57 protein-coding genes and 1 riboswitch are annotated in these 56475 nt (G+C 64.7%); of the genes, 20 read left to right on the top strand and 37 right to left on the bottom strand.

Annotated elements, in window-relative coordinates:
• The coding region (locus JHD67_RS03940) for an amino acid permease (protein ID WP_199097523.1) at window positions 1-1022 on the top strand (1022 nt) is incomplete at its 5' end.
• Window positions 1023-1065: 43 nt separating this feature from the next.
• Here JHD67_RS03940 and JHD67_RS03935 read toward each other — a convergent pair.
• The 15 genes from JHD67_RS03935 to rpsB form a co-directional block, all read right to left on the bottom strand.
• A complete protein-coding gene (locus JHD67_RS03935) occupies window positions 1066-1275 on the bottom strand; it encodes a hypothetical protein (protein ID WP_199097521.1) in 210 nt (69 codons plus the stop codon).
• Between the two features lie 439 nt (window positions 1276-1714).
• Complete coding sequence (gene rnhB / locus JHD67_RS03930; RefSeq protein ID WP_343214297.1) at window positions 1715-2302, bottom strand: ribonuclease HII; 588 nt, start codon at window positions 2300-2302, stop codon at window positions 1715-1717.
• A 46-nt stretch (window positions 2303-2348) separates the two neighbouring features.
• The gene (gene lpxB / locus JHD67_RS03925; RefSeq protein ID WP_199097517.1) at window positions 2349-3563 is read right to left on the bottom strand and encodes a lipid-A-disaccharide synthase; all 1215 of its coding nucleotides are present in this window, start codon (window positions 3561-3563) and stop codon (window positions 2349-2351) included.
• A 76-nt stretch (window positions 3564-3639) separates the two neighbouring features.
• A complete protein-coding gene (lpxA, locus tag JHD67_RS03920; RefSeq protein WP_199097515.1) occupies window positions 3640-4413 on the bottom strand; it encodes an acyl-ACP--UDP-N-acetylglucosamine O-acyltransferase in 774 nt (257 codons plus the stop codon).
• Entirely contained in the window at window positions 4410-4883 is a 474-nt protein-coding gene (gene fabZ, locus JHD67_RS03915) for a 3-hydroxyacyl-ACP dehydratase FabZ (RefSeq protein ID WP_199097513.1), read from the bottom strand. Before fabZ ends, lpxA begins: the two co-directional genes overlap by 4 nt.
• Entirely contained in the window at window positions 4876-5904 is a 1029-nt protein-coding gene (gene lpxD / locus JHD67_RS03910; protein WP_199097511.1) for a UDP-3-O-(3-hydroxymyristoyl)glucosamine N-acyltransferase, read from the bottom strand. The genes fabZ and lpxD overlap by 8 nt, the downstream gene beginning before the upstream one ends.
• Window positions 5905-6022: 118 nt before the next feature.
• Window positions 6023-8518, bottom strand: coding sequence for an outer membrane protein assembly factor BamA (bamA, locus tag JHD67_RS03905; RefSeq protein ID WP_199097509.1), 2496 nt, complete (start codon window positions 8516-8518; stop codon window positions 6023-6025).
• A 216-nt stretch (window positions 8519-8734) separates the two neighbouring features.
• Entirely contained in the window at window positions 8735-10081 is a 1347-nt protein-coding gene (gene rseP / locus JHD67_RS03900) for an RIP metalloprotease RseP (RefSeq protein WP_199097507.1), read from the bottom strand.
• Between the two features lie 22 nt (window positions 10082-10103).
• Window positions 10104-11294: a 1-deoxy-D-xylulose-5-phosphate reductoisomerase gene (locus JHD67_RS03895; protein WP_233171611.1), complete on the bottom strand. Its 1191-nt coding sequence runs from the start codon at window positions 11292-11294 to the stop codon at window positions 10104-10106.
• Entirely contained in the window at window positions 11291-12112 is an 822-nt protein-coding gene (locus JHD67_RS03890) for a phosphatidate cytidylyltransferase (RefSeq protein WP_199097502.1), read from the bottom strand. Before JHD67_RS03890 ends, JHD67_RS03895 begins: the two co-directional genes overlap by 4 nt.
• Before the next feature lie 13 nt (window positions 12113-12125).
• Window positions 12126-12866 carry a polyprenyl diphosphate synthase gene (uppS, locus tag JHD67_RS03885; protein ID WP_199097500.1) on the bottom strand — a complete coding sequence of 247 codons (741 nt, stop codon included), beginning with the start codon at window positions 12864-12866 and terminating at the stop codon, window positions 12126-12128.
• 17 nt (window positions 12867-12883) lie between these two features.
• Complete coding sequence (gene frr, locus JHD67_RS03880) at window positions 12884-13441, bottom strand: ribosome recycling factor (RefSeq protein ID WP_199097498.1); 558 nt, start codon at window positions 13439-13441, stop codon at window positions 12884-12886.
• 170 nt (window positions 13442-13611) lie between these two features.
• Window positions 13612-14334: a UMP kinase gene (pyrH, locus tag JHD67_RS03875; RefSeq protein WP_199097496.1), complete on the bottom strand. Its 723-nt coding sequence runs from the start codon at window positions 14332-14334 to the stop codon at window positions 13612-13614.
• A gap of 240 nt (window positions 14335-14574) precedes the next feature.
• A complete protein-coding gene (gene tsf, locus JHD67_RS03870; protein WP_199097494.1) occupies window positions 14575-15453 on the bottom strand; it encodes a translation elongation factor Ts in 879 nt (292 codons plus the stop codon).
• 56 nt (window positions 15454-15509) lie between these two features.
• Complete coding sequence (gene rpsB, locus JHD67_RS03865; protein ID WP_199097492.1) at window positions 15510-16385, bottom strand: 30S ribosomal protein S2; 876 nt, start codon at window positions 16383-16385, stop codon at window positions 15510-15512.
• 346 nt (window positions 16386-16731) lie between these two features.
• Here rpsB and map point away from each other — a divergent pair, with 346 nt between their 5' ends.
• The 8 genes from map to dapE all read left to right on the top strand — a co-directional run bounded on the left by map (window position 16732) and on the right by dapE (window position 25102).
• A complete protein-coding gene (map, locus tag JHD67_RS03860) occupies window positions 16732-17496 on the top strand; it encodes a type I methionyl aminopeptidase (protein WP_199097489.1) in 765 nt (254 codons plus the stop codon).
• A 104-nt stretch (window positions 17497-17600) separates the two neighbouring features.
• Window positions 17601-17969: a hypothetical protein gene (locus tag JHD67_RS03855; protein WP_199097487.1), complete on the top strand. Its 369-nt coding sequence runs from the start codon at window positions 17601-17603 to the stop codon at window positions 17967-17969.
• 123 nt (window positions 17970-18092) lie between these two features.
• Entirely contained in the window at window positions 18093-20747 is a 2655-nt protein-coding gene (gene glnD / locus JHD67_RS03850; RefSeq protein WP_343214296.1) for a [protein-PII] uridylyltransferase, read from the top strand.
• A 173-nt stretch (window positions 20748-20920) separates the two neighbouring features.
• Entirely contained in the window at window positions 20921-21472 is a 552-nt protein-coding gene (locus JHD67_RS03845; RefSeq protein WP_199097483.1) for a YfaZ family outer membrane protein, read from the top strand.
• A gap of 174 nt (window positions 21473-21646) precedes the next feature.
• Window positions 21647-22474 carry a 2,3,4,5-tetrahydropyridine-2,6-dicarboxylate N-succinyltransferase gene (dapD, locus tag JHD67_RS03840; RefSeq protein ID WP_199097481.1) on the top strand — a complete coding sequence of 276 codons (828 nt, stop codon included), beginning with the start codon at window positions 21647-21649 and terminating at the stop codon, window positions 22472-22474.
• A complete protein-coding gene (locus tag JHD67_RS03835) occupies window positions 22471-22827 on the top strand; it encodes a Spx/MgsR family RNA polymerase-binding regulatory protein (RefSeq protein WP_199097479.1) in 357 nt (118 codons plus the stop codon). The genes dapD and JHD67_RS03835 overlap by 4 nt, the downstream gene beginning before the upstream one ends.
• A gap of 1 nt (window position 22828) precedes the next feature.
• Window positions 22829-23896 (top strand): VIT1/CCC1 transporter family protein, encoded by a 1068-nt coding sequence (locus tag JHD67_RS03830; RefSeq protein WP_199097476.1) that lies wholly within the window; start codon window positions 22829-22831, stop codon window positions 23894-23896.
• A gap of 72 nt (window positions 23897-23968) precedes the next feature.
• On the top strand, window positions 23969-25102 hold the full coding sequence (gene dapE / locus JHD67_RS03825) for a succinyl-diaminopimelate desuccinylase (RefSeq protein ID WP_199097474.1): 1134 nt from the start codon (window positions 23969-23971) through the stop codon (window positions 25100-25102).
• A gap of 16 nt (window positions 25103-25118) precedes the next feature.
• Here dapE and JHD67_RS03820 read toward each other — a convergent pair whose 3' ends face one another.
• Window positions 25119-25928 carry a hypothetical protein gene (locus JHD67_RS03820; protein WP_199097472.1) on the bottom strand — a complete coding sequence of 270 codons (810 nt, stop codon included), beginning with the start codon at window positions 25926-25928 and terminating at the stop codon, window positions 25119-25121.
• A gap of 225 nt (window positions 25929-26153) precedes the next feature.
• Between JHD67_RS03820 and JHD67_RS03815 the strand changes: the two genes are divergently transcribed.
• Both JHD67_RS03815 and JHD67_RS03810 read left to right on the top strand, forming a co-directional pair.
• Entirely contained in the window at window positions 26154-27803 is a 1650-nt protein-coding gene (locus JHD67_RS03815; protein WP_199097470.1) for a M20/M25/M40 family metallo-hydrolase, read from the top strand.
• 213 nt (window positions 27804-28016) lie between these two features.
• On the top strand, window positions 28017-28157 hold the full coding sequence (locus JHD67_RS03810) for a hypothetical protein (protein ID WP_199097468.1): 141 nt from the start codon (window positions 28017-28019) through the stop codon (window positions 28155-28157).
• Window positions 28158-28167: 10 nt separating this feature from the next.
• Here the strand turns inward: JHD67_RS03810 and JHD67_RS03805 are convergent, their stop codons facing one another.
• The 3 genes from JHD67_RS03805 to JHD67_RS03795 form a co-directional block, all read right to left on the bottom strand.
• The gene (locus JHD67_RS03805; protein WP_199097466.1) at window positions 28168-29127 is read right to left on the bottom strand and encodes an alpha/beta fold hydrolase; all 960 of its coding nucleotides are present in this window, start codon (window positions 29125-29127) and stop codon (window positions 28168-28170) included.
• A gap of 174 nt (window positions 29128-29301) precedes the next feature.
• A complete protein-coding gene (locus tag JHD67_RS03800; protein ID WP_199097464.1) occupies window positions 29302-31722 on the bottom strand; it encodes a penicillin acylase family protein in 2421 nt (806 codons plus the stop codon).
• Window positions 31723-31776: 54 nt separating this feature from the next.
• Window positions 31777-32583 (bottom strand): phosphodiester glycosidase family protein, encoded by an 807-nt coding sequence (locus tag JHD67_RS03795; protein ID WP_199097462.1) that lies wholly within the window; start codon window positions 32581-32583, stop codon window positions 31777-31779.
• An 87-nt stretch (window positions 32584-32670) separates the two neighbouring features.
• On the opposite strand from JHD67_RS03795, the gene JHD67_RS03790 reads away from it, so the two are divergent.
• Complete coding sequence (locus tag JHD67_RS03790; protein ID WP_199097460.1) at window positions 32671-33159, top strand: 8-oxo-dGTP diphosphatase; 489 nt, start codon at window positions 32671-32673, stop codon at window positions 33157-33159.
• Window positions 33156-33557 (top strand): NUDIX domain-containing protein, encoded by a 402-nt coding sequence (locus JHD67_RS03785; RefSeq protein ID WP_199097458.1) that lies wholly within the window; start codon window positions 33156-33158, stop codon window positions 33555-33557. Before JHD67_RS03790 ends, JHD67_RS03785 begins: the two co-directional genes overlap by 4 nt.
• An 86-nt stretch (window positions 33558-33643) precedes the next feature.
• Here JHD67_RS03785 and JHD67_RS03780 read toward each other — a convergent pair whose 3' ends face one another.
• Both JHD67_RS03780 and JHD67_RS03775 read right to left on the bottom strand, forming a co-directional pair.
• Window positions 33644-34858, bottom strand: a complete 1215-nt coding sequence (locus tag JHD67_RS03780) for a beta-ketoacyl-[acyl-carrier-protein] synthase family protein (RefSeq protein WP_199097456.1) — start codon at window positions 34856-34858, stop codon at window positions 33644-33646.
• A 4-nt stretch (window positions 34859-34862) separates the two neighbouring features.
• A complete protein-coding gene (locus JHD67_RS03775; protein ID WP_199097454.1) occupies window positions 34863-35114 on the bottom strand; it encodes a phosphopantetheine-binding protein in 252 nt (83 codons plus the stop codon).
• A gap of 234 nt (window positions 35115-35348) precedes the next feature.
• On the opposite strand from JHD67_RS03775, the gene JHD67_RS03770 reads away from it, so the two are divergent.
• From JHD67_RS03770 to JHD67_RS22595, 3 genes are read left to right on the top strand one after another with little or no spacing between them, the layout of a single operon-like run.
• Window positions 35349-36407, top strand: coding sequence for a GNAT family N-acetyltransferase (locus JHD67_RS03770; RefSeq protein ID WP_199097452.1), 1059 nt, complete (start codon window positions 35349-35351; stop codon window positions 36405-36407).
• Window positions 36394-37269, top strand: coding sequence for a hypothetical protein (locus JHD67_RS03765; RefSeq protein WP_199097450.1), 876 nt, complete (start codon window positions 36394-36396; stop codon window positions 37267-37269). The genes JHD67_RS03770 and JHD67_RS03765 overlap by 14 nt, the downstream gene beginning before the upstream one ends.
• Before the next feature lie 23 nt (window positions 37270-37292).
• Window positions 37293-38162 (top strand): CPBP family intramembrane glutamic endopeptidase, encoded by an 870-nt coding sequence (locus JHD67_RS22595; RefSeq protein WP_199097448.1) that lies wholly within the window; start codon window positions 37293-37295, stop codon window positions 38160-38162.
• A 17-nt stretch (window positions 38163-38179) separates the two neighbouring features.
• On the opposite strand, the gene JHD67_RS03755 is transcribed toward JHD67_RS22595, so the two are convergent.
• The 11 genes from JHD67_RS03755 to crcB form a co-directional block, all read right to left on the bottom strand.
• Complete coding sequence (locus JHD67_RS03755; protein ID WP_199097446.1) at window positions 38180-38740, bottom strand: hypothetical protein; 561 nt, start codon at window positions 38738-38740, stop codon at window positions 38180-38182.
• A 119-nt stretch (window positions 38741-38859) separates the two neighbouring features.
• Window positions 38860-40083: a DegT/DnrJ/EryC1/StrS family aminotransferase gene (locus JHD67_RS03750; protein ID WP_199097444.1), complete on the bottom strand. Its 1224-nt coding sequence runs from the start codon at window positions 40081-40083 to the stop codon at window positions 38860-38862.
• Window position 40084: 1 nt separating this feature from the next.
• Entirely contained in the window at window positions 40085-40522 is a 438-nt protein-coding gene (locus JHD67_RS03745; RefSeq protein WP_199097442.1) for an EamA family transporter, read from the bottom strand.
• Window positions 40523-40532: 10 nt separating this feature from the next.
• Window positions 40533-40898, bottom strand: a complete 366-nt coding sequence (locus JHD67_RS03740) for an EamA family transporter (protein ID WP_199097440.1) — start codon at window positions 40896-40898, stop codon at window positions 40533-40535.
• A gap of 9 nt (window positions 40899-40907) precedes the next feature.
• Window positions 40908-41747 (bottom strand): alpha/beta fold hydrolase, encoded by an 840-nt coding sequence (locus tag JHD67_RS03735; RefSeq protein WP_199097438.1) that lies wholly within the window; start codon window positions 41745-41747, stop codon window positions 40908-40910.
• A 304-nt stretch (window positions 41748-42051) separates the two neighbouring features.
• Entirely contained in the window at window positions 42052-42552 is a 501-nt protein-coding gene (locus JHD67_RS03730) for a hypothetical protein (protein WP_199097436.1), read from the bottom strand.
• 97 nt (window positions 42553-42649) lie between these two features.
• Complete coding sequence (parC, locus tag JHD67_RS03725) at window positions 42650-44887, bottom strand: DNA topoisomerase IV subunit A (RefSeq protein WP_199097434.1); 2238 nt, start codon at window positions 44885-44887, stop codon at window positions 42650-42652.
• Window positions 44888-44992: 105 nt separating this feature from the next.
• Window positions 44993-45868 carry a TraB/GumN family protein gene (locus JHD67_RS03720; RefSeq protein WP_343214294.1) on the bottom strand — a complete coding sequence of 292 codons (876 nt, stop codon included), beginning with the start codon at window positions 45866-45868 and terminating at the stop codon, window positions 44993-44995.
• 133 nt (window positions 45869-46001) lie between these two features.
• On the bottom strand, window positions 46002-47120 hold the full coding sequence (cfa, locus tag JHD67_RS03715) for a cyclopropane fatty acyl phospholipid synthase (protein ID WP_199097430.1): 1119 nt from the start codon (window positions 47118-47120) through the stop codon (window positions 46002-46004).
• A gap of 56 nt (window positions 47121-47176) precedes the next feature.
• Entirely contained in the window at window positions 47177-47527 is a 351-nt protein-coding gene (locus JHD67_RS03710; RefSeq protein WP_199097428.1) for a DUF190 domain-containing protein, read from the bottom strand.
• A 10-nt stretch (window positions 47528-47537) separates the two neighbouring features.
• Window positions 47538-47924 carry a fluoride efflux transporter CrcB gene (gene crcB, locus JHD67_RS03705; protein WP_199097426.1) on the bottom strand — a complete coding sequence of 129 codons (387 nt, stop codon included), beginning with the start codon at window positions 47922-47924 and terminating at the stop codon, window positions 47538-47540.
• A gap of 68 nt (window positions 47925-47992) precedes the next feature.
• Window positions 47993-48092, bottom strand: a riboswitch (Fluoride riboswitch).
• 88 nt (window positions 48093-48180) lie between these two features.
• Between crcB and JHD67_RS03700 the strand changes: the two genes are divergently transcribed.
• A complete protein-coding gene (locus JHD67_RS03700; RefSeq protein WP_199097424.1) occupies window positions 48181-49449 on the top strand; it encodes a multidrug effflux MFS transporter in 1269 nt (422 codons plus the stop codon).
• A gap of 108 nt (window positions 49450-49557) precedes the next feature.
• On the opposite strand, the gene JHD67_RS03695 is transcribed toward JHD67_RS03700, so the two are convergent.
• The 5 genes from JHD67_RS03695 to JHD67_RS03675 form a co-directional block, all read right to left on the bottom strand.
• Window positions 49558-50073 carry a hypothetical protein gene (locus JHD67_RS03695; RefSeq protein WP_199097422.1) on the bottom strand — a complete coding sequence of 172 codons (516 nt, stop codon included), beginning with the start codon at window positions 50071-50073 and terminating at the stop codon, window positions 49558-49560.
• Between the two features lie 69 nt (window positions 50074-50142).
• Complete coding sequence (gene minE, locus JHD67_RS03690; RefSeq protein WP_199097420.1) at window positions 50143-50412, bottom strand: cell division topological specificity factor MinE; 270 nt, start codon at window positions 50410-50412, stop codon at window positions 50143-50145.
• Between the two features lie 5 nt (window positions 50413-50417).
• On the bottom strand, window positions 50418-51233 hold the full coding sequence (gene minD, locus JHD67_RS03685; RefSeq protein ID WP_199097418.1) for a septum site-determining protein MinD: 816 nt from the start codon (window positions 51231-51233) through the stop codon (window positions 50418-50420).
• Between the two features lie 43 nt (window positions 51234-51276).
• The gene (gene minC, locus JHD67_RS03680; RefSeq protein WP_199097416.1) at window positions 51277-52047 is read right to left on the bottom strand and encodes a septum site-determining protein MinC; all 771 of its coding nucleotides are present in this window, start codon (window positions 52045-52047) and stop codon (window positions 51277-51279) included.
• A complete protein-coding gene (locus JHD67_RS03675; protein ID WP_199097413.1) occupies window positions 52044-52664 on the bottom strand; it encodes a GNAT family N-acetyltransferase in 621 nt (206 codons plus the stop codon). Before JHD67_RS03675 ends, minC begins: the two co-directional genes overlap by 4 nt.
• A 211-nt stretch (window positions 52665-52875) precedes the next feature.
• Here JHD67_RS03675 and JHD67_RS03670 point away from each other — a divergent pair, with 211 nt between their 5' ends.
• From JHD67_RS03670 to JHD67_RS03660, 3 genes are all read left to right on the top strand, one after another.
• The gene (locus tag JHD67_RS03670; RefSeq protein WP_199097411.1) at window positions 52876-54105 is read left to right on the top strand and encodes a sensor histidine kinase; all 1230 of its coding nucleotides are present in this window, start codon (window positions 52876-52878) and stop codon (window positions 54103-54105) included.
• Between the two features lie 135 nt (window positions 54106-54240).
• Window positions 54241-54882 carry a response regulator transcription factor gene (locus tag JHD67_RS03665; RefSeq protein ID WP_199097409.1) on the top strand — a complete coding sequence of 214 codons (642 nt, stop codon included), beginning with the start codon at window positions 54241-54243 and terminating at the stop codon, window positions 54880-54882.
• A 225-nt stretch (window positions 54883-55107) separates the two neighbouring features.
• Window positions 55108-56457: a polyketide cyclase gene (locus JHD67_RS03660; protein ID WP_199097407.1), complete on the top strand. Its 1350-nt coding sequence runs from the start codon at window positions 55108-55110 to the stop codon at window positions 56455-56457.
• The last annotated feature ends 18 nt before the right edge of the window (window positions 56458-56475 follow it).

Here is a 56475-nt window from a genome sequence, read left to right as displayed (position 1 = left end):
TCAACGTGCCCGCCGCGCTCGCCAACGCTCCCTTGAGTTTCAAGGACGGTCATTTCGTGGCCACCGGCGCCCTGATCAACCTGCCGGCCTTGCTGGTGGTCGGGGCCATTACCGCGCTGCTCTATGCAGGCACCCGGCAGTCCACCATGTTCGCCAGCGTGGTAGTGGTGCTGAAAGTGTTGGTGGTGATCTTGTTCGTGGTGTTCGGCCTGCAGTACATCGACACGTCGCTGTGGCACCCCTACGTGCCGCCCAGCCAGGGCGGCGAGCATTACGGCTGGAGCGGCGTATTCCGTGCGGCCACCAGTGTGTTCTACGCGTATATCGGCTTTGACGCGGTCGCCACGGCGGCCCAGGAGACGCGCAATCCGCAGCAGAACGTGCCGGCGGGCATCCTTATTTCGTTGGCGATCTGTACGGTGCTCTACATCATCGTGGCGGCGGTGCTGACCGGCCTTGTGCCGTATCAGCAACTGGCCACGGCCGAGCCGGTGGCGACGGCACTGGCGGCCCACCCGTCGCTGGCCTGGTTGAAGCTGCTCACCCAGATCGGCGCGGTGGCTGGTCTGACCTCGGTGATCCTGGTGATGCACATGGGTCTGGCGCGCATTCTCTACAGCATGTCCGGCGACGGTCTGCTGCCGCGTATGTTTGGCGCGGTGCACGAGCGCTTCCGCACGCCGCATCGCTCGACCTTGCTGGTGGGTGCTGTCGGTGGCCTGCTGGCGGCGCTGTTCCCGCTGAGCCTGCTGGGCGATCTGTTGTCCATGGGGACGCTGCTGGCATTCGCCACGGTGTGCGTGGGCGTGCTGGTGCTGCGTCGCACGCGTCCTGATCTTCCGCGCGGGTTCCGCGTGCCGGCGGCACCGGTGGTGTGCTCGCTAGGCGTGATCGTGTGCCTGTTCCTGCTGGCCCAGATGAACCTGGCCAACTGGCTGCTGCTGGCCGGCTGGACCGCACTGGGCATGCTGATCTACGTGACCTACGGCTTCTGGCACAGCCGCCTGCGCGCGCAGCGTTGAGCGACGACGGGCGAGCCTTGCCGCCGCTCAAGCTCGTTCGCGCTTACCCGATGTGGAAGCGTTCGTCCCCGGAGGGGCTATCGATGTAGTGGTCCAGACCCTGCACCCGCAGCGGGTGCAGGTCGTAATCGCGGTGTTGCCGTTCCGCCGAGACGATCGCTGCGATTTCGTCAGGTGTGAGCGCCGATGACGGTGTGACGTTCGGGCTGGTATCGCTGAGTGGAACGGTGTGCGGGCGGTTGGGAAGCGTCATGACACAACTCCTGCGGTCGAATGCGCGTAGGTGTCTCAGATCACCGTGCGGCACAGCCACTCGGCGGCAACGGCATCCTTGCCCTGAAGAGAAGTGCACCGTGCCGTCGAATCAGGCATATCGGTTTGGGGGCGCTGGGCGTGGGGCGGCCCGATGGCTTCGCTTCCTGTATCCCTTGGGATGCAGCGGCGGATCGAAAGGTTGCTTCGATCGACGACCGTCTTGATCTCGCTAGAGACCGAGAACGATGCTAGTTCCTGACTCTGTCAGCAACGCGGCACCGGCCGCGGCTATCCGTAGGTCGACCTTATTCTAACTCCGTGACATGCCGGTGACGTGGGTCATGAGGCCTACATGCACGCGTGCCGCGTGGCGTGCGGGTTGCATGGGCGCTTCGGCTCACGAACGTTGATATGGACGTCCATATCAACGCGGCCGCCTAGAACAGCGTGCCCTGGTCGAACAGTAGTTTCACGGGTGCGAAACTGCGCCGGTGGTGGGGGCAGGGTCCCAGGCGTTTGAGCGCTTCCAGATGCCCTGGCGTGCCATACCCTTTGTGCTCGGCAAAACCATAGCCCGGATGCTCGCGATCCAGCGCCACCATCCAGCGATCGCGCGTGACCTTGGCGAGAATGGAGGCGGCGCTGATGGCCGGCTCCAGTGCGTCGCCACCGACAATCGCGCGGCCCGGAATGGATAGTTCGCGGGGCAGGGCATTGCCGTCTATCCAGGCTTCGTCAGCGGCCGGGGCGAGCCCCGCGAGGGCGCGGCACATGCCCGTCATGGTCGCCTGGTAGATATTGATGCGATCGATTTCGTCGGGCATCACCATCACGATGCAATGAGCCAGCACGTTCTCGATGATCTGTGGATAGAGCGCCTCGCGACGGGCCTCCGTCAACTTCTTGGAGTCGTTGAGTCCGGCAATCGGTCGGGACGGGTCAAGGATCACAGCGGCCACGCTCACGGGGCCGGCCAGCGGGCCTCGGCCGGCTTCGTCCACGCCGGCGATCAGGCGATCGTTGATGGCGTCCGTGGATGTGCGGGCGGCGCCCGCGCGCGTGCTGTGCGGCTTAGCGGCCACGTGAGGCATCCACGAGTTCGCCCACCGCGTTGGCGGCCAGATCGCCAGCATGACCATCCAGGTCGCCACGCAACGCTATGTGCAGTTGCTCGAAGGCCGCCACGATGGCGCCACGGCGCTCGCTATCGTTGAACAACGCCAGGGTGGCCTGGGCCAGTTTGTCGGCGGTGAAATCGTCCTGCATCAGTTCGGGTACCAGCACCGCATCCGCGCCCATGCCGCTGGCACGGGCAAGAATATTGGGCAGCGAATAGACGTCTGTCTTGAGCATGTTGAGGGCGCGGGCAATGCGGTAGCTGATCGGCGACACGCGATAGCCCACCACCATCGGACGCTTGGCCAGCATGGCCTCCAGCGTGGCCGTGCCCGACGCCAGCAGCACCACGTCGGCGGCCAGCATCGCCTCGTGGGCGTGGCCGTCCAGCAGCTGCGGCACGTCGGGTTCGCTGTTATCGGCAAGCAGCTGTTGCAGGCTGGCACGCACGCGCTCGTTGGCGGCAGGAATAAGGATGCGCAGACCAGGCAGAGCCTTCGCTACTTGCTGGGCGGCGTCGATGAATGCGCGACCCAGCATGGCGACTTCCGAGGGCCGACTGCCCGGCAGTACGGCGAGCACGGGAGCGTTCTGCGGCAACTGCAGGAAATCACGCGCACCGGTGCGGTCGGATACCAGGGCGAAGCGGTCCGCCAGCGGGTGCCCCACGAAGCGCGCATCGACCCCGTGCCGCGCATAAATCGCCGGTTCCATGGGGAACAGGCAGAGCACGCGGTCCGCACTGCGGCCGATCTTCTCCGCGCGCTTCTCGCGCCATGCCCATACGGAGGGGCTGACGTAGTGCACCGTGCGAATACCGGCTGCGCGTAGGCGCTGTTCCACGCCGAGGTTGAAATCCGGCGCATCGATGCCAACGACAACGTCCGGTTTGGCGGCGATCAGGCGCGCAACCAATTCCTTGCGAAGACGCAGCAGGCGAGGCAGGTGCGACACCACTTCGGCAAAGCCGAAGAGCGAGAGCTCCTTGATGTCGTACCAGGAGTCGAAGCCTTGGCCCTTCATGCGTGCGCCACCGATGCCGATGAAGCGTGCGCCCGGGTAGCGGCGTCGCAGCGCGGCGATCAGGTCGGCGCCCAATTGGTCACCGGAGTCTTCGCCGGCGATAAGGGCGATGAGAGGGGCTGGATGGGCGATGTCGGTGGGAGTCATGGCTGGAAACAGAGACAAAAGCGAACCCCCATGCGTGATGCGCCGATAGGAGCAAGGCTCCCATCGGCGGCTCATGTCAACGCGCGAGTGAGCGCTCGCTGCGGTCGAGGAAGTCGAGCATGGCGCGCACGTCCTCGCTGTTCTCGGCCTGAGTAATCAGTTGCTCGCGTGCATCGGCGAGGGTAAGGCCGGCCATGTACAGGGTGCGATAAGCGCGTTTGATCGCCGAGATGCGGGTGGCATCGAAGCCGCGGCGCTTGAGGCCCTCGCTGTTGATGCCGCGCGGGCGGCCGCGCTGATCATTGGCCATCATCACGAAGGGCGGCACGTCCGAGCCGAGCAGGCAACCCATGCCGATGAAGGCATGCGCGCCCACCTTGCAGAACTGGTGCGCGCCGGAGAAGCCGGCCATCACCACCCAGTCGCCCACCTCCACGTGCCCGGCCAACGCTGAGTAGTTGGAGAACACCGTGTGGTTGCCGATCTGGCAATCGTGCGCGACATGCACATAGGCCAGCAGCCAGTTGTCGTTGCCGATGCGCGTGGCGCCGCCGCCGTCGCCGGTGCCACGGTTGATGGTGACAAACTCGCGGATCTGGTTGCGGTCGCCGATGATCAGCTCGGTGCGTTCGCCATTGAATTTCTTGTCCTGCGGGGCACCGCCCAGCGAAGCGAACTGGCTGATGCGGTTCTCGCGGCCAATGCGCGTGGGACCCTCGATCACCACATGCGGGCCAATCACCGTGCCTTCGCCGATCTGCACGTCGGCGCCGATCACGCTATAGGCGCCGATGCTGACGTTGTCGCCGATAACGGCCGAGGGATCGATCTGCGCGGTGGGATGGATCATTTGTCGGACCTCGCGGCGCACATCAGCTCGCAGCTCGCCACTTCCTTGCCGTCGACCACGGTGCGTGCCTCGAACAGGCCCATGCTGCGCAGCAGGCGCTTGAGCGACACCTCCAGGCGCAATTGGTCGCCGGGCACCACAGGGGCACTGAAGCGCGCGTTGTCGACCTTGGCGAGGTAGAACAGCGGGCTGCCGGTATTGCCCTTCAAGCGGCTGGAGATCTGCGTGAGCAGGCCGGCGGCCTGGGCCATGGCCTCCACGATCAGCACGCCTGGCATGACCGGGTGGCCCGGGAAGTGGCCCTGGAAGAACGGCTCATTGATGGTCACGTTCTTGATGGCCACCACGCTCTTGTCCGGCACCAGTTCGACGACGCGGTCGACCAGCAGGAACGGATAGCGGTGCGGCAGCAGCTGCTGGATCTGTTCCACGTTCACCGGGAGGTGGAAAGGCACGGTGAGGTCACTCATTGTTGCTGTCCTTCTCCAGCGCCGAGAGTCGGCGCACGTATTCGTCGAGATGTTTGAAGCGGGCCGCGTTGCGACGCCACAGTCGATTTTCCTGCAGCGGGACGCCCGAGGAATATTCACCTGGCTCGCGTATGGAGTGCGTGACCAGGCTCTTGGCGGTAATGGTAACCCGGTCGGCCACTTCCAGATGCCCCAGCACGCCGGCGTTGCCGCCGATCATGCAGTAACGGCCGATCTTGGCGCTGCCGGCCACCGCCGCGCAGCCGGCCAGGGCGGTATGGGCGCCGATATAGACGTTGTGAGCGATCTGGATCTGGTTGTCCAGGCGTACGTCTTCTTCCAGCACCGTGTCGTCCAGCGCGCCACGGTCGATGGTGGTGTTGGCGCCAATCTCGCAGTCGTCGCCGATGCGCACGCCACCGAGCTGGGGCAGTTTGATCCAATGGTCGCGGTCAAAGGCAAGGCCGAATCCGTCCGAGCCAATCACCGCGCCGGGGTGTACCAGGACGCGCTTGCCCAGGGTCACGCGGATCACCAAGGTCACGCGCGCCACCAGACGGCTGTGCGCGCCTACCGTGCACTCGGGGCCGATGATGCAATGGGGGCCGAGCACCGCACCGTCTTCGATCACCGCGCCATCATCGATCACGCAGCCCGGACCGATACTGGCGGTGGGGGCCACGCGCGCCGTCGCTGCGACTACTGCGCTGGGGTGAATGCCCTGCGGGGCGGCGGGCAGTCGCTCAAACAACGCGGCGATCTTGGCGTACGCCACATAGGGATCTTTCGCCAGCAGTGCGTCGACCGGGCTCTCGGCTGTGTTCTCTTCTCGCATGACCACCACGCCGGCACGGGTGGCCGCCAGCTGGGAGGCGTATTTGCTGTTGGAGAGAAAGCTCAGCTGGGTCGGGCCGGCGCCCGCCAAGGTACCGACGCCATCGATGACGCGCGCGCCATCGCCACGAAATTCCAGGCCGAAGCGCTCGGCCAGTTCGGCCACGGTAATGTTGAAAAGGCTCATGCGTTGGCTCCCTGCAATCGGGCCATTGTAGGGCGTAGGCGCTTTCCTGGCTCGCCAAAAAGGAAAGCGCGGCAGCGCCGCGCTTTCCCTGATCCTGCTGTGCGGACCCTTCAGTCCATTAGAACTGGCTGCCGAAGGTGAACTGGATGCGCTCTTCGTAGTGACCGTCATCCTGCTGGGTGCGCAGCGGTACCGCGAAGTTGATGATCAGCGGGCCGATCGGTGCCTGCCAGTGCAGCGAGATACCGGTGGACACGCGCAAGGTGCTGGCGGTGAAGGTCGAGTAGCTCGTATAGGCGTTACCGACGTCCACGAACCACGACACGCGAGCGGTGTTGATGTCCTTGAGGAACGGCAGCGGCAGGTACAGCTCGGCCGTGCCCAGCACCTTGAACGCACCACCCAGCGGCTGCGCGTAGCTGTACACGCTGCCGGTACAGGTGCCATCCGGGTTCGGCGTGATCGGAACTATCTTGCCGGCCGCGTTGGTGGTGGTGCCCACGCAGACGCGGGGGCCCAGGGTGTTGTCCTGGAAGCCACGCACGTCGCGCACGCCGCCCGAGTAGTAGTTCTCCCAGAACGGGAAGGTGATCTTGTCGCCTGCCTGGTAGAGACCGTCGCCGCTGCTGTAGTCGAACGTCTGGCCATAGGCCTTGCCGTAGCCGATCTGGCCATCCAGGTACAGCACGAAGCCCTTGCCGATCGGCCAGTAATGGTTGGCCTCGCCGAAGATCTTGTAGTACTGCACGGTGGAGCCGGGCAGGGCGATATCGGTCGACAGCGAGATCAGGCCGCCGCGCGTCGGAGCCCAGTAACCGTTGCGGGTATCGTGGGTCCAGCCCAGCGTGGCGTCCCAGGTGTGGATCGTCTGGTGGCCGAGCGCGTTCTGGTAGTCGATCAGGATCTGCGGCGAGTAGTTGACCGTCGAGGTTTCCGGATTGCCGTTCGGGTCGAGAACGGGGTTGCCGTTCACGTCCAGAACCTGCTGCTGGTAGCTGAGGTTGATCTTGTTGCTACTGATGCCCAAGCCGGCGCGGATGTTGTCCGTTTCGGAGATCGGGAAGCTCAGGTAGCTCGAGAACGACTTCATCGAGCTTTCGTAGTTGACGAAGGTGCTGTTGGTGTCGCCGTAGTTGCTCTTGGTGAAACCTGCGCTGTAACCGATACCCACGCCGCTGTCGGTGAGGTAGGGGTTGAAGTAGCTGGCATTGATGTTGGTGGAGTAGTCGCTGCGCGAGGCGCCCACCGAGAAGCTGTCACCCGTGCCAAGGAAGTTGTTCTGCGACACCGACGCGGACAGGATGATGCCCGAGTACTGCGAGTAACCCACGCCGAACATCAGGCTGCCGGCGGACTGTTCTTCCACCTTCACCGTCAGGTCGACCTGGTCTTCGGTGCCGGGCACCAGCGCCTTGTCGATGTTGACGGTCTTGAAGTAGCCCAGGCGCTGCAGACGGATCTTGGAGCGGTCGATAGCCGGCTGCGAGAACCAGCTGCCTTCCAGCTGGCGCATTTCGCGGCGCATCACGTCGTCTTCCGTGCGGGTATTGCCCTGGAAGATCACGCGGCGCACGTACACGCGCTTGCCCGGCTCGATGTAGAGCGTCAGGTCGACGGTGCGCTTGTCCTTGTCCAGCTTCGGCACCGGCGTGACCTTGGCAAAGGCATAACCGATGCTCGCCAGGATGCTCTTGATGGAGTTGGAGCTTGCTTCGACCGCCTTGCGGTTGAAGGTGTCGCCCTTCTTCACGTACACCAGCTGCTTGAGCGAATCCTCCGGGAGGATCAGCTCGCCAAGCAGGTGCACATCGGAAATGGTGTAGATGTCGCCTTCCTTGACGCTGGCGGCGATGTACATCGAGCGCTTGTCCGGCGCAATGGTCACCTGGGTGGAGTCGACGCCAAAGTCGGCGTAGCCGCGATCCATGTAGTAGGACTGCAGCTTCTCCAGGTCACCGCTGAGCTTTTCGCGCGAGTACTGATCGTCCTTGGAGTACCAGGACATCCAGTTGGACGTATCCGATTCGAAACCCTTGCGGATGTCCTTATCGGTAAACGCCTGGTTGCCGACGATATTGATTTCCTTGATCTTGGCAACCTTGCCTTCGCGGATCTCGATGTCGACCGCCACGCGGTTGCGATCGAGATTGGTCACGTGCGGTTCGACCGACACGTTGTACTTGCCGCGGTTGTAGTACTGGCGCACCAGTTCCTGCTGCACGCGGTCGAGCGAGAGGCGGTCGAAGGTTTCGCCTTCGGACAGGCCGATCTCCTTCAGGCCCTTGCGCAGATCCTCTTCCTTGATGTCCTTGTTGCCGCGAATGTTGAGCTTGGCAATGGACGGACGCTCGACGACCTTGATGACCAGAATGTCGCCTTCGCGATCAATCTGCACGTCACTGAAGAACTTGGTCTGATACAGGGCGCGAATGGCGCGCTGGGCACCATCGTTGGTCAGGCGATCGCCCTTGCCCATGGGCAGGTAATTGAGGACGGTACCGGTGGAAATACGGCTGAGGCCATCGATACGGATGTCGGAAATGACGAACGGATCGAACGCAAGAGCATTGGCGGACAGGGAGGCAAGCAGGATCAGGGCGGCGATACGCTTCATCGTCGATTCCGTTGGTTTATTCCGATGAGGCGGCCGAAACCGCCCCGATCAATACGTGAAGCCAGGACGAGCCCAGCCTTGAAAGGGTGCTTGCATCATGCCCAGATGCGTCGGGTAAACCATCGCTAGGTCCCTGGTGCGCGCACGTCGCCGCGTGCGTCCCGGACACGCCACAACCCCCGGCAACCGCGCGACTTTCAGCAAAGTCGGCGCGCGTCACGAGGGCAGGAAGCGATGGATGTCGTTGTAGAAGGCCAGTCCCATTAACGTGAACAACAGCACGAGGCCGACATACTGACCGGCTATCATGACGCGTTCGCTGACAGGGCTGCCCTTGACCAACTCAATAAGGTAATACAGCAGCCAACCGCCGTCCAAGACCGGGATCGGCATCAGGTTGAGGATGGCCAGGCTGAGCGAGACCATGGCGAGGAAGCTGAAGAACCAGCCCACCCCCATGCTTGCCGACACATTGGCCACCTGCGCGATACCGATCACCCCCGAGAGGTTCTTGGTGGACGCTTGCCCGGTGACCATCTTGCCAATCATGTTGAAGGTGTTGGCGGTGCTGTTCCAGGTGGTTTCCAGCGTGGCGCCAATGGCCTTGAGCGGCCCGTAGCGAAGCACCGCCTGTTCACGTTCCATCGCGGTTACGCCGATCACCCAGTTGGAGGGCTGGCCCTCCAGCGATTCCATGCGCGCCGTAACGGTCAGCGGCAGCGTCTGCTGGCCGCGCTGGACGACGATGGATAGCGCGGGCGACTTGGCTGCTTCGGCCGGCACCAGCTTCTGGAAGGCTTCGTAGGTATCGACGGCTTGGCCGTTCACGCTGACGATGCGGTCGCCGCCTTGCATGCCACCCAGCGAGGCGGGCTTGCCCGGCAGCACGGCGCCGATCACCGGAGCCATCGGGGCCAGCTTGAGGCCGAGCCTGTCGAAATACTGATCGATCGGTTGGCCGGCCGGCAGTTCATTCAGCGGCAGGGTGACGCTGCGTTCGGCGCCATCGGTGCCGCGCACGGCGAGCGGCAGCGGTTCACGGCCCAGCATGCCATTGGCAATGACGTCCATGGAGTCGCTCCAGGTCGCCACCGCGTGGCCATTCACGCTCAGGATGCGATCGCCGCTGCGGATGCCGGCCTCGGCGGCCAGACTCTGCGGCGCGGCCGATACGATGGGCGCTACGTCCGGCTTGCCGATGAGGAACATCAGCCAGAACGCGACCAAGGTAAAGATCAGGTTGAAGGCGGGGCCCGCGGCAACGATGGCGATGCGCTGCCACACCGGCTTGGCCGTGAACTCCTGCCCGGCAAGGGCGGGGTCAACCTCGCCTTCGCGGGCATCCAGCATCTTCACGTAGCCGCCCAGCGGGATCATGGCCACCTGGTATTCGGTGCCATCGCGTCCTACGTGCTTCCAGATCGCCTTGCCAAAGCCCACCGAAAAGCGCAGCACTTTGACGCCGCAGCGGCGTGCGACCCAGTAGTGACCAAATTCGTGAAAGGTCACCAGCACGCCAAGCGTGACGAGCAACCAAAACACTGAGCCGAGGATAGGATTCATCTGCAAGAGCTTATCAGGCTTGTCAGCACGCGTTGCGAAGGATGCGACGGGCGGCGTCGCGGGCCGACCGGTCACGTTCATTCAGGGTCTGGACATCGACCACAGGCTGCGCCGGCAGTTCCGTAAGTACGCTCTCAACCAGATCAGCGATGCTGAGGAAGGGCAGTCCACCGGCCAGGAACGCCTCCACTGCGACCTCATTGGCCGCGTTGAGAATCGCCGGCGCGTCGCCCCCGGCGCGCAGCGCCTGAAAGGCCAGCGCCAGGCAGCGGAAGGTGGCCAGGTCCGGCGCCTGGAAAGCCAGCGGCGCGGAGGCGGCCAAGTCCAGCGGGGCGACGCCCGCGTCGATGCGATCAGGCCAGGCCAGCGCATGCGCAATAGCTGTGCGCATATCCGGGTTGCCCAACTGGGCCAACACCGAGCCGTCGACGTATTCCACCAGCGAATGCACCAGGCTCTGCGGGTGCACCAGTACTTCGATGCGCTCGGCGGGGGCGCCGAACAGGTGGTGCGCCTCGATGACTTCCAGCCCCTTGTTCATCAGGGTGGCCGAATCGACCGAGATCTTTCGGCCCATCACCCAGTTAGGGTGCTTGCACGCCTGCTCCGGCGTGACAGCAGCCAGTTCGGCGCGGCTGCGGCCACGGAAGGGGCCACCGGATGCGGTAAGGATCAGGCGACGCACGCCGCTGGCATCCAGCGACGGGCGGCCGCCGGGCAGGCACTGGAAGATGGCGTTGTGTTCGGAATCCACCGGGATCAGTTCGCCGCCACCGGTTGCCAGCGCTTCCAGCAGCAGCGGGCCGGCCATCACGATGGATTCTTTGTTCGCCAGCAGCAGGCGCTTGCCCGTGCGGGCGGCAGCCAAGGTGGAGTCGAGGCCGGCGGCACCCACGATCGCGGCAACCACGGTGTCGCAGAGCGTGCCGGACACCGCCTCGGTGATGGCGTCATGGCCACTGGCCACGTCACAGCGCACACCCGCCGCGGCAAGGCGACGCGCCAGTTCGCCTTCCAGGCTGGCATCGGCGATCACGGCCAATGCGGGGCGATGCTGGAGGCACCGTTCGACCAGCGCGGAAACATTGCTGTGTGCCGTCAGTACGGTGGCGCGAAAGCGCTCCGGGTGGCGGGCAATGACATCGAGCGTACTGCCGCCGATCGAGCCGGTGGCGCCAAGCACGGCGACCTTGCGTAGTGCCATGGTACTCATAGGCCCAGCAGCAGCTTGCCGGCAGCGAAGACGGGCAGTGCGGCGAATACGCTGTCGAGGCGATCGAGCAGGCCGCCATGGCCGGGGAACAGGTTGCCCGAATCCTTCACGGCCGCATGGCGCTTCATCAGGCTTTCAAACAGGTCGCCCACGATGGAGGCCACCACGGTCAAGACCGAGAGCACCAGCAGGCCAGCCAGCTTGGCGCCGCTCACATCGAGCAGCAGGCCGCCCACCAGGGTCACGATGGCGCCGGCCACGAAGGCCCCGTACACACCTGCCCAGGTCTTGCCGGGGCTGATGGTGGGGGCGAGCTTGCGCCGGCCGAACAGGCGGCCGCTGAAATAGGCACCGATATCGGCGGCCCACACCACGAGCAAGGCGAGCAGCGTCCACGCGGGACCATGTTCGCCCGAGCCATGGATGGACATCGCAGCGACCCATGCCGGCACGATCACCAGCAGGCCCGCGCCAAGCTTCATCAGAGAGTTCTCGCGGGTTGGCGCGGCGCCGAACGCAAAGTGGCGCAGCCACTGGCCGACCGCGACCCACCAGGCCACACCCACGCCGATCAACAGCGGCCACCACGGCGAGAGATCGCGCACCAGCCAGCTCAGCACCAGCAGGGCGGCGGTGACGGTGAGCACCGCACCGCGCGACAGCGTTTTCTTGAGACCGGATAGGCGCGTCCACTCCCACATCGCAGCGAGGAAGGTCAGGGCGATGATGGGGGCAAACAGCCAGGTCGGTGTCAGCAGGATCAGGCCGATCACCAACGGAGCGAGGAGCAGAGCGGTGAGGGTGCGCTGGAGCAGCATGCAGATCCTTGGGTTACGCCTTTCGGGCGACCTGGTCACCGGTCTTGCCATAGCGGCGTTCGCGGCGAGCGTAGTCTTCGATGGCCAGCTTCAGGCAAGCCTGGTCGAAATCCGGCCAGAGGGTGTCGGTGAAATACAGCTCAGCGTACGCCAATTGCCACAGCAGGAAATTGCTGACGCGACATTCGCCGCCGGTGCGGATGAACAAGTCCAGCGGTGGCAGGTCGGCCAGGCACATCCAGTGGCCAAGCAGGTGCTCGTCGATCTCGTCCGCGCGCAGTTCACCTCGTGCGACTGATTCGGCAGCCTTGCGTGCCGCTTGCACGATGTCCCAGCGGCCGCCGTAGTTCACGGCGATATTGAGGTGCAGGGCGTCGTTGCCGGCGGTGCGTGTCATGGCGCCAGTCATGCGCTGGCGCAGGGCGCCGTCAAAAGCGCTGAGGTCACCGACGAAGCGGATGCGCACGCCGTTGTCGTGCAACTCGTCCACTTCTTTGTCCAGGGCGCGCACGAACAATTCCATCAACGCGCCGACTTCGTCCTGCGGGCGCTGCCAGTTCTCGCTCGAAAACGCGAACAAGGTAAGTACCTTGACGTCTTGGCGCAGGCAGCCCTCCACTACATCGCGCACGGCTTTGCGTCCGGCGTTATGGCCGAACGTGCGTGGTCGATGACGGAGTTTCGCCCAGCGGCCGTTGCCATCCATCACGATGGCGACGTGGCGCGGAACCCGCGCGGAATCGGCGCTGGTCATGGGAAGGGTGATGACGCTTACAGCGCCATCAACTCCTCTTCCTTGTTCTTGACGACGCTATCGACATCCTTCACGAAGCGATCGGTGAGCTTCTGGATTTCGTCTTCCGCGCGGCGCTCGTCATCTTCGGTGATGAGCTTTTCCTTGAGCAGGTCCTTGACTTGCTGCATGGCGTCGCGACGCACGTTGCGGATGGCGATCTTGGCTTCCTCGCCTTCATGCGCCACGTGCTTGGCCAGCTCGCGGCGACGCTCTTCGGTGAGCGGCGGCATGTTGAGGCGGATGGTCATGCCGGCGGTGTTCGGCGTAATGCCGATATCCGAAGCCATGATGGCCTTTTCGATTGGCCCGACCAGGGTCTTTTCGAACGGGGTAATGATGATGGAGCGCGAATCGCCCAGGGCGACCGTGGCCACCTGGTTCAGCGGCATGTCCGAACCGTAGTACGGCACCTTGATGCCATCGACCAGGGCGGTGCTTGCGCGACCGGTGCGCAGGCGCGTCAGGCTGTGCCTGAGCGAGTCGATGCTCTTGCCCATGCGGGTCTGGGCATCGCTCTTGATGTCGTTAAGCATGGGAAACACCCCTCAAACCGTGCAAGCCCACGAGTATAGCAGGGGGCTGCGGGGCGTTGGGCTGGCGACCTCCACTTCCGCAGGCCCGTGCAGCCATGGCCTGCGCAAGGCGACGCCAGTGTTCACCCTGACCCTCTCCCGGATGGGGAGAAGGCCGGGTGGTTTGTAGCTCAGTTCTCGGACACGAGGGTGCCGATGTCCTCGCCACGCATGATGCGCATGAGGTTGCCGGGTACGGTCATGTCGTAGATGCGCAGCGGCATGCCGTGATCGCGGCACAGTGCAATGGCGGCGGTATCCATCACCGCCAGCTTGCGCTCGATCACCTGATCGTAGGTGAGCTTGTCGTAGCGGGTGGCATCGGCGTGGCGGGCCGGGTCCGCCGTATAGACGCCGTCCACCTTGGTGGCCTTGAGCAGCAGGTCCGCACCCACTTCCACGGCGCGCAGCGCGGCCGCCGAGTCGGTGGTAAAGAACGGATTGCCGGTGCCCGCCGCGAACAGTGCGATGCGGCCCTTTTCGATGTGGCGGATGGCGCGGCGGCGGATGAAGTCCTCGGCCACGTCGTGTATTTGAATGGCGCTCATCACGCGGGCGTAGCCGCCACGACGTTCGATGGCGTCCTGCATGGCAAGTGCGTTCATCACGGTCGCCAGCATGCCCATATGGTCGCCGGTGACGCGATCCATGCCGGCTGCGGCCAGGCCCGCACCGCGGAAGATATTGCCGCCGCCGATGACGACGCCGATCTGTACGCCGGCTTTCTGTACTTCGATGATTTCGTCGGCCAGGCGGCCGATGACCTTGGGGTCGATGCCGTAATCGGCTTCGCCCATCAGGGCTTCGCCGGAGAGTTTGAGCAGGATGCGGCGGTAATTAAGCGGTGCGCTCATGGGGTCTCCGGATTGTGTGGGGCAAAACGTGCGTATTGTAACGACAGCGACGCGAGCGGGTAAGACTGCTGTGCTGCCGTGGAGGGGGAGAAAACCCAGGCCAGTCGCGGCGTTGGCGCCGGGGTGGGGAGCGAGCGGCAGGCCGCCTCGCAGGGGCGCGATGGATGGCAAGGGCTTTCATAAAACAAAGAAGCCGCGGTTTCCCGCGGCTTCTTCGCGTTGACCCGGTAAAGCGGGGTCTTAGACCTGCATCGCCTTGGCGACTTCGGCCAGGTAGTCTTCCTGCACCTTCTCGATGCCTTCGCCTACCACCAGGCGGGCCACGGCCACGACGTCGGCGCCTTCCTTCTTCAGGGCATCGCCTACGGTGACGTTGGTGTCCAGCACGTAGGGCTGGCCAACCAGGGTCACTTCCGAAACGATCTTGTTGATCTTGCCGGAGATGATCTTTTCCAGGATGTCGGCCGGCTTGGCCTTGTCCTTCTCGGTCATCTGGCTCAGCGCGATTTCCTTTTCCTTCGCGATGAACTCGGCCGGCACATCTTCCGGCTTGACGTGCGGCGGGTTCATGGCCGCCACGTGCATGGCGATGCCCTTGGCCAGCTCTTCCGAGCCGCCCTTGAGCGCCACGATCACGCCGATCTTGCCGCCGTGCGAGTAGGTGGCCAGCGGGCCATCGTTCGCGATGTGTGCAACGCGGCGCACTTCGATCTTCTCGCCGATGGTGGCGGTCTGGGCCTTGGCGGCGGACTCGACGTTGTCGGCGCCCGGGAAGGCGGCAGCCTTGGCGGCGTCGATGTCGGTAGCGCCGGAGGCCAGCACGGCCTGGGCCACTTCATTGGTGAATTCGACGAAGTTCGGCGCCTTGGCAACGAAGTCGGTCTCGCTGTTCACTTCGACCAGCACGGCCTTGCCGTTGGCCTGGGCGGTAGCGATGCGGCCTTCGGCGGCCACGCGGTCAGCCTTCTTGTCGGCCTTGGCCAGGCCGGTCTTGCGCAGGTACTCGATCGCGGCGTCGATGTCGCCGTTGTTCTCGACCAGCGCCTTTTTGCAATCCATCATGCCGGCGCCGGAGCGCTCGCGCAGTTCGCTAACCAGTTTTGCAGAAATGGCAGTCATCTGGGTTCCTCAAGAGCTTTGATGCGCCCCGGCCCGAAGGCCGGGGCAGGGATGGCTTACTCGCCTTCCGCCTCGTCGGTGCGGCCGCGGCCACGGCCGCCGCGCGGTGCACCGGCACCCTTCTTGGCCGGGCCGCGGTTGTTGCGGTCGTCACGGCGCGGGGCAGCCTTGCGCTCTTCCTTGGCAACCGGGTTGCCCTCTTCGTCCAGTTCGACGAACTCGTTGGCGTCGCCCTGGGCGGCGGCCGGAGCGGCAGCCTTGCCTTCGAGGATGGAGTCAGCGGCAGCGCGGGCGTACAGCTGGATGGCGCGGATGGCGTCGTCGTTACCCGGGATGGCGTAGTCGACCAGTTCCGGGTTGTAGTTGGTGTCGACCACGGCGATGACCGGGATGCCAAGCTTCTTGGCTTCCTGCACGGCGATGTCTTCGTGGCCGATATCGATGATGAACAGGGCGTCGGGCAGACGGTTCATGTCCTTGATGCCGCCCAGCGAATTCTGGAGCTTGTCGCGCTCGCGACGACGGGCCAGCACTTCGTGCTTGACCAGGCGGTCGAAGCTGCCGTCGGTCTCGGCGGCTTCCAGTTCCTTCAGGCGAGCCACGGACTGCTTGACGGTACGGAAGTTGGTCAGCATGCCACCCAGCCAGCGGGCGGTGACATACGGCATGCCGGCGCGTGCGGCTTCCTCGGCCAGCGGCTCACGGGCGGAGCGCTTGGTGCCGACGAACAGCACGGTGCCACGCTTCTGCGCGATCGCCGACAGGAAGTTCATCGCGTCGGTGAACAGCGGCAGCGTCTTTTCGAGGTTGATGATGTGAATCTTCCCGCGCGCACCGAAAATGTACGGGGCCATCTTCGGGTTCCAGTAACGGGTCTGGTGACCGAAATGAACGCCGGCTTCGAGCATCTGGCGCATGGTGACTTGAGCCATGGTGTAACTCCAAATTGTAGGGCTGTCCCGATAGTTGAGGGATCGTGCCCAGGGGTTGGGACCTCCACGCATCCCCGGCTTCGACCAAGGCCGCCTTATGATGTGGAAGGCAGGCCGAGGCACCCCGAAGACGGTGCCGATGCGTGTGTGGCGTTTGGTTGTCCAATCAAGGACTTGGGAGCTTGTGCCGCAACGCGGTTACAATCTCCCTTCGCTTTGCGACGACCGGATGGGCCCATGCGAAATGGGTATGTCGGGTCAGCAAAACTTCGAAATTGTAGCCGGTACGCCGGCGGCGCGGCAAGTTGCTGGATTTCTGGGCAATTGCCGCCATGTGAGTGGAACTATGGCAGTCACCCTTAAAACCCCCCAAGACATCCAGGCCATGCGCGAGGCCGGCAAGCTGGCCGCCGAAGTGCTCGCCATGCTCAAGGAGCACGTCAAGCCTGGTGTCACCACGGAAGACCTGGATCGCCTGGCCTACGAGCACATCACCAAGGTGCAGAAGGCCATTCCGGCCAACGTGGGCTACAACGGCTTCCCCAAGACGCTGTGTACGTCGGTCAATCACGTGATCTGTCACGGCATTCCGACCCCGGGCAAGGTGCTCAAGGACGGCGACATCATCAATCTCGATGTCACCGTCATCCGGGATGGCTGGCATGGCGATACCAGCCGCATGTATTTCGTCGGTACGCCCTCGGTGCTGGCCAAGCGCTTGGTGGACACCACCTTCGAGGCCATGATGCGCGGCATCGAGGCGGTGCGCCCCGGTGCCACCTTGGGCGACGTCGGTGCGGCTATCCAGAAGCATGCCGAGGCGGCCGGCTTCTCGGTGGTGCGCGAGTACTGCGGTCATGGCATCGGCAAGGTCTATCACGACGAGCCGCAGGTGCTGCATTACGGCCGTGCGGGCACGGGTCTGGAGTTGAAGAAGGGCATGACCTTCACGGTCGAGCCGATGGTCAACGCCGGCAAGCCGCAAACCAAGCAGTTACCGGACGGCTGGACCGTGGTTACCAAGGATCACTCGCTTTCGGCGCAGTGGGAGCACACCATTGCCGTGACCGACGACGGTTTCGAGATCCTCACGCCCTGGCCCGACCTGTAAGCCCGCAATAAGTTTCGCCTTCACCCGGTCTAGACACCCCGGTCGCAAGTACGTGCGACGATCGCGCTTCGGGGTGAGGTAACTGACCAATGGAGGGTAGGGAAGTGCGCAAACTTTTGAGCGTGTTTGCTGTAGGTGCGTTCATGGTCGCCGGACTGGCCTTGAGCATGCTGCCGACGTCAGCCCAGGCTTTGCCAGGGAACGGCGTGTCGCTTTACTGTGGCGGCAGCGATATCTGCGAAGTGACGGTGTCCGCCTCCGGCGCGCCTGCACCACTGCATTACGCCTGGTCGTTCAACAGCAATGGTACGGATGCCATCTATCCAGCCAACTGTACGGACCAGGACACCTGCATGTTCTATTGCCCCAAGAAGCAGGGGCGCATCCAGGCCAGCGTGACGGTAACGGACGCCAATTATCAGTTCATCGGCTCCGCTTCCTCTATGGCGATGTGCACGTCGCAGCCGCTGTAAACCCAGCATTGGAGGCTCGCCGATCCTCGGCGGGCCTTCATCGCCACAGGTCGGGCCGCTGCCTTTTCGTACACCGCGCTTGCTATCGTTGACGCCTGCTTGAGCCCGATGGCGCCGCGCCCCGTGACCGACTCTCCCTCGCCGATCCGCCTTCCGCCCTTGCCGCGCCTGCCGCTTGCGGTGCCGCGTTCGGGCGTGTCGACCGAAGCGCGTTACGCCTTGCGCCAATTGCTGGGTGACGTGGATCGCGCCTTGGCTACCGCCTTTCGCGACGGTGCCGATGCCAGCGCGCTCGCGCAGCGTCGCGGCGATTCGGTGCAGCGCATCGTGGTGCACGTGTGGACGGCCTGCCTGGGAGATGTCGTGGACGCGGCGCTGTTCGCCGTCGGTGGCTTTGGACGCGGCTTGCTGTTTCCTTGTTCCGACGTGGATCTGCTCGCGCTGGTCGGGCCTTCCGATCCGGCGCGGCTGCGTGCGCTCGAACAGTTCTTCGCCACGCTCTGGGACATCGGTCTCAAGGTGGGGCATGCGGTGCGCGATCTCGCGCAATGTCGCGCCCTGGCCAAGCAGGATGCCAGCGTGTTCACCAGCCTGCTCGACGCGCGCCGGCTCGCTGGCGACCCCGCGATGGAAGAGGGGCTCAACGCCATCATCCGCGACCCGGCGTTGTGGCCGCCGGCTGCCTACCTCGCGATACGTCTGGCCGAGCGCGATGCGCGCCACGCCCGCTACAACGACACCGCCTACAATCTCGAGCCCAATCTGAAGGATGGTCCAGGCGGCCTGCGCACACTCGATTCGCTGCGCTGGCTGGGGCGTCGAGTGGCGCATGCGGACGACTTCGACGACATGGTGGCGGAAGGCTTGCTCGATCCGGCCGAGAAGGACCAGCTCGAGCAGGCCGAGGCTACGTTGCGTCGTTATCGTTATGCGCTGCACCTGGAGGCCGGGCGCGCCGAAGAACGCCTGTTGTTCGACTACCAGCGTGCACTGGCCGCACGCCTGGGATTCCAGGACGAACACGAGAAGAACCTGGGCGTCGAGCAGTTCATGCAGGGCTATTACCGCGCGGCCAGCCAGGTAGAGCGGCTGGGCGTGCAGATCGCCGAGCGCTTCGAGGAAATGCTGGAGCCACCGGCAGAGCCGCAGGCGGTGGGCGATGATTTCGTCCGCTACGGCAAGCGGCTGGCGGTGCGCGACCCGGAGTTGTTCATGCGTCGCCCTGCCGCCTTGGTGGAAGCCTTTATCGTGCGGCTGGGAGAGCCGGGCATTGTGGGCTTCACTGCCGATACCATGCGCCGCATCCATCAGGCGACGGCAGCGCTGGAACGCAGCCTCGCCGACGATCCGGCGGTGCTGGCGGCTTTTCTGCGCCTGTTGAAGCTGGGCGCGCCGGCCGTGGAAGCATTGTGGCGCATGAATCGGCACGGCCTGCTGGCGGCCATCCTGCCGGCCTTCGGGGCAGTGTTTGGACGCATGCAGTACGACCTTTTCCACGTGTACACCGTGGATGAACACACCTTGCGCGTGCTACGCAACGTGGCCCGCTTCGCCGATACCTCGGCGCGGACGGAGTTTCCGATCGCCTGCGAAATCTGGCCGATGCTGCCCAAGCCGGAGCTCCTGCTGCTGGCCGCGTTGTTCCACGACATCGCCAAGGGGCGCGGCGGCGATCATTCGGTGCTGGGCGAGGAGGAGGCGCTCGCTTTCGGCCGCCGCCTGGGCCTGCCGGAGGAAGATATCCAGCTGATCGCCTGGCTGGTGCGCTGGCACTTGCTGATGAGCACCACCGCGCAGCGCCAGGACATTACCGACCCGGACGTGGTGCAACGTTTCGCCGAGACGGTGGATAACCCCGAGCGCCTGGATTATCTATACCTGCTCACCATCGCGGACATCATCGGCACCAGTCCCAAGCTGTGGAATGGCTGGAAGGATCGCCTGCTGGCGGATCTCTATACGGCCACGCGCTACGCCTTGCGCAGCGAGGATGAGTTGCCCGCCGATGCCGCCGCGCGTGTGCGCGCCTGTCGCGAACAGGCGTTGTCGTTACTGGAGCCCGAGGGCTTCTCTGCCGATGCCAGCGCGCGCGTCTGGCGCGGCTTTCCTGAGCAGAGTTTCCTGCGTCATCGCCCGGAGCAGATTGCCTGGCAGACCTCGGCCATTCTGCGTGCGCATGGGGCCACGCCGCTGGTGGCCGTGCACCCGCAGTCGGTGCGTGGCACCACCGAGCTTTTCGTTTATGTGCCCGATCGCGACGGTTTGTTTGCCGCGGTGGCGATCATGCTCGATCGACTGCATTTTTCGGTGATGGAAGCGCGCATCCTCAGCTCACCCACCGGCATGGCGTTGGACACGTTCCTGCTGCTGGAAACGGACTCGCAGCAACCCGCATCGGCCGAGCGCGCGGAAGAACTCAAACAGCGCCTGCATCGCGCCTTGGCGCAGCCGGGGCATCTGCATCAGCCTTCGCGCCGAAGCATGTCGCGGCACCTCAAGCACTTCCAGGCGGCACCCAAGATCTCCTTCAGCACGGTGGCGGGGCGTACACGTCTTGCGCTGGTGTGCAGTGATCGTCCGGGCCTGCTGGCCGCCGTGGCGCAAGCACTGTTTCAGGCTGGCGTGCGTGTGCACGATGCGCGCATCGCGACCTTCGGCGAACGCGTGGAAGACTTTTTCCTGGTTACCGATCGTCACGATGCGCCGTTGAGCATCGAGTTGCAGGATCGCCTGCTGCACGCCTTGCTCGACACGCTGGGCACCGGCAGGCGCGCCTGAGATCAAGTAGGCACGTCCGATGCCGACAACCTGCGCAGGCCGATGAGTAAGCTGCCGCTATGCGCGGTGCTTGGCAGTTCCGCTGCCATCGTTTCTCATACCCCACCCGCGACCGTGGCGACCTGCATCGCCAAGCGCGGCCATTGCGTCGTTTCAAAGGAATCATTCGCTGTATGAAGACCTGCAAGCTTTCGCTCGCCCTGTTGGCGGGCCTTCTCTCCTGTGTTCCCGCTTACGCCACGTCGGTCACTGCCGGTGGTGGTGATGGCTCGGTAGGCATCGACTTTGGCGTGCCGCTGTCCAGCGGTTTGCGTGCCGACCTGGGTTACCTCAAGACCGAGGATCGTCGCGGCGATGCCAATATCTACTCCGCCGCGTTGATGATCGTGCCTGCCTCGCGTGACATCCACTGGGAAGTGGGCGCGCGCTACCAGTACCAGGATGCCCGTTACGGCTCCGGTGGCGGCGTGGGCCTGGGCGGCTCTTTGGACATTCCCACCGGCATACGCTGGCTGTCGATCGGCGGCTACGGGTTCTATACGCCCTCGGGGCTGACCAACGGCGATATGGACCACGGCTACGACTACGGCGCGCAGTTGCGTGTGTGGATCAACTCGAGCTTCTCGCTGTACGGCGGTTATCGCCACATGCGCACCACCTTCGATTACGCCGGCAGCCGCGATCTGTACAAAGGCCCGATGTTCGGCATTCGCGTGGGGCTGTAACTTTCGCGTTCGAGGCGTCGGGGTTTTGGGACCTTGCCGTTTGTCTGCATTTGGCCCGGCTGGCGGCATTTGGCTCGCGAGCCGGGCCAAATCTTGTCAGAATCATGCGTCCTATCCGCCGCGCGGCGTGGCCATCGCCGCCGCGACCCACCGATTCCCAGGCAAGTGAACATCATGCAAAGCATCGAATCCCTGATCGAAGACGCCTTTGAGCGCCGCAATGAGCTGACCCAGGCTGAGATCGAGACGCATCTGCGTCCCGCCGTGTCGCAGGTCATCGAGCTGCTGGAGTCCGGTGAGCGCCGTGTGGCGGAGCCGGATGGCCAGGGCGGCTGGACGGTGAACCAGTGGATCAAGAAAGCGGTGCTGCTGTACTTCCGCATCAACAACAACCGCGTGGTCGATGGCGGCCCGGCGCTGGCTTTCGACAAGGTGCCGCTGCGCTTCGCCCACGGCAACGACGCCGAACTTCAGGGTCTGGGCGCACGCGTGGTGCCGGGTGCGTTGGTGCGCCGTGGTGCCCACGTGGCCAAGGACGCCGTGCTGATGCCCAGCTACGTGAACATCGGTGCCTACGTGGGCGCCGGCACCATGGTCGACACGTGGGCCACGGTGGGCTCGTGCGCGCAGATCGGCGCCAATGTGCATCTGTCCGGCGGCGTGGGTATCGGTGGTGTGCTGGAGCCGCTGCAGGCCAACCCCACCATCATTGAGGACAATTGCTTCATCGGCGCTCGCTCCGAAGTGGTGGAAGGCGTGATCGTGGAGAAGGGCAGTGTGATCGGCATGGGCGTGTTCCTCGGCCAGTCCACCCGCATCTACAACCGCGCCACCGGTGAAGTCAGCTACGGCCGCGTGCCCGCGGGCAGCGTGGTGGTGGCCGGCAGTCTGCCGTCCAAGGACGGTTCGCACAGTCTCTACGCGGCCATCATCGTCAAGCAGGTGGACGAGAAGACCCGCAGCAAGACCGGCATCAACGAACTGCTGCGGAGCGCCGAATGAGCGTAACCCTGTACGGCCTGACCACCTGCGATACCTGCCGTAAGGCGCGCAACTGGCTGGATCGCTTCGAGGTGCCTTACCGCTTTGTTGACTACCGCGCCAACCCGGTGCCCGCGACCACGCTCAAGGACTGGGCGCAGCAACTGGGCGGCTGGGAGAAGCTGGTCAACAAGTCGTCCACCACCTGGCGCAACCTGCTCCCTCAGCGCAAGAACCCCGGTTCCGATCCGGAGTGGACGCTGTTGCTGAAGGAGTATCCGGCACTGGTGCGTCGCCCGGTCGTGCTCCAGCCGGACGCATCGGTAAGCGTCGGCTTCACCGACAACGGTTTCAAGAAGCTATTCGGCAAGTGACATGAAGAAGCCCCGGTCGGCGCGGCACTATCGTCTGAACCTGCGTATAGAGCGCGACAACGCCGCGCTCTATGACAACCTCGCCCAGTTGACGGACGATGCGCGCCTCAGTCGCGCGTATCGACGCATTGCCGATGGCGAGCGCGCCAACGCCGCGTTCTGGGAAGAGCGCCTGCGTCAAATCGGTGCCCCGGTGCCGACGCCGCGTTCCGGCGTGCGTGTGCGCGTGCTCACCTGGTTTGCGCGGCAGTTCGGCACCGAGTTCGTGATGCCTACGGTGGTGCGACTCGAACATGCCGATCACCTGCCGACGCCGGTGGACCGCAGCGGCTATCGCGATCATTTCTTGGAAGAACAGCCACCCACCTCGCGCAGCGGCCGGCATCGCACGCAAAGCGGCAACACCCTGCGCGCCGCGGTATTGGGCGCCAACGATGGCCTGGTCTCCAACGGCAGCCTGGTGATGGGCATGGCCGGCGCCGCCTCCGGCGATCGCGCGATCCTGCTGGCCGGTTTTGCCGGATTGGTGGCCGGCGCGTGCTCGATGGCGCTGGGCGAGTGGTTGTCGGTGAACAGTTCGCGGGAGTTCTATCAGGCGCAGATTGCCGCCCGCGCCGAACGCCTGGCTGTGGCGCCGGAAGACGGTACACGCAGTCTGGCCGGCATCTATCGCGACAAGGGCATGGAAGCCAGCACGGCCGATGCGTTAGCCGAGCAGATTTCGGAGCGGCCGCGTACCGCGCTGGATACGCTGGTGCGTGAGGATCTGGGTATCGATCCGGAAGAACTGGGTGGCTCGGCCTACGGGGCCGCCGTGTCTTCGTTCTGCCTGTTCGCGCTGGGTGCATTGTTCCCGGTGGCGCCGTACCTGTTTCTCAAGGGGCATACCGCGCTGGTGGGCAGCATGCTTTCCACCGCGGCGGGCCTGGCATTGATCGGCATGGGTACCGCCTTGTTCACCGGTCGCAGCATGCTGTTCTCCATTGCGCGCCAACTCGCCATCACGGTGGCGGCGGCGGGCGTAACCTATCTGGTTGGTCATTTGCTGGGTACTACGCTGCTGGGTTGATGGTTGCTGGCGCGGCTGCCGCTCGCCGCTGCTTGTGCAAGGGAGTGAGCGGTTTTCGTGCTGAGGAATGCCATGTCCGCCGTTGTCGATCTCACCTGCGAACTGATTCGCCGTCGCTCCGTTACACCGGAGGACGAGGGCTGCCAGGCCTTGCTCGGCGAGCGATTGGCTGCCGCGGGTTTTCACGTGCAACACCTGCGCTTTGGTGAGGTGGACAACGTGTGGGCGACGCACGGCAGCGGTGGGCCCACGCTCATGTTCCTTGGCCATACCGATGTCGTGCCTACCGGTCCGGTAGAGCAGTGGGCGAGCGATCCGTTCGATCCAAGCCTGCGGGATGGACGGCTATACGGCCGTGGCGCGGCGGATATGAAGGGTTCCGTGGCGGCCATGGTGGTTGCCTTGGAGCAATTCGTGGCGGCGCATCCGGATCATCGCGGCCGCGTTGGCCTGTTGCTTACCAGCGACGAAGAAGGGCCGGCCAATCTGGATGGTGTGCGTCGCGTGGCCGAGCATTTTCGCCAGAGTGGCGAGCGGATCGATTGGTGCGTGGTAGGCGAGCCATCGTCCAGGGAGCGCCTGGGCGACCTGATTCGCGTGGGGCGTCGCGGCTCCCTCTCCGGTACCTTGGTCGTGCGCGGGGTGCAGGGGCATGTGGCTTACCCGGAAAAGGCGCTGAACCCGATTCATGCCTTTGCCCCGGCTTTGGCCGAGCTGACAGCGGAGCGTTGGGACGAGGGCAATCAGGATTTTCCGCCGACCTCCTTCCAGGTCTCCAATATCCATGCCGGCACCGGCGCCAATAACGTCATTCCGGGCACGCTGACCGCGTTGGTCAATTTCCGCTATAGCACGGCCAGCCGTGCCGAGACGCTGCGCGAGCGCACCGAGGCCATCCTTGGCAAACACGGGCTGGACTGGCACATCGACTGGTCGTTGAGTGGCGAGCCGTTTCTTACACCACCCGGCGGAGCCGTGCGCGATGCGGTGATTGCGGTATGTCGCGAGCTGTGCGGTATCGAACCCGAGCAGAGCACCGGCGGTGGTACGTCGGATGGCCGGTTCATCGCGCCGCTAGGTGTGGAAGTAGTGGAGCTAGGGCCGGTCAACGCCACCATCCACAAGGTGGATGAATGCGTCTCTGTCGCCGACCTGGAGACCTTGCCCACGCTGTACCGCGCCATCTGCGATCGCCTGCTTGGCTGAGCAGTCGGCGCGGAATCTAAAGCGCCGGCGATGCGACTGCGCGCCGGCCCAGGGCGGTCAGTGGCACGTGTCGATAGGTCTCCGCCACCAGCCACGCTCCACTGGCGATGCCGGCCGAGATGGCCAGTGCGGTCCAGGCAGTGCGATCGGTGGGTGCGGCGACGACGGCAGGAACCCATACCAGCACGGTGATCGTGCCCAGCATGGCGGCTTCCAGTAGTGCCGCCAGGCGCGGGTAAACGCCCAACAGCACGCCAGCGCAGGCGGCCAGACTGCCGGCGCCGGTAAGGTAGGCCCAGCCCAGGCGATAGGGCAGCCACGCCGGCACCAGCGCAAGCGTTTGCTCGCTGTAGAAGAAGTGGGACAAGCCGATCATCGGTAGCGATAGGGCAAACAATACCCTCGCGCCCTGTATGCCACGCTGCCCAGCGAACCCACCGCGATGCGTCCTGCCACTGCCGAAGGCCAGCAATGCCCAGGCGCCCGCGAGCATCACGGTGATCTCGCCCAGGCCCAGCCACGTGGCCTCCATGCGTGGCACCGCCACCACCGCCGGCATCTTGAGCAACACCGCCCAGATCAGCAGAAATACCAATAGCAGCCACCCGGCCTGCCGATGTGTGCCACGCCATAACAGGCCGAGGCCCCCTGCCAGTTCGATGGCAGCGAAGAGATAGGCGATCGGCTTTTCCCCCGGGAGATTCGCCACGGGCAGGTGTTGCCAGACCAGCGCGACATCGCCGTAGATAAAGCCCAGTACCCCCAGGGCGATCATCGCGCTGGCGAAGGCGATCTGTGCGGGAGGCGTGCGACGTGCATGTTCCATACCGGGGCTCCTGGCGAAGTGCGAGCGAGTCAGGTCATCACGGAAACAGCAGCGAACCACCGGATCGGCGCGCCCGGTGCGCGCACGATGCCGGCAAATGGGCGTAGGAACAAGTGCGCACGACATAGGGTGGGGCGCCGGTTTGCCCGGAAAGAGGCTACGTGGCACCCTCGACGGTCCAGGCCGCTGGACGTCCAGCGGTCCGTAATACCGGAGTCCCCACTCATGCCCCGTACCTTGCTCAGCATGGCCCTTGCGGCCGTCGTTTCCTCCAGCGCACTGGCGGCCCAGTCATCGCCGCAACAGGCCGGCCTGGCGCAGATTCGCGAAAACGACCTGCGCGCCGATATTGGTTTTCTCGCTTCCGATGCCCTGCAAGGGCGTCTTTCCCTGCAACCGGGTGATGACGCTGCCGTGCAGTGGATCGCCTCCGAGTTCGCCAAGGCCGGCCTGAAGCCCGCAGCCACGGACGCCCAGGGACAGCGCAGTTTCCTGCAGGCGGTGCCACTCATCGAATACCGGCCCGATACCAAAAACACCGGCCTTTCGCTCAACCGCCAAGGCAAGACGGTGAGCTGGAAGAGCCCGGACGTCTCCGGCAGCTTTCCCAGCGATGTCGATGTGAAGGCGCCGGTGGTATTCGCAGGCTATGGCATCACCGCCCCCGAGTTGGGTTATGACGACTACGCCAACCTCGACGTGAAGGGCAAGGTGGTCGTGGTGTTCGACCACGAGCCGCAGGAGAAGGATCCCCATTCCATTTTCAACGGCACCGGCAACACGCGCTACGCCACCAGCTATGTGAAGGTGCTCAATGCGCAGGAACATGGCGCGGTCGCGGTGCTGCTCGCTCCCGAGCCGTCGCACAACCATCCCTCAGCGCAGGAGGTGCGCACGCGCATCGGTCACCAGGCCGAGCACGCGGACAATCCCATTCCCGCCCAGGCGCTGGCCGACAATCCGCTGAAGATTCCCAGCATGATCATTTCGGGCGATGTTTCCAGTCAGTTGTTCGCCACCAGCGGCAATACGCCGGCGGCCTTGCAGAATGCCATCGACAAGGATCTCAGCAACCACTCGTTGACGCTGCCCGATACGTCGGTGGCGTTGCGTCTGCGCAACCTGTCGCATCGCGAGGCTACGACCTGGAACGTGGTCGGTCTGATCGAAGGTAGCGATCCTAAGCTGGCGCCGGAGACCATCATCATCAGCGGTCACCACGACCATGACGGCATGAGTGGCGAGAAGATCTGGCACGGCGCCGACGACAACGCGTCGGGTACCGTGGGTGTGGTGACGCTGGCGCGCGCGTTTGCCGCCAATCCGGTCAAGCCCAAACGCTCCATTCTGTTTGCCGTGTTCGCCGCCGAAGAGCGTGGCTTGTTGGGCGCGTATTACATGGCAGCGCATCCGTTGCGTCCACTGGATACCACGCGCGCCATGATCAATTTCGACATGATCGGCCGCGATGAAAAGCCCAGCCCACAAACCGATGGCTTGATCGATGTGCCGGCCGATACCAGCAATCGCCTCAACCTGATCGGCGCGGCCTACAGCCCGGATTACCAGCGCACCGTGGCCAAGGAAAACCAGCAGGTGGGACTGGTGCTGGACGATCGCTTCGACCACGAATACGCCTTGAACGTGTTCTTCCGCTCTGACCAGTTTCCGTTTGTGCTGCACAACGTGCCGGCGTTCTGGTGGTTCACCGGCTTCCATCCGGACTATCACCACCCCAGCGACACGGCAGAGAAGATCGACTATCCGAAGATGGCCAAGATTCTCAAGCTCGCCTACTTGAGCACATGGCAGTTCGCCAACGAAGCGAGCCCGCCGAAGTTTGTGCAGAACCCGCAAGGTCGCAAAGCGGACTAAGCCACACGTGTGGTGCGTGTTCCAACAGGGGCACGCGCCGCGCGTGACAAGGACGTGCCAGTGCCATCTATGCGTGGCCTGAACCGTTGGTCATTCCCGTATGGGCGGGAGGCGCTTCTCAACAACCGAAGTGCTGGCCATCCAGCGCCGTTGCCCTTGGTGAAGTCACTGGATGCGGCCCTTGTCGGTTGAATGGCGCTTCGCGGAAATGACATGCATGGACCTGATTGGGTCGCTCTGCCGCGGCCGCGCGGTTACTGTCCATTATTGGCAGTGCTCGCAAACTGGTTCGACCACTTGCTGGGGCAGACGCAGGGCGTGGCGATCGTCGATGCGGAGCAGGTGTTGAAGTAACCGCAGAAGGCTATGGTGGATGCTCCGTCGCATCGAGCCGTTGCGCCGTCGTTACGCCAAGCGCCCCGGGCTGAGATGGCATATCTGGTCGTGCGTTGCGCCCGGGGCGGGAGAGGTACGTCTCAAGGAAGGCGCCCACTCGCGCGCGATAGCTCGATGCATCGAAGTGGTATAGATCGACGTGGCGCGCGCCTTCGACAACCCATAGTTGCTTGGGTGGTGATGCCTGCCGATACATGTCCATGGATTCATTGATGGGCGTGTGCTGGTCTGCGCCTCCCACTATAAGTAGCTTGGGCGTGACGATGCTTGCGATGGGGACGATGGGGCGAAGCTGTGCGGGGTCGATGCCCGTTCGCCAGGCCATGGATTTCAGCAGCAACGGCGCCAACCATTTTCCGCCGCCCAAGTGCAGCTGAATGCGGTCTTGCACGGCGAGGTCGATGCTTGGATAGACCTGCTCAAGCACCAAGGCCTGCACGGGTAGCGCCGGCTTGGCGAGAAGGCTGGCTGCGCCGCCCATCGATGTACCGATAACGCCGATGCGTTCTTGTGGTACTCGTGCGTGCAGGTAATCCACCGCGGCACGGGCATCGCATGATTCGAGTTCGCCGAACGTGATGCGATCACCATCGCTTTCGCCGGAGGCTCGAAAGTCGATCAACAATACCGTGTAGCCAAGGCTGTGCAGCCAACGTGCACGGGGCAACATGGCTAGTCGATTGCTCCGTACGCCGTGCAGCAGCACGACGGCGCCGCGTCCCGGCTTGCCCGCCATGTACCAGCCCTTCAACGATATGTGGGCAGCGCTGGAGAGCGTAACGTTCTCCAGTGCGAGGTCGCCGGGCGGGTGAGCAATGGCGCGTCTGGGACGGACCAGCATGTCTTCGATAGTCCATGCTGAGACAGCGGCGAGCACGAGTACGATCAGCGTGCACCACGCGGTTCGTTGCCAGCGATGCGCACTCATGATTCGCCCCTACGGTCGTTCGACCTGTGTCTGGAGCGCGGGAGTTTAGAAACGAGTCACTACCCTGCTAGGGGCGAAACGCGGTCAGGTGGGTGATGGAACAAGGCGATTGGCTGGCACTTGCAGATACCCTGTCCGGTGGTGCGCGCGGCGTTGCGCACCGCCGGACAGCGCTCAATTTGCCTTCGGCAGCAACGTCAGCGTGTGCTGTTCCGGCCCCGGCAACAGCGGGGTGGGGCGGCCATTAACCCAGTCGTCCTGGCCGGCGCCGTGGTAGGGCGACAGCGGGTGGTCGCTTTGACCACCAGGCATGTGCAGGATGCTTTGTGCTTCGTGGCCGGGCATCACGTCCAGGCGTTCGGAGGCGCCAAAGCCGGGCGACACCACGCGTGGCATGTTGTGGTCGCCGGCAACCGGTTCGTCGGGCATATCCAGCAGCTTGCCAAGGAACGGCGGCAACGCGCGCGATAGCGGGCTGCGGATGTCGGTACGGTTGTATTCGCCCCAGTTGCGCGCGGCGAGGCCGCCGGGCTGCTTGCCCAGTTCGTCGACGACCTGATGTGCCGCCGCGGTGAGCAGGGCATTCCAGTTGTCGTACTTGGGGTCGAGCAGGTTGACTGGGCGATCGCGCAGCAGTGTCCAGACGGCGCCTTCGGCATCGACCAGTCCGGGCCAGCGGAAGTCGGGGTGCTTGGTTTGCACCTGCACCACGAACGGCGCGAGCACGTCTTCCTTTACGTTATCCCGGAACGCGCGCACCAGGCGATAGTCCACGCTTTCCGGCGCGGCGCGGCCGCTCCAGTTGGCAGTGAGCTGACGCAGTTGTTCCAGTTGGGGATCGTTGGTGCCTGCCAAGGTGTCCTGCAGCAGACGCTGCCAGCGGGTGAGCAGCACGGCGCGATTGTCCAGCTGTACGTCGAGCAGGTTACCCGGCGCAAAGCTGCTGCGGGCGCGCAGGTCGTCGCGTATCTGCTGCGCGCGTGCGCCCAGGTCGTGACCGCCGTTGCCGAGCAGCTCCAGATCGGCCCCGTCCACAGTGCGGTTGTTGGCCGTCCACAGGCGTCCATCCTCTGGGTCTTCCACGCGTGGTCGTTGCGCAGGGTCGGACCAGCCCACCCAGCCGGTATCGGGGGTGGACCAATCGGCAGGCAATTGCGGATCGAAACCCTTGCGCAACGGAACGCTGTTGCCGGTCACGGTCCAGCCTATATGGCCCGCGCTGTCGGCGGCGAGCAAGTTTTGCGGAGGCATGCCCATTTCGGGCGCCATGTCCAATGCATGGTGCGCGCTGTCCGCGTGTTCCAGTTGCATCACGCCGAGGTTGTAGCCGCGCGGGCGATTGCCGATCCATGCGAGCGCGAGGTCGGTGCCATCGGTGTCCTTGGCCATGATCGGGCCCCAGCGCGTGCTCTCCACTTTCATCGTGTGGCTGGGGGCATCTTTGATGCGGATCTCTTCGTCATGCGATTCGATGTTGGCCCAGCCTTCGGGCACCTTGTAACGGCTGGGGTTGTTCGGGTCGCGTTGTACGCGCACCCAGTCCAGCCAGTCGCCGTAGCTGTTGGTGAAGCCCCAGGCTACCTGACCGTTGGAGCCGACCACCAGCGCTGGCGTGCCGGGCAGGGTGAGGCCATTGGCGTCGCGCTGCCCGCCCGGGGCGGTGGGGTCGGGATAGCGCAGCCGCGCGCGGAACCAGATGTTGGGCACGCGCAGGGTCAGGTGCATGTCGTTGGCGACAATCGCCGAACCCGTTTCGGTGAGGCTGCCCGCCACGGCAAAGTTGTTGCTGCCAGGGCGCGCCGCATCCAACGCAGGCATCAGGGCAGCGGTGACGGTGCTGTTGTCGGCGTGTGTGGCGGGTTGCACCTGGCGCAGGTCGTAGATGTCGGCGCCGGGCACCACCGGCGGACGCGACAGGTCACCTTTCAGGGGCGCCTCCCAATCGGGGTCTGGCGACAGCAGGAAATCGGCCAGCGGACCGGGGAGCGCCGAGCGCAGTTCGGCGATGTGCAACTCGCGTTCGTTGCGCCCGTCGCCGTTGAGGTCCAGGTACATCGCCGCGATCACCAGAAAGGTATCTTCCGGACGCCACGCTTGCGGTTTGGCGTTGAGCAGCAGGTATTCCCACGGCTTCACGTGCAGGTCGCCAAGGCCGGCATTGACGCCGGCGGCATACAGGTCGAGCGAGTGTTTCTGCTCGGGTGTCAGCGCCATATAGGCGGCCTCGGCCACGCTGCGCAGACGATGCCGTCGGTGGTTGAGGTCGGTGTCCAGCGCCTTGGCGCCCACCAGTTCGGACAGTTCGCCGGCCGGCAGGCGGCGCATCAGGTCCATGGCGAAAAAGCGCTCCTGCGCATGCACGTAGCCCAGCGCGTAGCTGATGTCGTCACGGCTCTTGCCTTGCAAGGTCACCGTACCCAAGGCATCGCGCGTGATCGATACAGCGTCCTTGAGTCCTGCGGCGTGCACCTCGCCATCCAGCCGAGCGCGGCTGCCGGCCAGCAGAAACCAGCCCGTGGCGAGTAGTGCGAGCACAAGGATCAGGAGTGTGCCGAGGAGATAGCGAAGCCAGCGGAAACGTCGTGGTGATGTCATGGCGCGAGCAGCTCGAGAAGTGGAGGAACCAAGGCCGGCGGACAGGCACGGGACTCAGAGTGTGGGCTGGGTAAACACCGCGAAGATGCCGGCGTAAGGCTTGACCATGAACGTGGGGGCGCCGGCATAGCCTTCGCCATCCACGTAGAACTGCGAAATGGTGCCGTCCAGGTATAGCGCGTCGCGGCAACCCAGTTCTTCCTTGAACAGCCGCGCGAAGGTGTGGAAGTTCACCGGTGCCTCGCTCACCGCAAAAATTACATGGTGCGGGTTTTTTGCGCAGACGCCGCTACGCCACTTGAGGCTGCTGGAGTCGTCGATGAACTGATCGTTGAGCTTGCCGTCGATCACCAGCATGGGGCCCGATTGGCTGGCCCACTGCACGGGCTTGGCCGCCGCCTTGAAGGCCGTGCTGGTCTGCACGGCGGCGTGACCGTCGGGATAGATGGCAAACACTCCGTTGGGCAGCAGCGAAAAATTGCCGGAAGCGGGGTTGCCGTGCGCCAGGTTCAGTGGCACCACCGTCTTGCCGTTCTCCACATGCAACCCCAGCGGAGCGTATTGGCGGTCGTAGATGCCGGCATTGGCCGCGAACAGCATGCGCCGGCCGTGCGACATGCCCCATTGGCGCAGCGCATTGATGGTGCCGAAGGGCTCGCCGTTTTCCGGGTCCTTCCAGTGCAGGCTGATGGCCTCGCGCTTGAGGTCGATGCTGACCACGCGGAAGTTCTGACCTTCGAATACACGCTCCCGGCCATCCACGGCTTCCGCCTCGCGCGAGCACCCGGTCACGCTGCCCAATAGCAGGAGCAGTGAGAGCAGGAGCCAGGACGGGCGGCCGGGCGGCAAACGTATAGGCATACCCCTGATGGTCGCCGGCCGGGTGTGATCCGCGCAAGCCCGGTGGCGGCATGTTTTACACTCGGCTTTTCCCCAGTGCAGCCGACCATGCCCTACACCCCCATTGTCGCCACGCTTGGCTACGTGCTTTCGCCCGATCGCGAGCGGGTGCTGATGATCCATCGCAATGCCCGCCCCGATGACCTGCATCTGGGCAAGTACAACGGCCTGGGCGGCAAGATGGAGCCGGGTGAGGACATCGCCGCCTGCATGCGCCGGGAGATTCTGGAGGAGGCGGGCATTACCTGCGAATCGATGGCGTTGCGCGGCACGCTCAACTGGCCCGGCTTCGGCAAGCAGGGCGAGGACTGGCTGGGATTCATCTTTGTGATCGAGCGCTTCAGCGGCACGCCGCTCACCGCCAACCCCGAAGGGGCGCTGGAATGGGTGCCGCTGGATCGGCTGATGGAGTTGCCCATGTGGGAGGGCGACCGTCACTTTCTGCCCTTGGTCTTTGACGCGGACCCGCGCCCCTTTCATGGCGTGATGCCGTACAAGGACGGGCGCATGCAGTCCTGGGCCTACTCGCGCCTGTGAGCGCGCAGGATGTTATCCGCATTGTCGCCGCCGTGATCCGTGACGCCGAGGGGCGGGTGCTGATGGTGCGCAAGCGCGGTGCCACGGCCTGGCAGCAGCCGGGCGGCAAGCGCGATGCCGGCGACAGCGACGATCTGCACACACTCGCGCGTGAGCTGCAGGAGGAACTGGGCTGCCGGATGCACAGCGACGGCGCGCGCTGGCTTGGCCGATTCAGCGCGCCGGCTGCGAACGAGCCGGGCTGCATGGTGGAGGCCGAGGTTTACGAGGTAACGGCTGACGGTCCGTTTCAGCCGCATGCTGAAATTGATGCCTTGTGCTGGATCGACCCCACCGCCACCTGCGACATGCCGATTGCCCGTTTGAGCAAGCAGCAGATTTTGCCGAGCCTCAGCTAGACCTCGATGTGTGGCTTATGTGGCAGTAGGGGATGTTCAGGCTCTGCGCATCATTCGCGCGATTGGCGAACCTATTCAGGCCAAGGCTAGCCGTATCGGCGAATCGCGATGACGGCGTTGAGGCCGCCGAAAGCGAACGAGTTGCTGATCGCCGCATTCACCTTCAGCTCGCGCGCTTCATTGGGCACGTAGTCGAGATCGCAGGCGGGGTCGGGGCCCAGATAGTTCAGCGTGGGCGGTACGATGCCGTCGTGGATGGCGCCAATCGCCGCCACCAGTTCCAGCGCGCCGCCCGCACCCAAGGCGTGACCATGCATGGGTTTGGTGGAGCTGATCGCCAGTTCGCGCGCATGCGCCCCGAACACGCGATGGAGCGCGCGCGTTTCGGTGCTGTCGTTGGCGACCGTGCCGGTGCCGTGGGCATTGACGTAGTCCACGTCCTGTGGCGACAGGCCGCCGTCGCGCAGCGCGGCGTTCATGGCGGCGGCAGCGCCGATGTCCGAGGGCGCGGCGATATCGCCGGCATCGGAACTCATGCCGGTGCCTACCAGTTCGCACAGGATTTCGGCGCCGCGCTTCTGCGCCGATTCCAGCGTCTCGATGACATACATGGCCGCGCCTTCGCCGAGCACCAGGCCACGACGGCCCTGACTGAAGGGGCGGCAGGTATCGGGGGCGAGTACGCGCATGGCTTCCCACGCACGCAGGGTGCCCAGCGTGATGCAAGCCTCGGTACCACCGACCACGGCCGCATCGACCAGGCCGGAGCGGATCATCATGGCGGCCTGCGCGAACGCGTGATTGGACGAAGCGCAGGCACTGGCCACCACGAAGGACGGGCCGGTGATGCCATGCACCATGCTCACCTGGCTGGCGGGCGCGTTCATCATCATGCGCACGATGCCCAGCGGGTGGAAGCGGCCCTGATGCTCGCCGTACAGGCGCTCGTACAAATCGTCGCGGGTGGTTTCGCCGCCCGCACCGGTGCCGATAACCACGGCGGTGCGCGCCCCGGCCTCGCCTTCGAAAGAGATGCCCGATTGCGCAATCGCCTCGCGGGAGGCGATCAGCGCGTATTCGCTGAAGGGATCGAGCAGGGTGCGCCTGGCTTCGTCGAAGAAGTTGGCCGGGTCGTAGTCGGTGACTTCGGCGGCGATGCCGCCGTTGCGCAACTGGCCGGGCAGGATGTGATGAATCGGGCCGATGCCGGAGCGTCCCTCGGTCATCGCTTTCCAGACGGAGCGAGCGTCATGGCCGAGCGCGCAGATCGCGCCCATGCCGGTAATCACGATGCGGCGCATGGAGTTACTCGGCCGGCTTCAGCGCGAGCTGGCGCTCGATGGCGTCCACGAGCTGGCCGACCGTGCCGTTCTCCAGGTCGGTGTCCTCGTTGGGCAGGTTGATGTTGAAGTGTTCCTCGATATCGAAGATCACCTCGATGGCATCCAGCGAGGCGATGCCCAGGTCTTTCAGGGTCGACTCCGGCTTGATCGTGTCCAGTTCGATCTTGGCCTGCTTGGCGATGATGTCGAAGGTTTCCTGCTGAACTGTGCTCATGTCTGCTTTCCTGGATTCCATGGCGCCGGGGTCACGAGGCATCGAGGCGATGCCCCTTCCCAAGCCTGACGAACCAACAAGGCAATGTCCAGATTGCCGGCGCCTACGGTGGGCAGGCCCGATCCTCCCCAGTGCGCCTTTCGCCAACCTTATGGGCACATGAGCCGCAGCTGACCGTGCGGGGCGAAGGACACAGTCGTATCCTATGCGTCTTGTGCACCCAGGAAGCACCGCGTGCGGTATCTCAACCAGCTCGAACCGGACGCGCTGATCGCCCAGTTTGCCGAGCATCCACCTATCGGTTTCAGCGTGATGGAGGCCGCCGGTACGCCGGCCTTCGTGGCCCCTTTTGACCTGCTTACCACCGCCGATGCCGTTGTGCGCGCGAAAGTGACCCGCGCGCCTGGGTATGGCTGGTGGGGGCGCTGGCTGCGCTGGCGCACCACCTTCGTGGGCACCACGGTCTCCGAATACGCGCTGTTTCCCGGTGATGCGCAACCGGCGTCACTGGCTAAAGCACTGCGGGATGTATTGGGCCGCCGCACGCGGCTGATGATCATCAAGGATATTCCGCAGTCCTCGCCGTTGTTCGATGCGGCCACCAGTGAATGGTGCCGGCAGTTCGCCGACGCCTGCGCCGTGCAGGGCTTCGTGCTGTTGGAAGGTCAGGCGCTTGCCTATGTGCCGATCGATTTCGCCAGCGAGGACGAGTACCTGGGCCGCCTGTCGTCGGGGCGACGCAAGGACATCCGCCGCAAGCTGCGCAAGCGTGAGGATGTGGTGGTGGAGGCGGTGCGCTGCGGCGACCCCACGTTCGCCGACGATGCCGTGGTCGATGCGTATTACGCGCTCTACGAGAACGTGTATGCGCAAAGCGAGATCCATTTCGACAAGCTCAGTCGTGCGTTCTTCGCCGCAGTGCTGCGCGATGGCAGTCATGGAGGGGTGGCGTTTGTTTATCGCCACGAGGGTCAGATGATCGGTTGGAACCTGTGCTTTGTGGTGGACGGCAAGCTGATCGACAAATATGTCGGCTTTGCCTACCCGCAGGCGCGCGAGCAGAACCTGTACTTCACCAGCTGGTTCCACAACCTGGCCTATGCTCGCGAGCAGGGTTTGACCCACTACGTGGCCGGTTGGACGGACCCGGAGATCAAGTCGTACCTGGGCGCACACTTTACCCTCACCCGGCACGCCATTTATCTGCGTAATCCCGTATTGCGGATGCTGGCCCGCCGGTTGGGCAAATTCTTCGAAAGCGACAGCCAATGGGCAACGCATGACAAGGCGTGAACCTCTCATCCTGAATTTCGACGACTCGGTCGGTGATATTCCCGGGGCGACGACGCTGGCCCTGACGGACTGGCAGGAAGCGATCCGCTTCGGCTGCACCGTGCGCACCTTCAACCGCTTGCGTGACTACCTGGATAAGCGGCTACCCGCGCAGTACGGCACGGTGTTGATGGGCTCGGGCGATTACCACCACCTCACCTGGCCGCTGGTGGAGCGCCAGCGCTCGCGCGGGCCGTTCCAACTGGTGGTGTTCGACAATCATCCGGACAACATGCGCTTTCCATGGGGCATCCATTGCGGTTCGTGGGTGCGGCGGGTGGCGATGTTGCCGTACGTAACGCACGTGCATGTGGTGGGCATCACCTCGGGCGATATCGGCGCCAAGCACGCGTGGGAGAACTATCTCCGCCCGCTGCAGGCCGGCAAGCTCAGCTACTGGTGCATGGATGTGAACGTGGACTGGGCGGCGCGCCTGGGGCTCGCCGACGCGTTCCGTCGCTTTGACGATCCGGATGCGCTCACCGAAGCCTTTGTGCAGCAGTTGCGCCAGGCGCCGCAGCCCACCTACCTGTCGATCGACAAGGACGCCTTCAGCGTCGAGACGGCACGCACCAATTGGGATCAGGGGCGGTTGGGCGGGTCGCACGCCATGGCCATCATCGGGGCGTTGCGTGGGAGCATCGTCGCCAGCGACATCAATGGCGAAGTCTCGGCATATACCTACCGCACCTGGTGGAAGCGCCTGCTCAGCGGCATGGATGGGCAGGAGCCGATTCCGCAAAGCGAATTGGACGCCTGGCAAGCCCAGCAGCGCGCGTTCAACACCCGCTTGCTGGCCGCCATCGCCGAAAGCAGCGTGTAAGGGCGGCTAGCAACCATCGACACGTGACCGAGCGCCGGCTCATTCCGGCGAGTGCGGGAGGCGACATGTTCGACATGGCCGAGCACGTGCCCACTGGCCGCCGTGCACTGTGGTTTCTGCTGGTCGCTTTTGCCATTACCTGGGGTGCGTGGGGTGCGTTGGCGGCGTTGGCGCATGCGCAACGCACCACCTATGGGCAATGGCCCTTCATGACGCTGTATGTGGTGGGCGGCCTTGGGCCCACCCTGGCGGCGTACGTGGCCGTGTGGATGACGCGTGAGCAGGCGCCGCTGCGTGAGTTCCACGCGCGGTTGTTGCGCTGGCGCGTGGCCTTGCGCTGGCGCGTGGCCTTGCGCTGGTATGCGCTGGCGCTGGGATTGCCGGTGCTGCTGGGCTACGTCGCGCTCGGCATCGCGGTGGCTTTGCGTCCGGCGGTGCTGGCCTTGATCGCGATCCGGCCTTGGTATCTCTTTGCGTCCTTGTTCGCCATGACGATTGTCGGTGGCGGGCTGGAGGAGTTTGGCTGGCGTGGCGTCTTGCAAGAAGAATGGGGCCGCCTGGTCGGGCCGGGGCGGGCAGCGTTGCTGATCGGTCCGCTGTGGGCCATATGGCATCTGCCGTTGTTCCTGCTGCCTGGCGTGGCGCAGTACCACGCCGCCTTTCCGCCGTTCCTGCTCGGCGTCATCGGCAACGCGCTGTTGCTTGGCTGGTTGTACAGCCGCACGCGCAGCATCATGTTATGCGTGTTCATGCATGCATCCATGAACGCCACCACCATGATGGGCATAGCGGTGCCATCCGGGCACGGTCTGTCGTTGGTGAGCCCCTGCCTGGGGCTTGCGGTGGGAGCGCTGTTGTTGCTGGCGACACCCAAAACCACCGAGCATCCCTAGCGCGCCCGGTGACGGGCTTACCACTTCATGAAAGGCGGCGGCGACAAGGGGTGGCGTGCAAACCATCCACCTGCGGCCTTCATCAGCATCTTGTGGAATCCCGCATTCGGAAACTGCCGCTTCAGCTGCTGCATGAATGGGCGAGGTATGCCACCCAGGAGCAGGCCGAGCGAAAAGTCGGCCAGGTCGGCGCGGCGAAACACCTCCAGCAAGGGGTAGCGCGCGGCCTGTTCGCCGTCTATCGCCCGAAGCTTGTGGTGAAGGTCGATCAGCAAGGTGATCTCCTCCTCCCATGCCTCGTGTTGATGCGCGCGGAGATAAAGGGACGCCTCGCGCATGGAGGGGGGCAGGTAATCCACGGTGTGGTCCGACCACAGGCCGATGTCGTGATGACAGGCGGCGATCATGAGTTTGACGCGGTCCTGCTTGGTGCAGGGATGCAGGGCGAAGCAGCCGTGCAGCATGCGGTACACATGATTCTTGTATCCCTCGTAATCAGCGCCGATCCGCTCGCGCCAGGTCTCCAGGATCTCCTCCACCAGCGGGAGGGTGGGGTATATCGTCAGGTCGGCGGTCATTGGGGGGGCATCCCGGAGGGCGAGTGAGGCAAGCAAGTGGCGACGTCTCGGCGAGACACCGATAGATTATGGCGACCTGCCATGGCGCCCATGGCCAGAATAGTCCGATAACGCTTCGACTATCGCTGCGGCGATGTGTGGCGTTGCTCCAGCGTCTGGCGCAGGGTGTTGACGATGGATGCGAACGTCGCATCGTCCAGCCATGGGCTGTTGGTGATGGTGAGCGAGCGTGCAGCGAAATCACGTGCCCGTGGTAGCGGCGAGTCCGTCACGATATCGCGCAGATAGCCGTAATCGGGCAGGGCATGGATGAACAGGCGGCTCACGCCGAGGCCGGCCGTCCATAGTTTTTCCAGCGTGGCGTCACGGGCAGCTTCGCTCGGCAAGGTGAGCAGCAGGAACGGCCATACGCCCCGCTGGCCCGGCGCATCGTCGAACACGGTAACGCCGGGCAGTTCGCGCAGGTGCGCTACGCGGCGCAGGGCCTGTTGGCGCGTGACGTCGAGGAAGGCGGGCAGGCGCTGCAAGGCGCGCGAGCCAACAGCCTGCCGCCAGTGCGTTACGGTGTGCAGCGGAATATCCGGACCGAAGTCGTCGCCGACTGCCGCGACCGGATCGTTCTCGGCCAAGGCCTTGCGTAGCGGCCGACCATAGGCGAGCGATAGCAGCGACGGTCGATACACCAGCGCGTAGCCGATCAATTCCAGCGCGCGCTGCCAATCCATGCCTCGGCTGCGCTGGATCGTGTCCCGGTGGCTTACCTGGAACGCCTCGCGCAGCGCGACATCGCGGGTCAGCAGCAGGCCGCCTTCGAACAGGGTGAGCCCCTTGCCAACCGCGAGGCTGAAAAAGCCGGCATCCCCCGCCAGGCCCAGGCTGCGGCCTTCGTGCTGCGCACCCAGCGCCTGTGCGGCGTCTTCCAGTACATACGCGCCGACGTGGCGGCCGACATCGATGGCGGCAGACACGTCCGCCACGCGGCCGGCCAGGTGCGTGGGCACAATGGCGAGCGTGCGTTCCCCGCCAAGCGCGGCAAGTTGTTCGCGATCCATGTCGTAGTGATTGGGCGCGAGGTCGCACAGACGCAAACGAAGTCCGGCGCGATGAATGGCCCATGCCACCAGTGGGCAGGTCCAGGCCGGCACGATGACTTCATCGCGTTGTGGTCGCAGTCGGTGCATGGCGCGCAGCGCGACCACCATGGCCGCGGTGCCGGAACACTCCAATTGCAACGACTCGACACCCAGCCATGCGGCTACCTGCGCCGCGAACGGCGCGCGACCGGGGCGCAGGTCAGTCAGGCGAAGCGGCAGTCCGGCGGTGGGCGGCAGCTCGCGGGACATGTCAGTCGCCCGCGGCGACGCCCAGCGCGCCCTTCGCTTCGGTCGGTGCGTCGTGCTCGGGATGCGCGCCGGTCTCGGCGAAGGCGAGGCAGATGATGCCGGCCACGATGACGGTGGCGCCCAGTACGCGCGGCCAGGTCAGCGGTTCGTTGAACAGCCACGCGGAGAACAGCATCACGCTGACCACTTCCAGGTGGGTGACCGCAAACGCCGGGCCGATTGGCGCATGCTTGAGCAGGGTCATCCAGGTGAAGAAGTTGCCGACGTAGCCAATCACCGCGACGTAGATCCAAGGGTGACCGAACACGCGCACGATCCAGGCCCAGTTCGCTTCGGGCGGAAAGGCGTGGTCGCCGGCGTATTTGAAGCTGAGCTGCACCAGGGTGTCGAACAGCACCAGGATGGTGAAGCCAATGGCATAGAAACGGGCGTGCTTCATAAACGGTCTCTCAGCCTCCGCCCGCCACGCCCACGATGGCGACGCCCGCGGTGACCAGCAGGATGCCGGTGACGCGCAACGGGGTCAGCCGCTCACGGAACAGGATGCGGCCGGCGATCATCACCACCACGATATTTATCGAGCCCAGCAATACGCCTTCGGACAAGTCGACCAGCGACAGGAAGGCGATCCACACCAGGAACTCGGCCACGTAGGACACCACGCCCACCCAGATCCACGGGCGCGCCAGCATGTATTTCCAACGCGCCATGCCGTCGCCGGCTTCCGGATCGCCGGCCGCTGCCTTGAAGGACAGCTGGCCGACGGTGTCGAGGGTGACGTTAAGTAGCCACAGCACTACAACCAGCGGAGTCACGCGGCGGCCTCAGGCAGCAGCGCGCGCGGCGGGTTCGTAGGTGGCGGCGATCTGGCGGAAGAATTCGGCCGATCGATCGGTCAGCAGGCGACGCTCACGATCCACCGTGATCATGTGATAGCTGTCTTCCAGCCATAGCGTTTCCACCGGGCCGGACACCGAGCGCTGCACCAGGTAGGCATTCTCGATGCTGGCGATGTCGTCTTCGGTCGCGTGGGCGATCAGGCAGGGCGCGGTCACCTTGGGCAGCTCACGTTTCACCACCGCCGCCATGTTGTACATCTCCGCCAGCGACGGCCACGGGTTGCCCGGCAGGCCGGCTGCGGCGCTGTCGCCGCCCAGCATGGCTGCACTGATCTGCGCGCGCAGGCGTTCGTCGCGAATGCCGTACGGTTCGCCTTCGTGCACCATGCGGTGCTTGCCGATGCCCAGCTTGTGCAGCAGCGGCAGCAGGAAGGAGAACTTGCCGAACCACGGAATCGCCCAGCCGTCATAGCGGAAGGTGGCGCCGTACACGCCCACGCCCTTGACCCATTCCGGACGCTCGGCGGCCAGCTTGAGCGCCAGCACGGCGCCCATGGACAAGCCGGCCACGAACAGGTGATCCACCTCGTGGCGGAACTGCTCGGCGGCTGCTTCCACGCTGGCGTACCAATCGCGCCAACCGGTTTTCAGCAGGTCATCGGCATCGCCGCAGTGGCCGGCCAGTTGCATGCCGTACACGCTGTAGCCGGCCCGATGCAGACCCTTGCCCAGCAGACGCATTTCGGTGGGCGTACCGGTCAGGCCGTGAATGAGCAGCACACCGCTGCGGCCGCCCTCCAGGCGGAATTCGACGTTCTGAATCACAGGGACGCTCCGATGCGGCGGGACGGGGACGCGGCGCAGCACGGCTGGCGCATGGAAATAGGACAGTTGACCATGCAGCCAGTCTGCCGTCTGTGCCTTTCCAAGAACTTTCGACCCGGGGCTGCGACGACTGGGGCGTTTGGCCCCTGTTCGAAGACGATCGCCACTCCAGGGCGATACAAGCGCGGTATTTGAAAGGCTATCCGGGCCCTTGGGAGCACCTGGCCCGCGGTCATTCAGGCCCCGGCCGGGATGACGTTCGCGCCGAAAGGCGGGGTGCCGATCAGCTGGCCGGCGCGGAGGCTCAGTGGCCGAAATGCCCCTGGGTGCCACTGACGGAGATGCTCATGCCACCGGTGGGATGCGAGCAGCTGCCGAAGGCCTGGCTCACGGTGACGGCGCCGCCGGTGTAGCTGCCGCTGACATGGCTGCCCGACATCACGCCCATGCCCACGCTGCCGTGTACCTGGGGCTGGTTATAGGTGGCGTCGTCGCATGTCACGGCGGGGGCGCCTGCGACACCCTGGTCTTTATCGGTCGCGCCGGTGGTATCGCCGTAGTAGGTGCCCGGCGGGTCCTTGCTGTAGCCGGGAGCCGTGGCGGCGGGGCCGGCCTGGGCCTTGGGCGCGTCGGCGACGGGCTTTCCCTTGTTGTCCTGGGCGTTTGGCGTGGCGGCGGTGCTGCTTGAGGCCGGGGCGACGCCGGCCGGCAGCTTCAGGTTCAGCGGCTGATCGGCGCTCTGTGCCCAGGCGGTCGTCGCCACCAGGGCGACGGCGAGGAAGACGGCGTGGCGAGCGATGTTCATGGGGAAAGCTCCGGGGACGTGCGGGTAATAACGCGCCACCGTCGCCGGTGTGCACACGTCCCATTGGATGGCGGGTGAAGCGGGGAAGTTCCCCGCTTCAGCCCGTGGTCTCGATGCGCTCCACGCGACGCAGGCCCTGCGGCAGCAGGCCGCCGCGGGTCGCGCGATTGCCGCCGTATTCGACCAGGTTGGACCACTTCAGCGTGAGCTTGCGCTGGCCGGCGTAGAGCGTCACTTCGCCCTTGCCCTCGGCGACCACGGCAACGCCGACGACCTTCACGCCGGAGGTGAGCTTGGCCTTGGGCACGTCGATCAGCTTGTTGCCCTTGCCCTTGTCCAGCTCCGGCAGCTCGGCCACCGAGAACATCAGCAAATGACCTTCGGAAGTGACCACCACGATGCGGTCACGTGCCGGGTCGGCGCTGATCTGCGGTGCCAGCACCTTGGCGCCATCGCCCATGGTGAGGATCTGCTTGCCAGCCTTGTTGCGGCCGGTGAGCGCCTCGAAGCGGGTCACAAAGCCGTAGCCGTGGTCGGTGGCGAGAATGATACGGGTGTCGTTATCGCCGGCCACCAGTGCATCGAAGCTGGCGCCCGACGGCGGACTGAAGCGGCCCGTGAGCGGGTCGCCATTGCCTCGCGCGGACGGCAGCGTGTGTGCTGGCGTGGAGTAGCTGCGGCCGGTGGAGTCGATGATGGCGATCTGCTGCGTGGTGCGTGCCTTCACCGCCGCGAGCAGGCTGTCGCCGTCGCGGTAAGAGAGACCTTCGGCATCCACGTCGTGACCCTTGGCGGCACGGATCCAGCCTTTCTCACTGAGCACCACGGTGACCGGTTCGCTGGCCACCAGTGCGCTTTCGTCCAGTGCCTGCGCGGCATCGCGCTGTACCAGCGGCGAGCGGCGTTCGTCGCCGTACTTGGCGGCGTCGGCGCGCAGCTCTTCCTTGATCAGGCCCTTGAGCTTGGCCGGCGATTTCAGCAGTACGTTGATGCGCGCGCGCTCCTCTTCCAACTGGTCGCGCTCGCCATTGATCTTCATCTCTTCCAGGCGGGCCAACTGGCGCAAGCGGGTTTCGAGGATGTAGTCGGTCTGCTCCTCGCTGAGGCCAAAGCGCGCCATCAGCACCGGCTTGGGCTCTTCCTCGGTGCGGATGATGTGAATGACTTCATCCAGGTTGAGATAGGCGATGCGCAAGCCTTCCAGCAGGTGCAGACGACGCTCGACCTTGGCCAGGCGATGGCTCAGTCGACGCGTCACCGTATCGGTGCGGAACTGCAGCCACTCGCCGAGGATGCGCTTGAGGTCCTTCACCTGCGGACGGCCATCCAGGCCGATCATGTTGAGGTTGACGCGAAAGCTCTTTTCCAGGTCCGTGGTGGCGAAAAGGTGCTGCATCACCTCGGCGGCGTCCACGCGGTTGGAGCGCGGCACCACCACCAGGCGGATCGGATTCTCGTGATCGGACTCGTCGCGCAGGTCTTCCACCATCGGCAGCTTCTTGGCGCGCATCTGCGCGGCAATCTGCTCCAGGATCTTGGAGGGGCTGACCTGGTGCGGCAGCGCCGTGATGACGATGTTGTTTTCGTCCATGTGGTACACGGCGCGGGCACGTACCGAGCCGACGCCGTTCTTGTACATCGCCAGCAGTTCATTGCGCGGCGTGATGATTTCCGCTTCGGTCGGGTAGTCCGGACCCTGGATGTGCTCGCACAGGTCGGCGACGGTGGCGTCCGGATCGTCCAGCAGGCGGATACAGGCGCTTACCACTTCGCGCAGGTTGTGCGGCGGAATGTCGGTGGCCATGCCCACGGCAATGCCCATGGAGCCGTTAAGCAGCACATGCGGCACACGCGCGGGCAGCCAGCTGGGCTCATCCAGCGTGCCGTCGAAGTTGGGCACCCAATCCACGGTGCCCTGGCCCAGTTCGCCCAGCAGCGCTTCGGCGATGGGGCTGAGGCGCGATTCGGTGTAGCGCATCGCGGCGAAGCTCTTGGGGTCGTCCGGCGAACCGAAGTTGCCCTGGCCATCGACCAGCGGATAGCGGTACGAGAACGGCTGCGCCATCAGCACCATCGCCTCGTAGCACGAGGTGTCGCCATGCGGATGGAATTTGCCGATCACGTCACCGATGGTGCGCGCGGACTTCTTGGGTTTGGCGCTGGCGGCCAGGCCCAGCTCGCTCATGGCGTACACGATGCGCCGCTGCACCGGCTTGAGGCCGTCGCCCACGAAAGGCAGGGCGCGGTCCAGCACTACGTACATCGAATAATCGAGATAAGCCCGCTCAGCGTATTCCTTGAGCGGGATCTGTTCGAAATTGGCTTGCAGATTCATGCGGTTACGTCGATGGCATGCGCGCGGGGCGCGCGCTTAACCGGGGGATGGTGCCAGAAAGGGGGGAGCGGGGGCGAGGGGCAGGCGCCTGTGCCGCCCGGGTGCTCAGTTCGACAGGCGCGTGGTTTCGATGCCCAGTTGGCGTAGTTGCTCCTGCACACTGTCCGGTCCGGCGAGGTGGCCGGCGCCCACCGCGACGAAGCTGACGCCCGGCTGCTGCAGGCGCTCGGCAATGACCTTCGCCCAGGCCTGGTTGCGCTGGACGATCAGGCGTTGGTACAGCGTCGGACTTTCCTCGCGCAGCTCTTCGTCCTCCAGTCGTGCAATGGCTGAGACGTCGCCGTCGCGCCAGGCGTCGACCAGCTCCCGCAGCTTGGCGGGGCCGTCGGCCACTTCCTTGAAGGACTGGCGCAGGAAATCCAGCTGCATCGCCTCGGGCAGGTCGGCCAGCATGCGGATCTGCTGCTCGCTGGTTTCCAGTCCATCCACTGCCTTGCCGGCCTGCTGCATGCGCGTCTTGAGCTGCTTGTCCACACCCAGGTTGGGGTCCATGCCGGCCTCCACCAGGGGCGCCATGGTCAGCGTGAGTGCGGCCAGCCAAGGGCGCATCGGCTGCAGGGAGGCCGCGCCGCCGGGCAGCTTGGCCGTGACAGCCGCCTCCTGCAGACGGCGTTGGTCGGCGCCATCGAGCTTGCCGGACAGCGGGTGATTGAGATCCAGGCCGTGTTGCATCACCAGGCTCTGCATCGCGGCGCTGTCGTCGTCGACGATCTCGATGCTCAACCGGTCGCTTTCGTCCAGGGCTTTGTCCAGCGCCGGCGAGCGCCAATGGGCATCGGAGGGCAGCAGGTGCACGGTGCCGAACAGGTACACGGTGGACTGGCCTTTCCGGGCAACCCACAAGCCGGGCTGGGCGATCGCCGCGTTGACCAGCAGCAGGCTGAGGGCGAGGGCGACGCCAATGCGGGAAAGCAGTTTCACTACGACTCCTGGGGGGCGCCGAGACAGGCGGCAAACGGCGGGTGGGCGAGGGTGCGCGCTATGCGGCGATTCCTCCCGGCAATGCTGGACATCGTACATCGACGCAAGGCCGTCGTTGAGATGGCGTATGCGCTCATCGCGGTACGCGAAGGCCGCCCGGCACGCCGTGCGGGCTCAGCGTGAGCTGCCACAACTGATCGCGCCGGCTGCGGAATACGGCAGTGGACACGGCCAAATAGAAGCACCACATGCGGCGAAAGCGTTCATCGTAACGCTCGCGCAGTTGTGGCCACGCCGCATCGATATTGGCGCGCCATGCGGTGAGCGTGCGGTCGTAGTCGGTGCCGAAGTTGTGCCAGTCTTCCACCACGAACAGGTCCTGCAGCGCGGCGGCGACCTGCGCGGCGGCGGGGATCATCGAGTTGGGGAAAATGTATTTCTCGATCCACGGATCGGGCCGGCTGGGCGCGCCGTTGCTGCCGATGGTGTGCAGCAGGAACAGGCCATCCTCGCGCAAGCACCGGCGCGCTACTTCGAAATACGTGCGGTAGTTGAGCGCGCCGACATGCTCGAACATGCCGATGGAGAAGATCGCATCGAAGGGCTCGTCGAGTTCGCGGTAATCCATCAAGCGTATTTCCACCGGCAAGCCGTGGCACAACGCTCGGGAAAACTCAGCCTGCTCCTGCGATACGGTAATGCCCACCCCTTCCACGCCATAGGTTTCCGTGGCGTACTTGAGTGCCTCGCCCCAGCCGCAGCCGATGTCGAGCACACGCTGGCCCGGTTTGAGCTGGAGCTTGCGGCAGATCAGGTCGAGCTTGGCCACCTGGGCGTCGTCGAGGTTGTCCGCTTCGGCCCAATAGCCGCAGGAATACACCAGACGCTTGCCCAGCATGGCCTGGAACAGGTCATTGCCAAGGTCGTAGTGGGCCTTGCCGATCTCAAAGGCGTTCTCGCCGCGCTGCAGATTGATGAAGCGCGCCTTGAGGTGAGCGAGCAGCGTATCGAGCGTTTTCAGCTCGTTGTCCAGGCGCGAGCGCAGCAGCAGGGTAAACATGCCGGGCAGGTCTTCCGCGTCCCACCAGCCGTCCATATAACTCTCGCCCAGTCCGAGCGAGCCGTGCGCAAATACACGCGCATAGAGGCGATCGTCGTGCACGTGCATGTCGGTAGGCGAGGGGCCGTCGAGCTGGATGCCTGCATGTTCGAGCAGGGTGACGGCGCGCCCTTTCAGCGAATCCTGACTCATGCGATCCTCGTTTCGCGTGGAAATGAAGCGGACAACCCAGGCTGGCGACGCTGGTCCTAGGGCGGCGTCGCGGGTTTGCCCAGGGCACCGAAGCTTGCGGGAGCGATTGCATACACCGCGTCGACACCGCTCGCGCGGACAGCCTCCAGCAGCGTCTGTGCTTGCGACTCGGTCAGCAGAAACTCCACCTTCATCGCCAGGTCGTCGGCGAGTTCGAAGAACTGCTCCTCGCGCAGCACGCCGTGCCGGCCGTAGCCGCAGATGGCGCGAAACGCCGAGCCGCCGCCGATGCCTTGCTTCTTGGCCATTTCCAGCAGCCATTCGTACGTCAGCACGCCATCATGCCGCGCCCGTGTGTGGCAATAGAGTGCTAGCTGCACGCCTTGTCTAACGTTCGGGAGGTTCATGGCGACTCTCCTAGCTGCGCAATACGACGCGGGTCAGGGCGATGCCCGAGACGGTCATGGCGATCGAGCCCACCAGGTGCAGGGCCAGATGCCCGCCGAACCACAGGTACTGCTGGCGCAGCAGCAGCGTGGTCGATTCCGCGGAAAAGGTGGAGAACGTGGTAAGGCCACCGAGGAAGCCCGTGGCCGCGAACAGTCGCAGCTCAGGCGGAAGGGTCTGGAAGTGATCGAACACGCCCAGCACCACGCCCATCAACAGGCCGCCCATCAGGTTGGCGGCCAACGTGCCCAGGGGCACGGTCGGAAACAGGGGGTTGAACAGTACGCCGAGGGTCCAGCGCAGCCAACAGCCCAGTGCGCCGCCCACGCCGACCGCGATAAATCCAGTAAAGCCCACGATGTCGGTCTCCTCAAAAGTCAGTGGACTTCCCGGAAACAGGCACACGCCTGCGCCCCGGAAGCTCCGGTGGTGCAGGCATCATCAACCCGAAGGTGGTTCGTCCGGCCTGACCGTGCGGGCGCACGGCCGTGGCGGAGCGGGAGGCATGCCATCTCCTTGGGTCGCATGCTAGCGGATGACTGGCCAATCGTCATGGCTCGGGCCCAGGGCGGTGGCCGCTATACTCGGCTTTCCTCGCCGCCGTGTCATTGCCATGAGTTCAACCTCGCGCCCCGTTCGGCGCAGCCTGCCGTGGCTGCTGGCGGGCCTGTCCATGATCGGCCCGTTCTCGATCGATGCGGTGTTCCCCGCGTTCCCGCTGATTGGCGAGCGCTTTGGCGTGGACAGCATCCAACTGCAGCAGATGATCAGCGTGTACCTGATCACCTATGCGGCGATGAGCCTGTTCCATGGTGCGATTTCCGATGCGATCGGACGCAAGCCGGTCATCGTCACCGGCATCCTGGTCTATGCGCTGGCTTCGGCGGGGGCGGCGATGGCGACCTCCTATCCGATGTTGCTGGCATGCCGTTCCCTGCAGGGCGCCTGTGCGGGCGCCGGCCTGGTGGTGGGGCGCGCGATCGTGCGCGACAGTCTGGAAGGGGCGGCGGCGCAACAGATGATGTCGCGGGTGATGATGATCTTCAGCGTGGCCCCGGTGATCGCACCTATCGTCGGTGCGCAGTTGCTGTTCCTCAATGGCTGGCACGGCATCTTCTGGGTGCTGATGGGCTTCACTCTGTTCCTGGCGTTGGCGCTTATGCGGTTCCTGGAGGAGACGCACCCGCCCGCGGCGCGCGTGCCGTTTCATCCGGGCAACCTGGTGCGCGGCTATGTGAGCTTCGGGCAGGACCGCCTGTTCTGGCCGCTGCTGATTTCCTGCTCGGTGAATTTTGCCGGCCTCTTCCTGTATATCTCCTCCGCTCCGCGCATCGTTCGCGAACTGCTGCACCTGTCGGCGCAGGGCTTTCCGTGGCTGTTCCTGCCGGTAGTGCTTGGCTTGTTGGTGGGCGCGTGGTTTTCCGGACGCATGGCGAATCGACGCAGCGTCGCCTTTACCGTGACTGCGGGTTATACGGCGATGTTGCTTGCCTGCGCGCTGCACGTGATGGCGGCGCTGGTGACGCGTGAGCCCGTGCTGCCCTGGTCCATGCTGCCACTGGTGCTGCATGGCATTGGCGTGCAGCTGGCCTTTCCCACGTTGACCTTGCTGCTGCTGGACCGCTTTCCGCATCGGCGCGGCGGGGCGTCGTCGGTACAGGCGTTCTCCAGCTTGTTGTTATGCGCATTCGTGGCGGGCGTGATGTCGCCGCTGTTGTCTGGTCACATGCTGTATCTGGCGCTGGGTGCCACCGTGCTCACGGTGATCGGTGGCCTTTCCTGGCACTGGTACCGTCGGTTGCTGCGCCGGCCGCCGGCGATGTTGCCGGGGGACGATGTCGCGGATGCGGCGCTGCAGGAAGAGATCGCGGAGCCGCATTGAGCCGTGCTCGCGCCGATGGAGCGCGGGGTGAGGTGGCTGATGGGCATCGGATACTTGGGCAGGGCGACGCGCCCGATGTGCCGTCTCCATAGGGACGAGCAAGCGCCCTCAATGGGGAAACAGCGGTAACCCTTGCGTGTCCAAAAGCCCTTGTTGCTGCAGCCATTCGCGTGCATTGGCTGCATCCTCCTCGAACCACGCGCGTGCCGAACCCAGCCGGAACGAGTAGCCCCACGCGTCCATGTCCGCCTGCAGGCGCGCACGACCTACGCCAGGCAGCAGGTCGGCCAGCACGATTTGCAGGTAGCAGGTGGCGTCTTCTTCGTCGATCGAGTCGGTGGCGTCAGTGTGGACTTCGGCGCGCCGTTCAGGCGGCAACACGATCAGGTGGCCGGCCTCGTGCAGCAGGGAGTGCACCGGTGTGTCATCGCGTGCATACACGGTGGTGCCGATGATGCCGGCCTCGCTCTCGCCCCAATAACTGCCGGGAATGGCTTGGTCGGGCGCCACGCGCTCCAACTGCAGGCCGTAGCGGCCTAGCAGGGCGGTGGGCGCGTCAAAGCCCAGTGTGGCCAGGCGCATGACGCTGGTTTCGTCGGGGACGCGGTGAGTGTCGTGCAACATAGGCCAGAAGAGTCGCCGCCAGCCGGCGGCGACGTAAAGACGGGGCGCGGAGGGCCCGCGCCACGGAGATCAGCCGGGCTTGGCCTCGGCGTGGTCGGGCAGTGCTACGGAAAGCTCGAGGATTTCGTGTCCGCTGTCGCGCTCGACGTTGATGTTGATGGCTTCGAGGTCGACGTGGACGTATTTCTTGATCACTTCGAGCAGCTCGTTGCGCAGCAACGGCAGGTAGTCGGGGGCGCCGCGAGTGGAGCGCTCCTGAGCCACGATGATGCGAAGACGCTCCTTGGCGACCGCAGCGGTGGGTTCCGGCTTGCGCTTCAGGAAATCAAGAATACCCATCGCGATCAGCCTCCGAATACGCGCTGGAAGAAGCCCTTCTTGGGCACTTCGAGGAAGCGCAGGGCACGTTCCTCGCCGAGAATGCGGGCGACCGTGTCGCTGTACGCCTGGCCGGCGAACGAGTTGTCATCGAGGATGACCGGCACGCCAGCGTTGGACGCAGCCAGCACGTTCTCCGACTCGGGGATCACGCCCACCACGTTGATGCCGAGGATCTCCTCGACGTCCTTGACGCTGAGCATCTCGCCCACGGCAACGCGTGCCGGGTTGTAGCGGGTGAGCAGCAGGTGCTGCTTGATGGCGCCGTCACCGCGCTCCGCGCGGCGGGTTTTGCTGGCGAGCAGGCCCAGGATGCGGTCCGAGTCGCGCACCGAGGAGACTTCCGGGTTCACCACGACCACGGCGTGATCGGCGAAGTACATCGCCAGATGGGCGCCCTTTTCGATGCCGGCAGGGGAGTCGCACACGACGAAGTCGAAGCCTTCCTTGCCGAGTTCCTCGAGCACTTTTTCCACGCCCTCTTGGGTGAGCGCGTCCTTGTCACGCGTCTGGCTGGCGGCCAGTACGTAGAGGTTCTCGTAGCGCTTGTCCTTGATAAGGGCCTGCTTGAGCGTGGCTTCACCGTGCACGACGTTGACGAAGTCGTACACCACGCGCCGCTCGCAGCCCATGATCAAATCCAGATTACGCAGTCCGACGTCGAAGTCGATCACTGCAACCTTCTTGCCGGCGATGGCCAGGCCAGTGGCCAGTGAAGCGCTGGTAGTGGTCTTGCCGACGCCGCCCTTGCCCGAGGTGACAACGATAATCTCAGCAGTCAAGGCTCATCTCCGCATGATTCTTTGTAGTAGTAATGGTTGATCGTCAAAGCTTGGCGATCAGCAGTTTTTCACCGTCGAGCCAGCATTGCACAGACTGGCCTTCCAGGTCTTTCGGAATTTGTTCGAACACGCGGTAGTGGCCGGCAATGGCCACCAGTTCCGCGCGGAAGTCGGAAATATAGATGCGAGCCTTCTCATCGCCCTGTGCGCCAGCCATGGCGCGGCCACGCAGGTTGCCGTAGATGTGAATGCTGCCGTCGGCGATCACTTCGGCGCCGTTGGCGATGGCGCCGGTAACCACCAGGTCGCGATCGCGCGCATAGACCTGTTGGCCCGAGCGCACCGTGCCGTCGAAGTGCTGCGCGCCGAGCGTGGGCGCGCTGGCGGCGGGCTCCGTGCGCGCGGGTTCGGCGCGGCGTGGCGGTTCCGATGCGGGGGCAGGTGCCGGCGGGGCGATGCTGCCGCCATCGGCCGGTTCATAGGCCGCGCGGAACTTGGCGATCAGCGGCAAGCCCATGCGGCGCGACAGCGCCTCGACATCGCTGGTGCCATAGGCCAGGCCCACGGGCAGCATGCCGGCACTGCGTACCGCCTCCAGCAGGGCATCGACGGTGCCATCGTCGGGCAGGTCGAGCAGGTGGCTCAGGTCCAGCACCACGGCGGCGCGGGAAAACAGCTGCGGGGCGGCGCGCACGCGGCGCTCCAGCTCCTCGCAGAGCGCGGCCGCGTCAACGCGGCGGATGCGTACGTTGGCAATGCCCACCTGGCCGAAGCGCAGGTCGCAAGCGTCTTGGGTGTCCATTCGGGCATTCACGGGCGCAGCTCTCCGGCTTGATGACGGGGGCTGGCATCAGGGTGAAAAGGGCGAGGGCGCTCCGCCAGCCAGGGCTGGTCGGGCAAGCCATCGTGATCGAGATAGGTTTCGCGCACGTAGGCGTAGCTCGGCAAATCCTTGGCCAGCAGGCTGACCTGTGGACCCTCGCTGCCCATGCGCTGTTGCCCCACCTCTTGGAAACCGTAGGTGCCGTGGAACAGCACCACCACGTCGTCGCGAGGCTCCAGGAACACCTCGCAGGTGAGCAGGGGCACCCGCACTTCGGCATAGCTGGTCACATCGCAATAGAAAATGCGACCCAGGCCGTGGCGACGGTAGGCGTTGGCGATGACGATGCGGTCGATATAGACGAACTCCGGATAGTGTTCGCTGAACCACACGTAGTTCGGGCTGTCGTAACTGCCGCCGTGGCGCAAAGCGATCAGAAACCCGGCGAGGTGTCCGTCGATCTCGGCCACCCGGAAGTAATCCGCGTGGTCGTAGAAGTAACGCAGCTGCGCAGCGTCCAAGGCGAGGATGGTGCGGCCGGCGGCATTGTTGAGCGCCAGTACGGCATCCAGGTCGTGCTCGCGCACGTCGCGGATGGCAAGGGCCATTCGTTGCTCCGCAGTATTGTGATTCGAGGACAAGACCGGTGGTTCGGCCCCGCGTGACGGGCGGCATTATGACATGCGTCCGCCGGCCGCACATATCACGGCGCACCATGTAAAACCTTTGTAAAGCGCCAGCGTCCATGGCTTTTGGCAGGGGTGGGGGAGTGACTTCTCGCGCATTGCACCACGCTGGGGACTAGCTAATGATGCGCGTATGGCCTGGTCCAACATCAATCACATCCGGCTCATTCGCTACGCCGGTCTGTTCACGTACCTGTGTGTCGCGCTGCCGTTGCTTTCGGGCCCCGGCGGACTGGCGCAGGTCAATGCGTGGTGGAGCAACCCCAATATCTCGGGGTGGATCCTCTCGTACCTGATCTTCGGCGTGACCTACCTGCTGCTGACGCGCCGCTCAGGCATGACGCGACAGACCGGGTTCCCCTCCATCGGCCAACTGCTCGGCCTGGTCGTGCTTACCGGTTCGGCGGTGGCCATGGGCTGGTTCAGCCAAAGCGGCCTGTCCGCCATGCTGATGCTGGTGATCGCGGTGGTGTTGCCCTGGCAGTTGCCGGTAGGGGCGGGGCTGCTGTGGATGCTGCTGCAGAACCTGATGCTGATCCCGATCATCGCCAGCTACATGGGCTGGACCATCGTCACGGCGTTTCTTCAGGTGTGTATGTATCTGGGCATTTCCGCGCTGGTGTTCTTCATCTCGATGATCGCCAGCCTGCAGGCGGAAGAGCGCGAGGTGCAGCGCCGGCTCAATTCCGAGCTGCGCGCCACCCGGGCGCTGCTGGCCGAGTCCACCCGTATCGCCGAGCGCATGCGTATTGCACGGGACCTGCACGATCTGGTCGGCCATCACCTGACGGCGCTCAGCCTGAACCTGGAAGTGGCCAGCCACCTGGTCAACCCGCAGGCAGCCGAGCATGTACACAAGGCCCAGGTGACCGCCAAGCATCTGCTGTCGGACGTACGCGAGGTGGTGAGCGAGTTGCGGCAGGACGACGCCATCGACCTGACGCAGGCGCTGCGCAGCCTGATCGAAGGTGTGCCGGGGCTGAGGGTGCATGTGGAAACCCCGCCGCGCTTCAGCGTGGAAGATCCGCGCCGCGCCCAGGTGCTGCTGCGCTGCGCCCAGGAGATCATTACCAACACAGCCCGCCATGCCGGCGCGCGCAACCTGTGGCTGCGCTTTGACTACATCAATGCCAACCTTCTTGAGCTGTCCGCGCGGGACGATGGCCGGGGGGTGGCCAACTTCCGCCCGGGCAATGGCTTGTCGGGCATGCGCGAGCGTCTCTCCGAGTTCGAGGGTAGCGTCATGGTGGACCCGGCCATCAGCCAGGGATTTGCGCTCACCGTGCGCTTGCCGCTGGGGGAGGTGCAAGAGCTGGCGCACACGCCGTCACGGTTCGAGCCGCCGGCGCTGGGCATGCTGTAAGAATTCCCGTCTGATCGATGGGACGTGGCAAAATGCGCTGCTTGGAGTCCCCGTGAGGCTCCTAGATAGTCGCATCGTTCTTCCCCGTTGGCCGCGGGCATTGCACGCAGGCCACAACCGCTTCGAGGATCCGCGATGATTTCCGTCTGTCTTGTCGACGACCAGAACCTGGTTCGCCAGGGTGTCCGTTCCCTGTTGGACTTGGCGGAGGACATCCGTGTAGTGGCCGAGTGTGCCGATGGCACCCAGGCCGTGCAGGACATTCCCCGGGTCAAGCCCGACGTGGTGTTGCTGGACCTGCGCATGCCCAGCATGAGCGGCCTCGAAGTGCTGCAGGCGCTGTCGGCGCGCAACGAGCTGCCGCCAACCATCATCCTCACCACCTTCGACGACGATCAGCTGGTACTGCAGGGCCTGAAGGCCGGCGCCCGCGGCTACCTGCTCAAGGATGTCTCGCTGGAGCAGTTGGTGGAGGCAGTTCGTACCGTGGCTGCCGGCGGGTCGCTGGTGGCTCCGATGGTCACCCAGCGCCTGCTGGCCGGGGTGGGGCGCATGCAGAACCAGTTCACCAGCCTGGAGCAGCCGGATCCGCTGACCGAGCGCGAGACCGAGATCCTGCGCCTGCTGTCGGGCGGCTACAGCAACAAGGAGATCGCCAACTCCCTGAAAGTGGCCGAAGGCACGGTCAAGAACCATGTCTCCAACATCCTTTCCAAGCTGGGCGTCCGCGATCGCACCCGGGCGGTGCTCAAGGCGCTGGAGCTGGGGATCGTCTGATCCCCCGCCAGGCCTTGCCGGACGCCATTCGTGGGCGTCTGGAAGGGCCTCGTCGGGCCACCTTTACGGCCGGATGGCGTTCAGGCGCGCGAGCAAGTACCATCGGTGGCTTCGGCGCTGGCCGACCCCTCTCACGACGCGATTCTTCGGGAATCTCCCGTGGCGTAAGGGTCTCCGGCGACTGTCTTAGTGCCGTGTACAGAGAGACGTGCGGAGATCCCTGGAATGATGCGTGTTCTAGAATTTATTGTTGCCCTGATTATCGTCGCTGTCGTGGCGGTGGTGGTGGGCTTTGTTATGCCCGGCAGCGGCCATGTGGACCGGTCGTTGGTCGTCGGCAAGGACATGCGTCAGGTCTATGACGTGCTGAACAACTTCCGCCGCTTCCCGGAGTATTCCGTGCAGCGCGAGTACGACCGCAACATCAAGTTTGATTTCTCGGGCAAGGCCTATGGCCCGGGCGCCGAGTTGAGCTGGACCAGCCAGGACGACAAGGTCGGTAATGGCAAGCTCACCATCGCTTCGGCCGATCCGAGCTTCGACAAGGTCGACTCGACCGCCAAGAAGGCCAGCATCGTCTGGAACCTGGACAACAGCTGGCGCGGTAACGACAAGCATTTCACGCTGGATCTCGAGCGTCAGGGTAGCCGCGGTCAGCTGACCAAGGTCACCTGGTCGTATGACGTCGACTACGGCATGAACCTGATCAACCGCTACTCGAACCTGTACATTCACGGCGACCCGGATGCCTTCATCCAGTTCACCCTGAACAACCTGCAGAACGTGTTGGCCTCGGTGCAGAACGTCGACTACACCAAGCTGGTGCCAACCATCGAGCAGACCCAGCCGACCCCGGTGCTGATGGTGTCGAGCTCGATCGAGCGCAAGGGTGGCCTAGAGGCGCTCAATGACGCGACCGACAAGGCCGTCAACGAGATCCAGGCCGCTGCCAAGAAGCTGGGCGTGACCGTTACCGGTCCGCGCATCATCTACACCACCAACTACGGCGACCAGACCTACACCTTCGACGTGGCCCTGCCCATCAGCGCGACCAGCCTGAATGTCGGTGGCCAGACGGTGGAGCTGACCGCAGCCAAGTCCCCGGACCTGAACGCAGCAGAGGCCAGCACCGCCGCCGCCGCTTCGGACAGCAACGCCGACGCCAGTGCCCCGGGTGGTCATGACCGCTTCGGCCGCCTGATCGTCGACAAGGATGTGCGTGCGTTCCTCGCCTTTGGTGGCCCGGCCCTCAAGGCCGTGTGGAACGGTACCGCCGCTGGCGTGCCGCAGACCCGTGATCTGATGAAGGCTTATTCCCAGACGCACGGCTACAAGTACGACGAAGTGGTGAACCGCTTCTATGACATCGAAGCCAAGCCGGAAGTGAAGCAGGGCGACGAAGTGAAGCAGTACGCCGAGTTCGACGTCTACCTGCCGCTGAGCAATGCTCCGGACAAGACGCCGGAACAGGAAGCGGGCATCAAGCCGCCGTCGCTCGACGACAGCGCTGATCAGGCGCCGGCTTCCTCGGGTTCCGCCGCCGCTCCGGCTGCTGCTTCCAGCGCCGCGCAGTAATACCGGTCTCTCACAAGA

This window comes from Dyella sp. ASV21, assembly GCF_016428975.1.
In the GTDB taxonomy this organism is placed as follows: Bacteria; Pseudomonadota; Gammaproteobacteria; order Xanthomonadales; family Rhodanobacteraceae; genus Dyella.
Note: the sequence above shows the minus strand (reverse complement) of the source record. Positions and strands in the feature narration are given on the sequence as shown.

Bases quoted from the DNA above. Each gene is read 5' to 3' on its own strand.
- rpsB (WP_199097492.1), bottom strand. From the start codon at position 16,385: ATGGCTCAAGTCACCATGCGCCAGATGCTCGAAGCCGGCGTTCATTTC.
- JHD67_RS03890 (WP_199097502.1), bottom strand. From the start codon at position 12,112: ATGCTGCTCCAGCGCACCCTCACCGCTCTGCTCCTCGCTCCGTTGGTG.
- JHD67_RS03775 (WP_199097454.1), bottom strand. From the start codon at position 35,114: ATGAGCACAGTTCAGCAGGAAACCTTCGACATCATCGCCAAGCAGGCC.
- JHD67_RS03895 (WP_233171611.1), bottom strand. From the start codon at position 11,294: ATGAGTACCATGGCACTACGCAAGGTCGCCGTGCTTGGCGCCACCGGC.
- JHD67_RS03820 (WP_199097472.1), bottom strand. From the start codon at position 25,928: ATGGAACATGCACGTCGCACGCCTCCCGCACAGATCGCCTTCGCCAGC.
- JHD67_RS03660 (WP_199097407.1), top strand. From the start codon at position 55,108: ATGATGCGTGTTCTAGAATTTATTGTTGCCCTGATTATCGTCGCTGTC.
- JHD67_RS03675 (WP_199097413.1), bottom strand. From the start codon at position 52,664: ATGGCCCTTGCCATCCGCGACGTGCGCGAGCACGACCTGGATGCCGTA.
- JHD67_RS03665 (WP_199097409.1), top strand. From the start codon at position 54,241: ATGATTTCCGTCTGTCTTGTCGACGACCAGAACCTGGTTCGCCAGGGT.
- frr (WP_199097498.1), bottom strand. From the start codon at position 13,441: ATGCTTAACGACATCAAGAGCGATGCCCAGACCCGCATGGGCAAGAGC.
- JHD67_RS03750 (WP_199097444.1), bottom strand. From the start codon at position 40,083: ATGTCCCGCGAGCTGCCGCCCACCGCCGGACTGCCGCTTCGCCTGACT.
- JHD67_RS03745 (WP_199097442.1), bottom strand. From the start codon at position 40,522: ATGAAGCACGCCCGTTTCTATGCCATTGGCTTCACCATCCTGGTGCTG.
- dapE (WP_199097474.1), top strand. From the start codon at position 23,969: ATGTCCGCCGTTGTCGATCTCACCTGCGAACTGATTCGCCGTCGCTCC.
- JHD67_RS03805 (WP_199097466.1), bottom strand. From the start codon at position 29,127: ATGAGTGCGCATCGCTGGCAACGAACCGCGTGGTGCACGCTGATCGTA.
- minE (WP_199097420.1), bottom strand. From the start codon at position 50,412: ATGGGTATTCTTGATTTCCTGAAGCGCAAGCCGGAACCCACCGCTGCG.
- JHD67_RS03765 (WP_199097450.1), top strand. From the start codon at position 36,394: ATGACAAGGCGTGAACCTCTCATCCTGAATTTCGACGACTCGGTCGGT.
- lpxB (WP_199097517.1), bottom strand. From the start codon at position 3,563: ATGACTCCCACCGACATCGCCCATCCAGCCCCTCTCATCGCCCTTATC.
- JHD67_RS03845 (WP_199097483.1), top strand. From the start codon at position 20,921: ATGAAGACCTGCAAGCTTTCGCTCGCCCTGTTGGCGGGCCTTCTCTCC.
- rseP (WP_199097507.1), bottom strand. From the start codon at position 10,081: ATGAATCCTATCCTCGGCTCAGTGTTTTGGTTGCTCGTCACGCTTGGC.
- JHD67_RS03795 (WP_199097462.1), bottom strand. From the start codon at position 32,583: ATGCCTATACGTTTGCCGCCCGGCCGCCCGTCCTGGCTCCTGCTCTCA.
- tsf (WP_199097494.1), bottom strand. From the start codon at position 15,453: ATGACTGCCATTTCTGCAAAACTGGTTAGCGAACTGCGCGAGCGCTCC.
- fabZ (WP_199097513.1), bottom strand. From the start codon at position 4,883: ATGAGTGACCTCACCGTGCCTTTCCACCTCCCGGTGAACGTGGAACAG.
- JHD67_RS03810 (WP_199097468.1), top strand. From the start codon at position 28,017: ATGCATGGACCTGATTGGGTCGCTCTGCCGCGGCCGCGCGGTTACTGT.
- JHD67_RS03835 (WP_199097479.1), top strand. From the start codon at position 22,471: ATGAGCGTAACCCTGTACGGCCTGACCACCTGCGATACCTGCCGTAAG.
- uppS (WP_199097500.1), bottom strand. From the start codon at position 12,866: ATGACCAGCGCCGATTCCGCGCGGGTTCCGCGCCACGTCGCCATCGTG.
- bamA (WP_199097509.1), bottom strand. From the start codon at position 8,518: ATGAAGCGTATCGCCGCCCTGATCCTGCTTGCCTCCCTGTCCGCCAAT.
- JHD67_RS03830 (WP_199097476.1), top strand. From the start codon at position 22,829: ATGAAGAAGCCCCGGTCGGCGCGGCACTATCGTCTGAACCTGCGTATA.
- JHD67_RS03780 (WP_199097456.1), bottom strand. From the start codon at position 34,858: ATGCGCCGCATCGTGATTACCGGCATGGGCGCGATCTGCGCGCTCGGC.
- lpxA (WP_199097515.1), bottom strand. From the start codon at position 4,413: ATGATCCATCCCACCGCGCAGATCGATCCCTCGGCCGTTATCGGCGAC.
- map (WP_199097489.1), top strand. From the start codon at position 16,732: ATGGCAGTCACCCTTAAAACCCCCCAAGACATCCAGGCCATGCGCGAG.
- JHD67_RS03935 (WP_199097521.1), bottom strand. From the start codon at position 1,275: ATGACGCTTCCCAACCGCCCGCACACCGTTCCACTCAGCGATACCAGC.
- pyrH (WP_199097496.1), bottom strand. From the start codon at position 14,334: ATGAGCGCACCGCTTAATTACCGCCGCATCCTGCTCAAACTCTCCGGC.
- lpxD (WP_199097511.1), bottom strand. From the start codon at position 5,904: ATGAGCCTTTTCAACATTACCGTGGCCGAACTGGCCGAGCGCTTCGGC.
- JHD67_RS03815 (WP_199097470.1), top strand. From the start codon at position 26,154: ATGCCCCGTACCTTGCTCAGCATGGCCCTTGCGGCCGTCGTTTCCTCC.
- JHD67_RS03800 (WP_199097464.1), bottom strand. From the start codon at position 31,722: ATGACATCACCACGACGTTTCCGCTGGCTTCGCTATCTCCTCGGCACA.
- JHD67_RS03730 (WP_199097436.1), bottom strand. From the start codon at position 42,552: ATGAACATCGCTCGCCACGCCGTCTTCCTCGCCGTCGCCCTGGTGGCG.
- JHD67_RS03710 (WP_199097428.1), bottom strand. From the start codon at position 47,527: ATGAACCTCCCGAACGTTAGACAAGGCGTGCAGCTAGCACTCTATTGC.
- JHD67_RS03755 (WP_199097446.1), bottom strand. From the start codon at position 38,740: ATGACCGCCGACCTGACGATATACCCCACCCTCCCGCTGGTGGAGGAG.
- dapD (WP_199097481.1), top strand. From the start codon at position 21,647: ATGCAAAGCATCGAATCCCTGATCGAAGACGCCTTTGAGCGCCGCAAT.
- JHD67_RS03695 (WP_199097422.1), bottom strand. From the start codon at position 50,073: ATGTTGCACGACACTCACCGCGTCCCCGACGAAACCAGCGTCATGCGC.
- cfa (WP_199097430.1), bottom strand. From the start codon at position 47,120: ATGAGTCAGGATTCGCTGAAAGGGCGCGCCGTCACCCTGCTCGAACAT.
- JHD67_RS03670 (WP_199097411.1), top strand. From the start codon at position 52,876: ATGGCCTGGTCCAACATCAATCACATCCGGCTCATTCGCTACGCCGGT.
- JHD67_RS03700 (WP_199097424.1), top strand. From the start codon at position 48,181: ATGAGTTCAACCTCGCGCCCCGTTCGGCGCAGCCTGCCGTGGCTGCTG.
- parC (WP_199097434.1), bottom strand. From the start codon at position 44,887: ATGAATCTGCAAGCCAATTTCGAACAGATCCCGCTCAAGGAATACGCT.
- JHD67_RS03790 (WP_199097460.1), top strand. From the start codon at position 32,671: ATGCCCTACACCCCCATTGTCGCCACGCTTGGCTACGTGCTTTCGCCC.